The sequence below is a fragment of the Novosphingobium sp. TK46 genome (assembly GCF_055361525.1).
This window is the reverse complement of sequence record NZ_CM143963.1, coordinates 179,334-235,193: the sequence shown is the minus strand read 5'-3', so window position 1 is coordinate 235,193 and position 55,860 is coordinate 179,334. Positions and strand designations below refer to the sequence as shown.

The window sequence follows — 55,860 nt, the reverse complement described above, 5'->3', positions numbered from 1 at the left end:
GTCATGCCGAAGTCGGCGATGCTGTAACGGTGGATGCCGCGGGCGAGTTCGGGCTTCTCCTCGATACGTTGCGCAAAGCCTGCCCGCACGTCGTCCGGAATGTTCCATCCGATGAAGGCGTAGATCCGCTCGAGCACCGTCATCGGATCGGCATGGAAGTCGGCATGGACGATGTCGAGCACCTGACCCGGATGGCTCTGCCGTACCGCGTCTGCCTTGCGTGTCGCGCTTGCCCACTTCGCCAATTCTCGGCGGAGCATGATTTCTGCTCGTTGATCGGCACGGCCCTCTTCAATCAGTGGGTGTAGTTGCATAAGCAGGGACACAAGCGATGGCACCGCCTTGGCCGGATCGCGGTGCGTCTGGATCACGCGAGCGTCGGGGAATACGGCGAACAACAAGTCGAGATTGTCGATGTGACCAGGGTTCTTGAGCAGCCAGCGCTTTTCGGGCTCGCCGCTCCCGATCAGCTGAACGCAACGCCGGAAATAGTCATATGCCGGCGCCTCGCTTTGCGTCTGCCACCAGGCATCGTAGCTCGCCGCCGACCAGCCGCAGGTCCAGAGGTTCGAGACGAAGCCATGCCACAAGAGCATGCAATCCTCGTGCACTTCCTCGGCGGCCATGAAGTGCGCCGCCCGCTTCTGAGGCGCCGCCGCATAGCGCGCCTCGAGCGCAGCCGCAGTCCTCTGGAATTGCGGATAGCTCGTCCAGTCGCTCACGGGGGGGCGCGGCATCGGCGTATCGAGCATCCAGGTCTGGAGACCCTGGAAGCGGCCATCGACGGCCATCAGCCGGTGCAGCGCGGTGGTGCCGGTGCGAGGGACGCCGGTGATCACGACCGGGCTGACGATCGGCGCGGCTTCGAAGCCGGCATGCACCTTCATCGACTGGATGGCCGATGCGCGGCCACGCAGCGCACCGATTACCTGGCCCCATGCGGCGCGACGGCCCTGCGCGCTGAAGTGCGGGTCATAGTCCATGGACTGGAGCAACGCCTTGAGACCCTCGAGATAATCGGGCGGGCCAAAGTCGTCGCTGCCAAGCTCGGCCGCCACCGTCCCGTGCAGCCGATCGAGTGCGTTGCGGAACACATCGGGCGGATCGTAGCTTGTGTCCATCGGTTGGTCCGATCCTAGTCTAGCTGGATGCCGCCGAGCGCGGGGCCACCGTTCACGGCGATCGTTTGGCCGGTCACGTAGGAGGCGGCATCGCTGGCGAGGAAGACGATCATGTTCGCCATTTCCTCTGGTGTGCCCGCGCGTCCGAGCGGGATCGCCGAGCCCATGTTGTCAGGATCGAGCCCGGCGACCTTCCAGGCCTCGGCGGCACGCTCGGAGCCGATCATGCCAGCAGCCACGCAATTGCAGCGAATCTGGTAGCGCCCCCACTCGGCGGCGGTGACGGTCGTGAACATCTGCAGCGCGGCCTTGGCCGCGGCATAATGCGCGCCACCCTTTACACCGGTGATGCCGGCGTTCGACGAGATGTTGACGATCGTGCCGGACCGCTGCGCGATCATGTGCTTGCCCGCCTCGCGCGTGCAGACATAGGCGGAGCGGGTGTTCAGCTCGAAGATCGAATCCCATCCGCGGGTCGGGATCGTTTCCAACGGCCCCATGCGAGTGCCGCCGGCATTGTTGACGAGCGTGTCGACGCGGCCGAACGCATCGACGGCACGCTGGACGAGGCGAATGCACGCCTGTTCGTCCTTCACGTCGGTCGGCACGGCCAGGCACGCGTTGCCGGTTGTCTCGCGGATGCGGGCCGCAGCGGCTTCGAGCTCCTCGGCACCCCGGCTGGCGATCACGACGGACGCGCCGAGGCGCGCGAGTTGCAAGGCCGTCGCATAGCCGATGCCGGTGCCGCCGCCGGTGATAATTGCCACCCGGCCACTAAAGGAGAGTTGATCTTGAATCATGTTAATCTCTTTTGCCACCCATCATGAATGAAGGATCGATCGCGCCGGTGAGCACGCCACTTGCGAAGCCTTGGTCTGTGTAAAGGAAGGTACCGGTGACGGCGGCGTTCAGCGGGCTGTTCAGCAGCACGAGCGGCCATGCCTGCTCCTCGGCAGTCGCCATTCGCCCAAGCGACGGATAGGGCCACGCGTCTAGGAACTCCTCCGTGACGCCCGAATGGTCGGTGAAGGCGGTACGAGTGGGGCATGGGCCAATCGCGTTCAAGCGGATCCGCCGCTCGTGCCCGAGCTTCACCGCGGCATGCTGCACCCAAACCGCTAGCATCTCTTTGGAGGTGGTATAGCCATCGCGCAGCCGCTTTTCAGGATCGTCATCGACCCACGCCAGCGCCGCATCGGGATCGGCGATCGCGAGCATCTCGAGGCTCTGGGCAAGGTTTTTCTGCCAGCCGAGCGCGGCGTCTGAAGAGATGAGCGCGATACCCGCACCGTCCGCTACGAACGGCAGCAGTGTATCGAGGAAGTGGCGCGCGCCGATATAGTTGACTTTCATACACTGGCGCGCGCCCTGCTCATGTGGAGGTATGCCGGCGCATGGGAACACGTAGTGGATCGGCGCGATGCTTTTCAGGCCTTTCGCAACTATGCGGACTTCTGCGAAATCAGAGAGGTCACATCGATGGAAGCTCGCATGCGCAACTTTGGGCTCCTGAATGTCGACGATATGCAGTTGTGCACCAAGATCGCCGAGGATCCGCGCCACCGCTTCGCCCATGCCTGAGGATCCGCCAGTGACGACAATTGCCTTACCGTGATAGCCAAGGTCTACCGTCGATTGAGTCATCGTTTTTCTCCTCGTCACCAGCGCCGACGCCGCTGGCAGGCGCGGACGCGTGCGCGCAGTTCCTCGACGCGCTCCTCGGCGGAGACACTCACCGTGTCGGGCGGCAGATGATCGCTGAGGTCGGCGAGCTTGACGCGCGTGATCGTCGGCACGGGTTCGCTATCGCAGTCGTACCAGCGACCGTAGATGCCGCCCTCAGTGTAGCCTGCGGGATCAAGCCAGTTGGGCACGCCGGGATCAGTGAGCGCGATGACGGCACGAAAGCGGCCGTCAGAACTCAGCTTCGCGAAGTGACCGTTGGTGCTCGACAGGCGGTATACGTATTCGAGCGCGTTGAAATAAGGATCGTTGAGCTGGATGTTCCAGTAGGGACGCCGCTCAGGCAGCGCGGTTTCGATGATCAGCGCCTCGTCGGGCGCAAGTTGGAAGCAGGCGGGCCAGTAGGTCTGCTTGGCGAGCGCACCGGGCATGCGGACTGGCTCGAAAACGTTCCAGCCGACACGCTCCTTCACGTCGTTCTGCATCGGATAGTAGAGCTTCGTCTTGCGGCCCGGGAACTTGGCCATCTCGCGGATGCGAGCGGCAATTTCATCGGGGCTCAGGCGCGGCTTTGGCGGCACAGGATCGAGGCACTCGATCGAGAGCATTGGATCGACCTCGTTCGCCCAGTCATAGCTGCGATAGCGGACCATCATGCCGCCGGCTTGCGGATCGATCGGCGCCCACTTGCCCGTATAGCCTGCCGGACGCTCGGCGCTGAAGATAACCTCGAAGTCTTCGCCGAGCGACAAGCCGAGATCGACATCGTCGACTTCGTTGTGGCCGCTGGGCCGCGGCATTTCGTCGACCGTGCCAGAGAGCGCCCGCTGGGTCGTGAAGCTGAGGATCTTGCAGGTGCCGCGGTTGCCCGAGACGCGGTACGTCAGATCGCCGCGGATCGGGGACTGGAGGTAGATGTCATCCGGGTTCGGCTGGAGCGTGAACACCGGGTTCCACAACGGCGCCCAGTCGGGGTGCTCGGCATCTGCATGGAAATAGGCGAAATACGCATAGGAAAGGCTCGTCAGCGTTTGACGGTAGACGTCGGCGCGATATGCGGGATCATCTGGCCGCCAGGTATCGGCGAGATTGTCGATCGCGCTTTCGAGGTCAGCGAGAAGCGGAAGGATCGAGGTGCCGAGATCGCTCACCACCGCCTCCTGCGCTGGCACGCATGCACCCGCCGACGCAGCTCATCGGCACGCTCATCCGGTGTCACGACCGGCGTGTCCGGGGGCAGGTGTTCGCGCAGGTCCGCAAGCTTCACGCGGGTGAGCGTCGGCGTCGGGCTGCTGTCGCAATCATACCATCGGCCGTAGATCGTGCCCTGCTGGAAGCCGGCTGGGTCTAGCCAGTTTGGCACCCCTGGATCGTTCAGCGCGATCACCGCGCGGAACCGGCCATCGGAGCTAAGCTTGGCGAAGTGGCCGTTCGTGCTGGAAAGCCGGTGCACGTACTCGACTGCGTTGAAATAGGGATCGTTCAGCTGAAAGTTCCAGTAGCGGCGCTGCACCGGCAGCTCGGTCTCGATGATCAGCGCCTCGTCGTCCTCTAACTCGTAGACTGCGGGCAGGTAGACCTGCCGCGTGAAGGAGCCGCCCATCACCATCGGCTCGAAGACGTTGACGCCGACCCGCTCGCGGATGGCGTTCTGCATGCCGTAGAAGAGTTTGGTCGCACGGACCGGCATGTTCGCCATATGGTCGATCCGTTCGAGGATCTCGGTCGGCGTCAGACGCGACTTGAGCCCTTTGGGGTTCAGGCATTCGATCGACATCCGAGGATCGAGTTCGTTTTCCCAATCATAGCTGCGGTAGCGCGTCATCAGGACACGCGCGCCTTCGGCGATCTTGAGCCAGTTGCCGGTGTGGCCGTGCGGCCGCTCGGTGCTCAGCAGCAGTTCGAAGCTGCCGTCCGGCGCGATCTCGAGCGCATCGCTGTCGATGTCGTTATAATACGCGCCAGTGAAGTCATTCTCCCACGGCATGCCAGACAGGCTCAGCTGGGTCGTGAACGTCGTCATGAAGACGGTGCCGCGATCGCCGCTGATCCGATAGCTGTAGTCGCTGCTGATCGGGCAATAGAGGTAGATGTCGTCCGGGTTGGGCTGCAGCGTGTACACCGGGTTCCACAGCGGCGCCCAGTCGGGATGCTCGGGATCGGCATGAAAGAAGGCGAAGTAGCCGTAGGAGAACTGCATCATGATCTGACGATAGACGTCGGCGCGGTATGCGGGGTCGTCCGGCCGCCAGGTGTTGGCGATCTCGTCGACTGCCTGATCGAGCGGGCGCAGCAGATCGAGCAGGGGCGGAATGACCTCGCTCATCACTCAACTCCTCGGAACGTTGTTGAAGAAGCCGAGACCAGCTTCGGTCGGCAGCATATATTCGAGATAGTGGCCAAGCTCGGGCGCATGCACAAACAGGACCTCGACCAGTGGATTGACGTTCCTGTGCAACACAAGCCAGCCGACGGCGCGCGCGGCCGTCTCGACGCCGTTCAGTTGAGCGCGATCGTGGAGGATGTAACCGAGATGGTGGTGCCGCATGTGGAAGCCCGCCTCTCCCGGCAGCCAATCCGCATAGACCGGGATTTGCGAGCCTTCGGCCTCCATCAGCTCGTACATGAGCGTGCCCACCCAGGCGAGCGCGATCCTGATGGCACCACCCCGCGGCAGGGGACCGCCGAGATCCTGAAATTCACGAATGCCGAGCCGCTCAGTGAACAGCGCCTTTGCCCGATCGAGATCGTTGGTGAGATAGGCCGTCTGGAAATGCTCGGCCCGCAGTAATCCCTGCGAGGGATCGAACATGCCCGGCGGCCTCGACAGCAAGTAATCCACCATCATCATCCTCTCGCCCGGCACTCGTATGAGAGTACGCACTATCAAAGACACGGCAAGTACTTTCGATTCGCGCGTGTGCGCATCGCCATGGCGTTGCGGGCGGCTCGACCCGCCGCGTCGCATGCGCCAAGGTGGCCTGATGAAGTTCGACGACAGCGCGCCATCACTACCCACACGTCGCCGTCGGCCAGCTGCGGAGATCCGCAAGCTCTTGCTTGCGGCTGCCTCCGAGGCATTTGCGGCCAATGGCTATGCGGGCGCTACGACTGCGGCGATCGCCCGCACTGCCGGCGTTACCGAGGCGCAGCTGTACCGCTACTATGCGACAAAGGCTGACCTGTTCCGCGAAGCTGTCTTCGAACCGCTCGCCGAGCACCTGTCGCGCTTCACCGCTTTACAGGAAGGTTGGGCTGGCAGCGGTCCTGCGCGTCCTGATCAAGCACGCGCGTACATCAGCGAGCTTAACATGTTCTTCGAAAGAAATGCGGGCTTGTTGCGTTCACTGCTGGCGATGCAGCAGGCCGGTTCCGGCGATAGTGGTCACGGCGCTGCGATCAAAGCGCTACAACGTTACTTCGAGACCGGTGCTGCCGCTTGGGCCAGCCGCTTGGACCAACGAGCGAGCGTGGATCCGCAGCTGATCGTTCGGATTTCCTTCGCTGCAGTCATGGGCACTGCGCTTTTTAAGAGTTGGCTGTTCCCAGAGGAGCTTGCCACCGGTCCAGAGATCGAGAATGCGCTGGCGGATTTCGTCCTAAATGGCATAACATAGTCGAGTTGCAGAAGCGAGCTCACGTGTCGGCGGTCAGAGCGGCCGAGTTGTTCAAGCCTGGCGGCCAGCGCCGAGCAACCTACCGTCGTCTTGTCGACTTATTTGCCGGAAAGCCGACACACGTTGCGACTGGCACGACGACCAACAAGACTGCGCCAATATCCTATTGGCGCCCTCAAGCCGATCATCCAGCGGGCTTTTCACTCTCCGTGCGGGCGTTTGTTCATGCGGCAACTCAGCTCACAGAGAGGGTCAGATCGGGCGTGCGTCATGGAACATTCTGTGTTGCTTACACGGGCGAACCGATTGAGGACACCAACGGCGTTCGTGTGTAGCGAACCGAAAGTCGGCTTTCCAGCGATTGTGTTGAAAAACTCTCATGCCCGGACCTAGACTAATCATAGGCGTAATATTCCTTCGAACAATGGCGCCGCGGAGAAGCTTCGGTGCTGAGGGCATGGCGTTTACGCTATTTAGGTCCTGTTGACATAGTGGATTCCCGAGCGGGCTGAGTTCTGATTCAAGGCTGTCTTTTGGGAGGCAGGCTTGGGACGCGGCGATCTGACGGACGAGCAATGGGCGGTGATTGGTTTGCTGCTTCCCTCGGAGCGGGGCCGCAAGGCACGGCCTGCGCACGATAACCGACGCTTTTTGAACGGCATGCTGCATGTCCTTCGGGTCGGCTGCCCCTGGCGCGACATGCATGAGCGGTACGGCAAGTGGAACTCGGTCTATGTCAGATTCCGGCGCTGGGCCTTGGCTGGCGTGTGGGATGCCATGCTCGAGACGTTGGTCGAACTTAGCCTCACCGACGACTGGCAGCACATGATCGACAGCACCGTGGTTCGCGGCCATTCTCAGGCGGCGGGCGCTAAAGGGGGACCTGCAAGGAGGGCTTTGGTCGAAGCCGCGGCGGCTTTACGAGCAAGATCCACGCCCGCTGTGACGGTCAGGAACGCCCTCTTGGCTTCGTCCTGACCGGCGGTGAAGTCTCCGATTATCGCGCCGTGCCGCAATTGCTCGATATGCCGGTAAAACCACCCAAAGCGATGCTGGCCGACAAGGGCTACGACAGCGATGCGGTGCGAGAAACCCTGTTGCTGCAGGGTATCCTGCCGATCATCCCACCAAAGGCCAATAGGCGAGAACCCGCATCATGCGACTATCGCAGATACCGCGACCGCAACCACGTCGAGCGATTGTTCAACCGTCTCAAGCAGTTCCGCCGCATCGCCACCCGATACGACAAGACCGCAATGTCGTTCTTTGGCTTCTTGGCGCTAGCTGCCGTTCACGTCTGGTTGCCGCACTATGTCAACAGGACCTAGGGCACTTACGAGAATGATGATTGAGCAGTCTCGCCGAAATGCGTGGCTAGGCCGAAGGGGAGGAGGCAGTGCGCCTGTCGCCCTCATTCAAGACATACACCTGCTCTCAACGCGATCCTTAAAGCCGCCGCTCTTTCATGTGCGTAAAACGAGCTAGTACCCGCTGCCGTCCACTAGCGACTGAAGCGTTTTAGCCGCCCATCTAGTCGCATCAGGCGTAGTCTTGCCCGCGGCGAGACCGTGGACCTGGAAGGTCAGCCCCGACATCAAAGCGAAGAGCATGCCCGCGCGGCCTTCGGCATCCGGTGGACCCAGCCACTCCGCGAGGGGGGAGATCATATGCTCCCGCCACACGCGCACCGCCACGTCATGCGATTCAGGGTCTGCCAATGCGTGCATCAGCATGGCGGTGATAGTGACGTTGCTGCGTTCGCGGATGAGGCGCGTCATGGTCTCGCCGAAACGCTCCTTTTTCCAGGTAAAGACCGAGTTCGCGCGGATGATCTCGACCATGGCTGCTTCGAACAACGCAACCTTGGTCCCAAAATAACGCACCGGGAGGGAAGAGGCGACATCTGCACGAGCGGAAATTTCGCGCAATCCTGCGGCACCGTAACCACGCTCGGTGAATACCGCCACGGCTGCATCGAGGATGCGCGCTCTCGTGCGGACTGGGTCGCGACGCCGTATCTCAGGCGTGAGTTCTGCCATCTCCATTTATCAAGCTTACTCATCCTCGTCCGGAGCCACAAGTGAGCAGCTGCTCATTACTGTTGAGCAGCTGCTCACTTGTGCTAGGCTCAGCGCAACGGTAGCACGATCAGGAGAGAATTATGCCGCACGTCACGCGCAGCCACTGCCGGATTTGCACCAACCAATGCGGCATCACGCTGACAGTCGAAGGCGAGCAGATCGTACGCGTCAAAGGCGACTTTGATCACCCGCTGAGCAAGGGTTATACCTGCCCCAAGGGCCGCGCCGTGGGCCGGTTACACCACCATGAACGAGCAATCGTCCGCCCCTCGTTGATGCAGAACGAACAGCGGCGCGACGAAAGCTGGGATGCCGTGCTGGACGATCTTGCGGCGCGTCTGGGCAAAGTGATCGCTCAGCATGGTCCCAACGCGATCGGCTTCTACTTCGGTAGCGGGCTGGGAATGGATGCGGCGGGCTTCCGCATGGCTGAGGTCTTCTACAACGCACTGGGCCACCCGCCCAAGTTCTCGCCACTGACGATCGACGGCACTGCCAAGGTTCTCGTCAGCAGCCTGGTGGGCGGCTTTCCCGGGCTCTCAGGCAAAACCGACAACGAGACTGTCGACCTGCTGCTTTACGTCGGGGTGAATCCGATGGTGAGCCACGGTCACAACACCGGCATGTTCAGTCCACCGACTTGGATCCGCGCCATCGCCGATCGCGGTGAGGTTTGGACCATCGATCCGTTGCGCACCGAGACTGCGGCCTTTTCCACCCGGCACATCGCGCCCCTGCCGGGCAAGGATTACGCAATCCTGGCGTGGCTCGTGCGCGAGGTGATCGATGGCGGGCCGCTCGCGCTTGAACAACCCGTGCAGGGGCTCGATGCATTGCGCCTCGCGCTGGAAGGCTACGACCGCGCGACCGCTGCCCGTGTGGCCGGCGTGAGCCAGGGCGACCTTGAGGACCTGTTGGCTGCCGTGGTTCGCTTTGGTGGCGTCACAGTCGAGACTGGCACTGGCGTAACCATGTCCGAAGGCGCGAATGTCACCCAATGGTTTGCCTGGCTGCTCAACATCCTGACAGGCCGGATGAACCGTCGGGGCGGGGTCTGGTTCCACCCCGGGTTCCTGACCCAGTACGACAGCTTCGAACTGCCCCGCATGGACAATCCGTTCACGCCAGGTGCGCCGACGATGCCGGGGGTCAACGGCATCATCGGCGACTGGCCCTGCGCCGCGTTGCCGGGCGAGATCGAGGCTGGGAACATCCGCGCGCTGGTGAATCTGGGCGGAAGCCTGGTGCGCTCGTTCCCAGACGCCAACGTGCTGGTTCCGGCGCTGCGCAAGCTCGACACCTTTGTTTCTTTCGAGGTCGTCGAGAACGAGACGACCGCACTGTCCACCCATATCCTGCCCACCAAAGACCAGACCGAACGACCGGACATTTCGTTCTGGGACACGCTGAGCGGAAGCTTGTCGATGCTCTACTCGCCCGCGGTCGTGCCGCCGATGGGCGAACGACGCTCGGCCTGGTGGATCGTCGCGCAACTCATGACTCGGATGGGACTGGCGTTGCCCGATGACCTGCCGGAGAGCGACCGGATCGCGGGGGCAGACGACGCCATGCTGGCGCGCCAGATGGCAGGTGCGCGCTGTAGCTTCGAGGAGTTGAAGGCCGAGGGTACGATCTCTCGTCCTCTGGAGTTTCCCGGTGCGTGGGTCGACCGGCACATCGAGCGGATCGGCGGCTGGATCGTCGCGCCGCAGCCGCTGCTGGACTTGTGGGCGAAGACCCGTGCTGCCGACGAGGCGCAGGCTGGCCCGCCGTCGCTCAGCTTCATACCGCGTCGCCAGCGCCGCAAGCTCAACGCGTCGCTGTCGTTCCTCGGCAGTCCGGCGGACATCATCCTCAATCCCGAAGACGCTGCACTGCACGGGATCGCCCATGACGACCGAGTGCAGGTGACGACCGCGAGCGGAACTATTGTCTTGGTCGCCAACATCAGCGCCACGATCCGCCCGGGCGTCGCCTCGATCCCACACGGCCACGAGAGCGCAAACGTGAACTTGCTGACGAGTGTCCAGACGGTCGATGCGATGACCGGCATGGTGCTGTACTCGGGCATACCGATCACCATCAAACGGCTTGAGCAGCCGGAACGCGCTCTCGCAGTGGCGGCACCCACGAAAGGCCTCCAGCAATTGTGCTAACGCCGATCAGCCCGTTCGTACGACCATAGAATAAAGAGGGTCGCTGTCAGTCCAATCCAACCGCCCAGGCCTGCCCCAACCACCGCGAGCAAAAGCAAGCCGACCAACGCGGTGGTCGATTTTCCCGATCCTTTTAATATGGAACTTGTCGTTCAGCTGGCTGCCAAAGTCTCCCGATTGAACGCCCACACAATCAATCCGAGCAATGTAATTGCCGCTTGCCCAGCCAATAACAGGTACCAGCCACCGGTAGCCCAAAGGTATCCTGCCAAGGTAGAAGTCACGGCGCCGCCGGTGAAATTGCAGACAACGAACGCTGTGTTTAGACGGCTTCGTGCCTCAGGTGCGAGCGAGAAGAGGCGGGTGTGGTTGAGGACGCTTGCACCTTGCAGCGCTATATCGATGAGAAGGACGGCCAGGAGCAGCATCCAGATGGAACTGCCTCCTGCTGCGGCGATGCCGATCGAGACAAGAGTGAGGCCAAGAGCGGACCCTGTCGCCGGGACTGACAGGCCGCGATCATGCAGCAGACCGGCCCGCCGAGCGGCCAATGCGCCGGCCAAACCGACCAGGCCAACAAGACCAATCTGCATCACGGAGTAAGAATAGGCCGGGGAACTGAGCAGGAAGGTAAGGCCGGTCCAGAACATGGTGAAGACAGAGAACCCGCACGCACCGAGAAGCAGTGTGACCTGGATTGGCCGGTTGCGTGCCACGGTCGTGGCGATCGACAGGAGGAGTACGCCATAGGACATGCGTGTACGCTGCCTGTCGGCAGGCAGCCTGAACGCCAGAAGGCCGGCGAGGCCCAGGGTAACGAGAGCAGCAACCAAGTATATCGAACGCCAACCGAAAAGGTCCGCAAGCAAACCGCTGATCGTTCGCGACAACAGGATGCCCGTCAGTGCGCCTGCGGCAATCGACCCGATGACGTGGCCGCGTTGGTCGTCCCTGGCAAGATCTCCGGCAAGGGGGAGAAGCAGATGTCCCGAGACGGTCGTCAGGCCGACAGCGGCCAGTGTCCCTAGAAGGATGGTGTAGTTGGGCGCCAGGGCACAAGCGAACAGGGCCAAGGCTGCCATCGTCATCACCGCCGGTATCAACCGGCGGCGATCAAGGGCGTCGCCCAGCGGGACGAGCAGCAACACGCCGAGGGCGTAGCCGAGCTGGGTCACTGTGATCAGCGAACCGGAAGCCGCAAGCGGGAAATCCAAGGCCGCCGATATATCGGTGAGCAGAGGCTGCGCCCAATAGAGGTTACCGACGGCAGAGCCGGCGGCAACCGCGAACAAGAAGATCATGCTAGCGGACATTCCGCGTGCCTCGGATTTCATTGTCCTTCCAACTGTCAGTCCCTGCATTCCGAGTTTCGCTGCCTCAAGTGATATCCTGTGTGTTCCCGTCTGCGTGGAGGTCGAATGGGCGAACTGGATCCGTTGTTGTCTTGAGGACCAAGTTAGTGGCGCTGTACCCTAAGCGCAGACATGAGTTGGCAAAGGTTGCCCGATAAGTTTTGAAGCCGGCCGCTTTTCCATGCGTTCGAACCAGGAGGCCAGATTCTTGCGGCCAGGAACATTCAGCCAAGACAATGACTGCCCCATGGTGAACATGAACGCATATAGTAGGACATCCGCCATGGAGACGTTGTCTCCGGTAATATAAGTCTTGCCTTCCATATCTTCATCCAGCTGATTGAAGCCGCGCTCAGCCTCAATGCGATTGGCCAATTTCGCTTCCGGCACTGGAAGTCGATTGCCGCGGTAAAAGTTGATCGCGTCGTCGGTGCCACGCCAATGGGCGACAAAATGAGCGATGACCTCGAGATAGACGCGACGCGTCCACATGTCGGTGACGGCACGCTCCTCGGGCGTTGCACCGAACAGTGATTGGCCACCCTTGGCAACCTCATCCAAATACCGGCAGATTGCGGTAATCTCAGTAATCACTTGGCCATTGTCGAGGCGCAGCGCTGGCAGTTCACCGCGCTGGTTGACCGTCTCCCGATAGGCCTTCGTACGGTTTTCCAGGTTGATCAGATCTACCGATTGTACGTCGAGATCAAGGTGGCCGCGCTCCAGAATGAAGAGGCGAACGGTGGCGGGGTTTGGACTTGCCACATTGGCATCATAGAACAGCATGATCACTCCTTGATCTGTAGCCACCGGATCTTGCCGATGTAAACCGAAGAGTGTACTTATCGACCTTCAACTTACATGTAAACCCGTGAGTTTACATCCCGGAGTATCAATGACAGAGTCCCGCCTCCCGCTCACGCAGAAAAAGCGGATGGATATTGTCAAAGCCAGTGCGGTCGAGTTCCAGGAGTTCGGGTTCGCTGGCGCTCGTGTTGACCGGATAGCCGAGCGTGCCAACGTATCCAAACGCACTCTTTACAAGCACTTCGAAAGCAAGGATGCGCTGTTCGACGCCATTATGGGCAGCGTCGTGCTGCCCATGGCCAAACAAGAGGCACCCCGTCTCGATACCACTCGACCGCTGAAGCCGCAGATGGTGAGCTTGGCCAAGGCATATATGGCGATTGTTTCTGGCGACGACTATGTTGGGCTGGCGCGAGTAATCGTTTCAGAATTCATTCGTGACACGGAACGCTCCCAAGCAGCCATGGTAAAAGCCGACGTCGCCGCCGGTCCGATAGAGGATATGATCGGTCAGGCTATGTCAGCTGGTTTGTTGCGCCCTGCCGATCCGAAATACGCTGGAGAACAGCTAAGCGCTTTACTGAAAGCTTTTTTTTTCTGGCCAAAGTTCTTGAGCGGCGCCAGCTCGATGGAAATCGCAAAAGCTGACGAAGTTATCGACGATTGCCTCGAAATGTTTCTCGCTCACTACCAAGCCGAATGAACCGAAGCGACGGCTTTTCGGATTGAGAGAATGCCGATTGAATGGCCTAGAATTGGTCGATTCTGCGCCGTCCGGTTTCGAGGGTGACCCTGATGCACGCTGAGTGAAGCACAAGGAAACGCGCCGTCCACGGCTTCAAGGCCCATGTCGGCGCCGATGCCGATACGGCGCTGGTCGAGGAGATCTTGGTGTCCTCGGCCAACATCAATGACGGCAAGGCGGGTCTGAAGCTTGCCCGACAATCTTCAAGGTGCGGGCCGATGGCGCCTATCGCGGTGCGCACATCCGCAATGCCGTCCGGGCGTAGGGAGGTATCCCCCGGATCGTTGCGACTGGCATGTGGAGCCGCGATGAGCAGGAAACTCTGCGCAAGCTCCACGAGTGGAACCAACTGATCCACCGCATGCATGGCCGGATCGAGAAGATTTTCGGAACCTGGAGGCGAAGCTACGGCCTGCGTCGAATGCGACGGCGAGGTCTCGCCAAAGCCGCCGCCCAAGTCCACCTCACCGCCATCGCATACAACCTCAAGCGCACGATGCACATTCTCGCAGCAGCAGCCTGGAGGCGACACGTCGATCAAGTCGCAGATCAAAGCGGCGCCCGTAAAGGCAAATGCACGCAAGAATCTAACTGAGAATGACGCAATGCGCCAAGCCCACCCGCGCACAAGTCTTCGACGTGCGCCAATCCTAGCATGCTCACGGTGCCAATCTCATTCACGCGATATCGACGTTATCAAATCAGCCGCTCCCATCCCGATTAGACAGGACGGAAGCGGGAAGCCGAGCCTGAACTGTTATCGTGCCTCAACGATTTTGTAGATTCGTTGTAGAAAATCGGCATACTTGGCTATCATAAAGTCTTCTGTCGTCTGGCGTCAAATATTACGGTTTTTAGGCATAGTCGGTGTGGTGAGACCCTTAGCTTTCAGTCAGCGCCCGAAGCTGTACCGCAAACGCAGTCCATACATGCGCGGTTCGCCCACGCTGGCAACTTCGAAGCCCAGCTGCGGCGAACCAAGTCCTGGCGCAAAAGCATAGTACTTCTTTTTGGTGACGTTCGTTGCGAACAGCGAAAGGTCTATCGGCGAGCCTGCGATCGCGTTCCAGCCTAGATTGAGATTAAGCAATCCGAGCGATGGCAGCGTACTGAAGGCGGCGATATCCGGATTGGGATTGGCTCGATCGACGTAGTTGACCAGCATTTTCGTGCGGTAAGTATAGGATTCACCAAAGGTGATGCGGCCGATCTTCTCATCCAGTGGCAAAGTATAGTTCGCCGAAACGGTCAGCTTGTGCTTCGGCGCGAGAACCTCTGGGTCACCGACCTGAAACGGCGCGGCGAGCGTGAAGTTTGGGTCGTTATAGCTCAGCAAGGTATCGGGCACCGATTTGATCTCGGTATGTAAGTAAGTATAGCTGGCCGCGAGGTTCAGGCCTTCGAACGGCGTTATCGAGCCTTCCGCTTCCAGGCCATAGATCTCGGACTTGCCTGCGTTGACTGGGGCAGCTGTAGACGACTGACCGCTGCCGGGGACGGCGTTGAAGCCGACCTGTAACTGCTGGTTGGCGAAATCATTGTAGAAGGCCGCAAGGTTGAGCGTCGCCGGAATCGCCCCATGGAAGCTGCTCTTGAAGCCCAGTTCGTAGCTGTCGACCTTCTCGGGCCCCACGAGATTGAGCGGGGCAGCGACATTGGGCGCGATCGTGGCCGAGCGGTAGCCACGTGCGTATTTGGCGTAAAGCAAGACATCGGGAGAGACGTTGTAATCGAGGCCGACAAGCCACGTCGGCTTGCTGGACTTCTGTTTCAACGTCACCACGCAGCCGTCGGCTATGGATGTGGGATCGGTGCATCGTGGATTCGACGTTCCCGGAACGCTGGGCAGCGGTCCATAGCCAGGGGGGTACGCCAGTGTATAGGTCTGACGCAGGCTGGTGTTGCTCTGCCGATCCCAAGTATACCGGATGCCGCCAGTCAGCTTAAGCTTTTCTGCCAAGGCATAAGTTGCCTGCGCGTAAGTACCGTAGTTGCTGAACCTGGTCTCACCGACAGTATAGTTCACCGACCCCACGTTGATCGGTGGCAGCGACGCTGGATTGCCACCGGCCGCGAGCACTTGTTGGACTGCTCCAAGATAGCTCAGAAAACCCACTGGATCGTTGCACTGGAAGTTGGCACCTCCATCCGTGCAAGACGCCAGGAACGGAGACTGGCTTCCAGCCAAGCCAAGCGGCCTGCTGAGTTCAATATACCCGCCGATCTGCCAATTGAGACGGTTGTCGAGACTTTTGCCTTGGATCTGCAACTCATCGGTAATGGTATTCTGATCGGCTGTCGCTAGACCGGGCGGCGAGGAGATCTGGGCGAATGGGACATTGTAGGTGCCGAGCGGCAACGCTCCGCCCGTCAGCGCGGCAAAGTCGATGACGCCCTGGACCCCGAACTGGGGTGCGTCCATCCTCTGTTTGAATTCCGCATAGCTGGCGATGTTCTTGACAGTGACGTTGTCGGAAGCACGCCAAGTCGTGGTGTTGATGACCTGCCACTGGTCGATCTTCGAATAGGAATTCGGCAGCGGATTGATTACGTTGTAAAAGCCGCTGCCTTGGCGCGACAATTGGCCGGCGAAGACGCCGCCAAGCCCTTGGGTCGCATCAGCCGCCACCAGCTTGGTTATCGGACCGTTCGTATCGGAGTGCGTGTACGATGCGATCAGGTAATTCTCAAGGTCGGGCGTCAGGTCTGCGACCACACTAAGGCGAAGCGCATAATAATCGACATCATTGAACCTGCTCGCACCGACACCGCTCTGGTTTTTTAAGGAAGCCGTCGCGGACCATGCGGTCGCCGGAAAGCCGCACCTTGAATGTGTCCGCGAGGGGAATGTTCACGACACCCTGGATCCGTCGCATGTCATAGTTGCCGATCGAGCCTTCGACGTAGCCTTCCAACACATCGGTAGGCTTTTGCGGCACCAGCAGAACGGCGCCACCCGTGGTGTTGCGGCCGAAAAGCGTGCCTTGCGGGCCTTTAAGTATCTGCACGTTCTGAAGATCGAAGAACGCACCTGGCAAAGCGCCATCACCGGTGGGGAGACCATTGGAGGCACCTCGGGGGGCACCACCTCTGCGAAGTAGGTGCCGACGGACGGCAGAGTCCCGATATCCTGAGCGAAGCCGCGGATGGCGAACGTCGTATTCTCGCTACCAAAGTTGGAATTTGCCGAGAGCGACGGCGTGTAGGTCGCCAGATCGCCAGCGTTCACGACGTTGCGCTCCGACAACTGCTGCTGGTTAAAGACCGTTATCGAGATCGGCACATCCTGCAGCCGTTCTTCACTGCGCCGCGCGGTGACGACGATATCGTTGCCAGTAAGGACTTCTCTCGTATTGCTTTGATTCGAAGCTTGCGCCCATGCAGGAGTGGCATAAGCCACTGAACTGCTCGCGATAAGCAAACCGAGCTTCGTGATATCTTTCATTGTTTTTCTCCCAAACCCAAGTTCTTCACCCATCTTTGTGGGCTCATCAAATATTATTGTTATTATGTATTGATTACGTGTGAACTGTAGGCGTGCTTTCCTCGCTCTCGTATTGGGCCTCCCAGGATCAAGACGGCGTACCTGGAGGTCGAAGTTGGTGCGCCACAAGCACCCGGCCTCCAAGCAAGCCTCAGTTACTGGTGTTCGATCTCGCCACTAAGTATACTCTACCCCCTGGTCTGTGATGTTTGATGGGGCCTAAGCCTCCACCCAGTTCCGGCGATCCACTTCGACGGCTGGTTCCACTTCCACTTCGACACCGGTGTAGAGTGCCATGCCGGTCAGTGGGTCCATGTCGAGGGCGCTGGTCAGCAGGTTGACGTTGGCATGTTCGTGGCCGTGGGGGATCGAACAGATGCCTTTTCGTGCGCCGGGATCGATCACCGCCGTTAGGAAGATCTCACCCGACTTGTTGTAGACGCGCACCTTTTCGCCCTCGACGATGCCGCGCTCAGCCGCAGTCTCGGGATGGAGGATGATGTCGGCCACTACGGGATAGAATTCGACCTGGCCGTTGAACTTGCGACGCTGGCGGCGCGATGTGTAGACCAACGGCTTGGGCTTGCCGAGCGATCGCTCGTCGATGGAACGCAACGACGCCCATTGGCCGAGCAGTTCGGGCGTGGCGAGGCGCCAGCCGCCCATGCGCTCGAAGTGGCGCTCGACCCACTCGCCGGGAAACTCCAGCGGGAACTCGACGTAGCGCTTTTCCTGCAATTCCTCGAACGAGCAGCGGGCATTCTTCATCAGTTGCGACAGCATGAACTCGTCCGCGCCGGGCACGAGGTCGCTTTCGGGCAGGTAGTCCGGAACCGGCAGGCCGGCGCGGATCATAATCTGCGAAAGAATCCACCAGGCCGAGCGGCGATCTCCCATCGGTTCGACCAGGGGCGGGCTGTATTGCATGGACAGGTTCCACGAGAGCGTGTCCCACCGATTGAATTCGTGACGCTCCAGGCCGTACTTGGGCGGCAGTATATGCGTGGCGTATTCAGTCGATTCCGTGCGCGCGATTTCGGTGTTCACATGCAGATCGAGCTTGGGCAGTGCGGCCATCTGCGCATTCACGTCCGGGAACGAGCGGATGATGTGGCCTCCGAAGTTGAACAGCGCGCGAATATTGCCGGCCTCGATCTCGGGCGCGAGCACGGCGCAGGGCCATTCGCCCATGATGCCGGTCACGTCCGGACGGGTCTTGGGGCCGGGCGTGAACGGCGTTTCCAGGATCGGCAGTTCGAACTTGTCGAACATGTTCAAGCCGCCCGGGTGAAACCAGGCACCGCCCTTTGCATTCATCGATCCGGTCAGGATCATGATGGCCCACGCGAAGAAGTGGGTGAGGTTGCAACCCACCGACATGGTGACGCCAGTGCCCGTCTCGATCGACAACTTGCCATGCCGGCGAATGGAAGAGAGCAACGCTTCGATGTCTTGAGCGCTGACGCCGCTGATCTCCGCCGCCTTTTCCAGTGTTACGCCATCCAGCGCGGCGCGGAACTGGTCCAGCCCCTGCACCTGCTGCTTGAGCGTGACGCCGCCGTTGTCGATCAACTGCTTGGCGATCCAGGCGAAGATCCAGTAGTCCTTGCCCGGATTAGGCTGCAGGTGCCGGGTCGACATCTTCGCCGTCTCGGTGGCCAGCGGGTCGATCGTCCAAACTTCGCCGCGCTTGGCGATCGGCTTGATCGAGCCGGCGGGGTTGGTCATCCCGGTGTTGTGGGCGTGGCTCACCATCGGGTTGGTGCCGACATAGATCAGCAGGTTGCACTCGGCATAATCGGTGCGCGGCATCATGCCATAGAAGCCGCCCATGGCACCGGCCAACATCGGCTTGGCGCAGCCATCGTTGGTCAGCGGCGAGAACTTGGGCGGATGGTCGAGCGCTTCATGGAAGGCCTCCATCATCGTGTAACCGGATGAATCGATGCCGAGGCCGCTGCCGAAGTACATGGCCACCGCGTGGGGGCCATGCTCGTCGATCGTCGTGCGCAGCCTGGCGGCGATGTCGTCCAGCGCCTCGTCCCAGCTGACTTCGACGAGCACGCCGTCCTTGCGCATCATCGGGTGCGTGACTGGATCGGGCCGGTGCAGCACCTTGTCGATCATGCGGCCCTTCGGGCAGGTATAGCCCTTGCTGATGGGATGATCGAAGTCACCCTTCACTTTGACGATCTTGTTGTCGAGAACGTCGATGGAAAGGCCGCACACCGTCATGCAGATGCGGCAATAGGTCTTCTTCGTTTCGGCGACCGGAGCATCGATCGTCGGGGTCTCGGCGGTGAGTTCGGCGGTGTCCATCGTGCTTGTCCTCTCGGCTTGTTCTTTTCGGTGCGGTAGGTGCGGTCCCGCGTCATGTCAGGCTGGTCGCGTCGACCTCATCCCCCGGTCATCGACATATGGCGCGCCAGCGCGGGCTGTTCGTCCCGACGCTCGATCGCGAAATGGTGGCGCTGCTGCTTGATCCGCATCGCTACATCGAGGCCACGGTCGAGTTCACGTTCGGGATCGTCCGAGCGGATCGCCGCGCGCAAGTCGACGCGGCCGTCACCGCCAAGGCATGCATAGAGTTGCCCCGTGGCGGTCACTCGCACGCGATTGCAGCTCTCGCAGAAGTTGTTGGTCAGCGGCGTGATGAAACCGATCCGTCCGCCGGTCTCGGCAACGTCGAAATAGCGAGCCGGGCCGCCGGTGCTCATGGCGTTGGGTGTCAGCGTGTAGCGGGCATCTAACCCGTCGCGCACGGCGGCAAGCGGGAGATAGTGGTCGATGCGATCCTCTTCGACATCGCCCAAGGGCATGACCTCGATCAGGGTCAGGTCCATGCCAAGATCATTCGCCCATTCCAGCAGGTGGGGGATCGCATGTTCGTTGATCCCTTTGAGCGCGACGGTGTTGATCTTCACCTTTAGTCCCGAGTCCCGCGCGGCGGCGATTCCCTCGAGCACTTGCCGCAAGCTGTCGCGTCGTGCCAGGCGGGCGAATACGGCCCGGTCCAGGGTGTCGAGCGAGACGTTCACCCGCCGGATACCGGCAGCGAACAGGTCTTGCGCGAAGTCACCCAGCCGGGTGCCGTTGGTCGTGAGCGTCAGCTCATCGAGGCCGTCGCCGATCCTGCGGCCCAACGCCGTCACCAGTTCCATGAACCCCTGGCGCACCAGCGGCTCACCTCCAGTCAGGCGGATCTTGGTGACGCCGCGGTCGATGAAACCCACCGATATGCGATAAAGCTCATCCAGCGTCAGCATCTGCGCGCGGGGCAGGAACGTCATGCGCTCGGGCATGCAATAGGTGCAGCGCAAGTCGCAGCGGTCAGTCACCGACAGGCGCAGATATGTGATCTTGCGGCCGAACGTGTCGATGAGGGGGGCGCCGTTCACGTTGCTGGGCACTCCACGCTCGCGCGATCTGAGGGACGTTGAGCCTTCACCAATGATCTCCCGGTCCAATCGCGCAAGCTGTTGCACTATTCGACTCTTGTATGTGAACGGGTATGCTACTTAGCTATCACGTTCGATGCGCTTTGCAAATTGTAAGCCGCAGTCGCGTGGAGTGTGACGCCAGGCGCGAATGCGCAAGGTGACCGAGCGGCAAGTCAGCACATAGAGCAAAACCGAGGTGCCGATCGCGGGAGCAGGCGCATGGGTGCCTAACCTGCCTGAAGAGCAGGCCGTTGCGAGAAGTGCTGTTCGAACTTGCCGGCGACACCCTTGTGCTCATCGGCATCAGCCGGCGGTTCGCGCCGCTCGGTGATGTTGGGCCAGATCGCAGCGTACTGCGCATTGAGTTCAAGCCATTGCTCATGTCCGCTGGCCGTGTCGGAGACGATCGCCCCGGCGGGACATTCGGGCTCACACACGCCGCAATCGATGCATTCGTCGGGATTGATGACGAGCATGTTCTCGCCCTCGTAAAAACAATCGACGGGGCAGACCTCGACGCAATCTGTGTATTTGCAGCAGATACAGGCATCAGTGACAAGGAACGGCATCAAAGGTCCTTTTGCTGTTCGTACCGTCCATGAGCGTGGTGTGGGCTCCTCGCTCCAAAGCGGGCGCTGGTTCACATCCCGATCTGGAGCGGCACGATCCTGGCGCTGTAGCGACTCAGGCTATAGCGTAAGTGAACATCTATGCTACTTAAGTCGGCGGAGCAAGGCCCCGGCGGATGTTTACGAAGACATCTCGGCATCTTCGTCCAGGATCATCTGCAACGATCGGCCCAGACGCGCGACCGCAGAAGATGAGACCGGCTCCGTCTCCAGATGATGCGCCTGGATCATGAAACCGTTCATCAAAGTCAGCAGATGAAACGCGCGACCTTTGGCATCTGGAGGACCAAGCCAGTCAGCCAGAGCCTTGAGTACCACATCGCGGGTGACGGCTTGGGCGATATCGCGCGACTCCGGGTCGGCTATCGAAAGCACCATCGCGGAGGTGATGCGAGTGTCGGTGGCGCAGGCCAGGCGCTGGGCCATCTTTTCACCAAACCCGCGTTTTTCTTCGACGAAAAAGCCTTCGCTATAGAGCGAAGCGACCAGCGATTTCTCGAACAGCGCGGACTTCGTGCCGAAGTATCTCACGACCAGCGATGTCGCCACGCCGGCGCGCACGGCGATATCGCGCAAACTGGTCTTGGCATACCCTTGCGATGCAAAGAGATCGAACGCCGCCTCTATTATGCGTTCCTGCGTTTTCGCCAAGTTGCGGCGCTTGGGTGCGATCTCGTTCATGGCCCACGCCTAAGATGCCTTGTCGCACGTGGCAACCGGCGTAGGGAAGCGACTAATAGAGGAGCGCGGCATGGCTTGTTCGACCATCAGTTTGAAATTGCCCGCTCTCGCGCACCATGCCATAGTGGCATGACTGTTCACTTATATGACGGTGCGGAGGAGAGAGGATTGAGCGGTCAAGTTACAATCGACGGATCGGACGAGCGGCAGTCGCACCAGACCGTCGCCAAGCGCGTCGGGGGCAGGGCGGGCATCGACGAGAGCGCCGTCTTCCACCCGCTGCACATCGCCGTCCTGACCATCTCCGACACCCGAACGCGAGAGACCGACACCTCCGGCGAACTGCTTGCCAGTCGCGTGAGCGATGCCGGACACCAGTTGGTCGACCGCGACATCGTACGTGACGAGATCGAAGCGATCCGCTCTCGCATCGAAAGCTGGATCAGCGGCGGCGACGTCGAGATCATCCTGACGACCGGCGGGACCGGATTCTCTCCGCGCGATAATACACCTGAAGCCGTGCGGCCGCTGCTGCGTCGCGAGATGGACGGCTTTGCGATCGCCTTCCAGCAAAAGAGCCTCGCCAGCGTCGGGGTGGCGGCGATGCAATCGCGCGCGCTAGCCGGACAGATCGGCGACTGCTTCGTGTTCTGCGTGCCCGGCTCGACCGGAGCCTGCCGCGACGCCTGGGACGGCCTGCTAGAGCTCGAATTCGATAGCCGGCACAAGCCTTGCTCGATCGCCGGTGCCCTCCCACGACTGCGCGATCAGTGCCCATGAACAGGAACCTGGCGATCGGCTGAGATCGCTTGCAACTGGCTAACTGGAGAGAGAAATGACGACCATCGCACTGCCCACCGGGTTCGGCGTGCCCGATCCCGATCACGTTTACCGCGTCGTGCAATGGGCGACCGGACGCGTGGGTCAGGTCAGCTTGCGCGAGTTGATCGCGAGTCCGCAGTTCGAGCTGGTCGGCGTCTATGTCCACTCAAGCGAAAAGGCCGGGAAGGATGCCGGTGAGTTGTGCGGATTGCCGGCGACCGGGGTGACGGCGACCAACGATCTCGACCGGATCATCGCCTTGCAGCCCGATTGCGTTGTCGCCAATCCAGAAGGCGCGAATGTCGATGACATGTGCCGACTACTTCAGTCGGGGATCAACATCGCGACGTCGCGGGTGGACTATATCGACCCCGCTTACATGGATCCCCAGACCCGCGACCGGATCGAGGCCGCTTGTCAGGCGGGCGGCGCTTCGATCCATGGCACCGGATCGAGCCCGGGCTTCAGTTCGGAAACGATGCCGCTGGTCATGGCCTCGATGTCGCGTCGGATCGAACGCATGACGATCGACGAGTTCGCCGACATTCCCGCCAGCTGCCCCGATTTTCAGGTCTTGCAAATGGGCTTCGGGCGGCAGGCGGAGGGCGATTTCAACCCCGGTCTGCTTCACCATATCGGCCACGGCTTTTTCCAATCGCTGAACGTGATCGCGACCGGGTTGGGTGTCACTCTGGATGAAATCACCATCGGTGGGGAAACCGCCAACGCTGCCGAGACCTTCACACTGCCCGGCGGCACGACGATCGAGGCGGGTACGGTGGGTGCGCAGCGCATCTCGATCCGCGCGATCCACAAAGGCCAGCCACTCATTACATTCCGCATAAATTGGTACGCGACAACGACCATCGATCAGGACTGGCGCCTGCGTTCCAGCGGCTGGCGGATCGAAATCGAAGGCGACACACCGATCATCGCCGAGATCGCCTACCCCGATATGACACCCGAGGCGTACTCCCACGCCATGGCGGGATTGACGGGATACCGGGTCATCAACGCGATCCCCGCGATCTGCGCCGCCGCTCCGGGCATTCGCACGTCTATCGAGATGCCGCTGATCACACCTCGCCTGTGATCGAGTGCCATATTTTCAGGATCGCAGGGCGATGGGAGGCGGGATAGCTAGATTCAAGCAGGAACTGACGTTGCGCGACGATCGGACAGTTTCACGATCAGCCGGCTGAGTTCTTCAGGCTGTTCTTCCGCGATCCAGTGGCCGGCGCGTTCGACGACTTCCACCTCGGGATTGGTCGCGATCTCGTCGGCCGCCATCTGCAGGGCGGCTTTCGGCATCGTCATCGCTCCCCCTACGAGGAGCACCGGCATGTCCAGTTTGCCATGGGCTGAGAGTTCCGCGCGGTTGAGCGCCGGATCCTCGGTCTGCAACGCCGCATACATCGAGAAGGCGGCTCGTAACGCTCCGGGTACCGAATAAACGGCGGCATAGACATCGATATCAGCTTGGCTGACCGCAGTCTGATCATACGCGCGCGATGCGATGAACTGGCTGATGTAAGCGCGCTCTCGTCCGGTCACGAGCATCAACGCGACATCGATCTGTGCATGAAAACCGATGTGCCAGGCACGCGGGCTACCGGCGCCGGCATCCCAGATGCCCGTGCCCGGCGGCGGGGCATCTACCAACATCAGCCCCGCGACCTTATCTCGATACTTGAGCGCATAGGCGAAGGCGACGAACGAGCCCATGTCGTGGCCGCAGATCAAAGCAGGAATATCCCCGCACTCTGCCAGCACGATGGCGCGAACATCCTCGGCGAGGCTGTGCTTGTCGTAACCCGAGATCGGACCGGGCGATCCACCAAGCCCGCGAAGGTTCGGCGCTATGATCCGAAACTTCGATGCCAGCCGATCGATGATCGGGCGCCATTGATGCCAGCATTGCGGAAATCCATGGATCAGAACCAGCGGCGGGCCTTCACCGGCCACCGCGTAGTGCAGGGCAACGCCGTTTGCCGTGATCCGCCGGTGTTCTGTGGTGTGTGTCATGGATCGCCATCCCGCCGTTCTTGTTTTCTATCTGCGCAAATGCACGAAGCCGCTGCCTGCTTTACCGGCAGGATCGAAAGGCGCCGGCTTGCATGGGCCGGCTTTGCGACGATCGATTCCTCACCCACCAAGGTCGTGCGGTGCATGAGGCGTCCGCTGTCAGCAGGATAGGGTTCGACCCGGTGCATGACGCCGTAGTTGTCCCAGATGACGGTGTCGCCCACGTTCCATTCGTGCCGATAGACAAATTGCGGCTGCGTCGACCAGGCGAGCAGTTCCGCGAGAAGCGCGCGTCCTTCGTCTCGCTCCATCCCGACGATGTGATCGGCGCTCGAACTGAGCACAAGCGATTTGCGGCCCGATCGATGCGTCCACACCAAGGGATGCGTGCGGGGCGGAAAGTTGTCCCACAACAGCTTCATCTGCGGCGACGGATCGGGATACACGTCGCGCTGGCTCGCCTCCATCGTATGGACGACCTTGATCTTCGCGAGCGCGGCCTTGCGGACCTCGGGCAGGGACTCATAGGCCGCGTAGGTATTCGCGAACTCGGTCTGGCCACCGATCGCCGACAAGGTGCGTGCACTGAGGATCGACCCACGGGTCGGAAGGTCATCGCTGAAGCCATCGATATGCCACAGCACGGTTCCTTGTGGGTAACCTGCTGTTTCCGAGACCTTTTCATCCAGCGATATCTTCAAGACACCCTTGGTACCCTGTTCGATGATGTCGCCCAGCTTTTGTGAGAAAGCGAGCTGCTCGTCGTCCGTGAACTCGATGTAAGGAAGAACGATCACGCCGCGCTGGTCCAGCAAATCGCGAAGCTCTTGCGACCCTGCCTTCCCAAGAAGGGTTTCCTTGTCAGCGATGATCCTCGCTCCGATCAGCGGCTTGATCTTTTCGGCTGCGAAACTCATCCCAATCTCCGCTCGATATCGGTGAAGCCGTTCAGGCCATGCCGTCTGCTCGTAGCGTCGAAGCGGCACCCGACTCCAAGACAATCGATGTCACTCGCTATAGTCCCATTCTATATCAGCGGTCTCCAACCTTGAGAACTTGTGCACCAGGCAGGTGACCTTCCGCGGCAAGATTGGCCACTTCCATGCGGAGCAATTGCTCGATCTGGAGCACGGCGCCTGACGACTGTGCCGACAGCTGCATGGCGACGAACAAGGTACGCGAAACCTTCGGGTTGGCGATCGGAGCGTGCGTCAGGCGGCGGGCGGCGATCTCTCGCAGGACGCCGGCGCGGGGTAGGACCGCATAGCCCATGCCGGCTTCGACGAGGTCCTTGATCAGTTGCAACGAATCTACCTGTATCCGCACGTTCAACGCACACCGGGTCTTGATCGCAACCGCATCGATGGTGACGCGCAGGCCATGGATCGGGCTCGGGAGAATGAGCGGCAGTTCGCCGATTCTCGAGAACTGCACGGGTTGATCGCTTCGAAGATCGGCGTCGGCTGCTCCGACGAGCACAAGTTCGTCCTCCAAGAGTTTCGCGGCGTTCAGCCCACCCGGCGTTGCCGGGCCATACAGGATCGCAGCGTCGAGTTGTCCGCGTTGCAGCCATTCGACCAGATGGCCCGAACCGCCTTCGATCAGTTGCAGCGAGATCTTCGGAGCATAGGCCAAAGCCCGTTTCACGATGGGTTCGCCAAGGGCGAGGACCACGGACGCGGGCATTCCCAGGATGACGGACCCGGATGCATCGGACGGCATCGCCCTGACTTCATTGAGCGCGTGGCCGACCTGGCGGAGGGGGCCGGTTATCCGGGCGCGCAGTTGTTCACCGGCATCCGTCAACTGCATCCCGCGCCCATTGCGCGTGAACAGCCGTATCCCAAGCTCTTCCTCCAGCAAGCGCATCTGCCGGCTGAGAGATGGCTGGGCAACGTTCAGCCGCTCTGCCGCAAGGCTCAGCGTGCCGTACTCGGCGATCTGCAGGAAATAGCCGAGCCTCTTGAAGTCCGCCACTTGGATCATCCCTCCTGGTCCGGAAGCTGTCTGGCGCCCGTTCGGAACGCCACGGCGCGCGTCTTCGGTGTCCCGCGAAGCTGATATAGGGCCAGGGCATATCTCGCGACAGCGATTTTCTTGGATTTCGTCGGGGTGTCCGCTCTATCCCATCGCAATCGCAGGGCCACCAGAGCCATATGCCGAGGGATGAGTTTGATGAAGATTGGCGCTTCCTATCCCACGACGGAAGTCGCGGGCGATCCCGACGCGGTCCGCAAGTTCGTTTGCGCGGTCGAGGAACTGGGCTTCGACCACATGATGGCGTACGACCATGTGGTGAAGTGCCCGCATGAGGGGCGCGAACCCAAGCTTACGGGCCCTTACACGGAAAAGGACACGTTCCACGATCCGTTCGTGTTGTTCGCCTTTGCTGCAGCGATCAGCGAAAAGCTCGAGTTCGCCACGGGCGTGCTGGTCCTTCCCCAACGCCAGACCGCGTTGGTCGCGCAACAGGCGGCAGATGTGGATCTGTTGTCTCGGGAACGGCTGAGGCTTGGCGTCGGCATAGGCTGGAACTACGTCGAGTACGAGGCCCTCGGGCAGGACTTCAAGACCCGGGCCAAGCGCATCGAAGAGCAGATCGGCTTGCTGCGAGACTTGTGGACGACGCCGGTTCTGAGCTTCGAAGGTCGGTTCGACAAGATCGATCGCGCCGGCATCAATCCACGGCCCCGGCGCACGATCCCGATCTGGCTGGGCGGCCATTCCGAAGCTGCATATCGGCGAGGCGCGCAGTTCGGCGATGGCTTCATATTCGCGGCGCCTGGGCAGGGTGCAGTCGAAGCGTGGGAAAGCACGAAGCGCCATCTGGGCGAGTTCGGCCGCTCCGAAGAGGGCTTCGGTCGCGAGTTGCTGGCGATCTTCGCACGCGACGCTCGCGGCGCTGCGGACGATCTGAAGATCTGGCGGGATGCGGGGGGCACGCACGGTTGCGTCCCGTCCATGGGCAAGGGGCTGGGTGGCGATATCGACGCCCACATCGCCTACCTCGCACAAGTGAAGCGCCTGCTGGATGAAGCGTGAGACAAGAGCGCACGACGCGCCACATGAATGTGCAGGAGAGACCGGGATGAGCGTTACCATAGAGCCGATCAAGTCGCACATCGGCGGGATCGTGAGGATCGACAAGACGCGACTGTGCGATCCGGACGTGGCCGAGGCCGTGCGTGCGGCGCTCGAGGATCGCGGGGTTCTCGTCTTTCCCGAGATCCACGTAACGGACGAAGAACAACTCGCATTCACCGATGGCCTGGGCGCGCGGGTGAACTTCACGCGCAACATTCCGGGCTCGGATGCGTCTGCTCAGGATATCTACAAGGTCACGCTCGACGAAGAGGTCAACGATGAACCTGACTACGTGCTGGGAACGTTATTCTGGCACGTAGACGGCGTGACCATGGACATGGCGCTGCCCAAGGCCACGGTGCTTTCGGCGCGTACGCTTTCGGACAAGGGCGGCGCGACGGAATTCGCGAACCTCTATGCCGCCTATGAAGGCCTTGCGGACGCCGAGAAGGAGGAACTCGCCGATCTGCGGGTCGTCCATACGCTCGAGGCCAGCATGCGCCCGGTCTGGGGGCACACGCCAGACGATCGCCGCCAGCGCTGGCAGGGCATGGCCGAACCGATGGAGCATCCGCTCGTCTGGCGCCACGACGACGGCCGCAAGTCCCTCCTGCTGGGCACGCATGCCGACGGCATCGTCGGATGGCCGGGCGCGGCTGCTCGTGCACGCCTGTGGAGCCTGCTGCAGTGGGCGGCACAACCCGAGTTCGTCTACCGCCACGAATGGCGGCGGGGGGACATGGTGGTGTGGAACAACGAAGGCCTGATGCACCGCGTCGTGCCCTATACCGACGGTCGTCGCAGCATGCACCGCACCAGCATCGGTGGACTGGCCAAGCCCGGGCGAGTGGCGCGTCAGGAAGACCTGGCGCGGACATTCGAACCGATCGGCTGAGAACCACAGAGTCACAGTTTCCCAGATCGCCCTTCCTCATGGCGGAGAAGACCATGCCAGCCTACCTCATCGTGACCCGCGAAACGGCCGTCCACGACCATGCCGCCTATGACGAGTATCAACGCAAGAACCGTGAGGTTCCGCCTGCGGTGCCGTTGCGTCCGCTGGTGGCGTATGGTGATGTCACCGCGGTGGAAGGCGATGCGCCCGATGGCGTCGTCATGCTCGGGTTTCAGACCGTGGCAGATGCCAGGGCTTGGTATGAAAGCCCTGGCTACCAGGCCGCGCTGCCCCATCGCCTGCGATCCGCCGAATGGCGCGCCTTCATCGTGGAGGGGCTGTGATGGGCGCCGGCCGGATTGGCCTGTGCGCGACCTGGAAACGAAGTCAGGCTGAAACGCCGACGCACGGGAGATCAGGGTCGTGAAGCTTCCCTACGATGACGCAGTTGTCCTGGTCACGGGCGCCTCGACCGGGTTGGGCCGGGCGATTGCGGTGGGGGCGGCGGAGCGCGGCGCCAAAGCGGTCATCATCAATTTTGCGAGTAACGAAGAGGCTGCCAACACCACCGCCGCGCTCGTAAGAGAGCATGGCGCCCAGGCTGTGGTGGTTCGCGGCGACGTGGGTGCCGATGTCGATTGCCGGCGGATAGCGGCGGTGGCCGAACCGTATGGTCGGATCGACACGTTGTTCAACAATGCGGCGATCAGTCGCGATCCGACGTACGGCGATCTGGATGCCGTGAGCGCGGACGACTTCCTCGATCTCTATCGGGTGAACGTCGTCGGGCCATTTCAGATGATCCGGGCTTCGCGCGCGCTGCTGGAAGCCGCCGAAGCCCCGGCTGTGGTGAACACGTCGTCGCTGGCGGGCGTGACCGGCAGCGGCTCGTCCATGCCCTACACGGCTTCAAAGGGAGCGTTGAACACGATGACGCGCTCGCTCGCGATCGCGCTGGCGCCACGGATCCGCGTGAACACGATCTGCCCAGGATTTATCGATAGCACCTGGTTCGACAAGTTCGCGGTCGATGGCGGTACCGAACGCCTGCGCGAGTACATCCGCGGCGCGACGGCGCTTCAGACGGTGTCGACGCCCGAGGACGTGGCGGAAGGCGCTCTGTTCTTCGGATCACGCGCCGCCCGTCATACCACCGGCGAGACCATGCTCATCGATGCCGGCCTTCATCTTGGCGCGAAGCCGTCTGCCCAAAAACCGGACTGACGCCGCGCCATCGGGCGGTTTCCTCAGCGTTATTCAATCAGGAGCATCCGATATGGCCGATAGAGTAGCCCTGGTGACCGGCGCCGCAGCCGGCATCGGCAGCGCGATCGCAAAGCGCCTTGCCCGCGATGGCGTCGCGATCGGGGTTCTCGATCTGACCGAGGAGCGTGCCGCGGCGACCGTGGCGGGCATCGAGCGGGCCGGGGGCCGGGCGATCGCGCTCGGCTGTGACATCTCGGATCGCGAGCAGGTCGAAGCGGCCACGGCCAGGCTGCGCCACGCGTTTGGTTCCGTGACGATTCTCGTCAACAGTGCGGGTATCACCGCGTTCGTCCCGTTCTTGCAGTTTGACCGACGATGCGTGGGACACGATGTTGCGGATCAAGCTCAAGGGTACCTTCATCGTCACCCAGGTGATCATCCCCGACATGCTGGATGCCGGTTGGGGCCGCATCATCAACATCTCGTCCTCGAGCGCGCAGACCGGGGCGGCGATGATGGCTCACTACTCCTCGTCCAAAGGCGGCATGATCGCGTTCACCCGCACGATCGCCCAGGAATTCGGTCCGCGCAACATCACCTGCAACATCATCCCTCCGCGCTTCGTGCACATACCGAAACGTCGAACGATTCCTTCGAGCGCGAAGACATGCGGGGGAAGTTCCAGAACATGATCGATGCGGGACCGATCCGCCGCCATGGCAAACCTAAGGATATTGCCGGTGCCGCCGTCTGGCTCGCCTCGGACGAGGCCGGCTATGTCACCGGCGTCAACGGCGGGCGATACATATGACACGCCGGCTTCACCGAGAGGAATAACTATGTCGAACATCAAGGAAGTCAGTGCGCGCGAAGTGATCAAGCAGAGCAAGGCACGCTACTTTCGCGGCGTGGACACAAGCGACGGGGCCTTGGTGCAGCATTCTGGCTCCGAACTGCGTGCTCGACTACATGTGCTGCTGCACGGATCCCGGTTCCGGCCACGACTTTCTGCCGCAGATGAACATCGTTCTCAATGGTCGCTCGTCGTGGTCGAACGGAGGGGTAGCGTAGCAGGGTATTGGCAGCGTGCATCAAGGCTTCAATTTCGACATCAGCTTCGTCAGCGAGGTGGAAGCACGCTCGATCTGCGCCATGTCCGACCGGCTGTACTTTCCCGCAGGATCGCCCTTGTCGCGGCTGAAGGGATTCGGCTTCTACCACGAAACCTAACAGCGGGTGGGCGGCACTTGGATGATCAAGAGTCTGAGGATACACCGATTGCGAGTGTCCGCAGACTGATCTGCCTGTCACTCGATAGCTGGCGCGGGTCGACGGGTACCATCGGATTCGACCCGCGTCGTGCTGGTCCGATATATCGAAGGACGGTGCGGTCTGGCAAGATTGTCTAGGCCCCACCAGCCGAGCCATTATCCTAGAAGTCGGAGCGCTTTTCATGATTGTCATTCACCATCTGCTGACGTCGCAATCAGAGCGGATCATCTGGCTGATGGAGGAACTCGCGCTTCCCTACACGCTGCTGTCCTACCCGCGCGAACCTACGATGATGGCGCCCGCGGCCTTTCGCAAATTGCACCCCATTGGCCAGGCGCCGGTCATCCAAGATGGCGACATCGTGCTCGCCGAGTCGCTCGCGATCATGACTTATATCCTCGAACTCTACGGTGAAGGGCGGCTGCGGATCCTTGCCGGCCAGCCCGGCTTCGCCGATTATATTTACTGGTTCCACTATTCGGTCGGCGGATTGATGCCACGGGCCATGCAACACATGGCATCTGCGCGAATGCCGGCGGCGCAAGACGATCCGCGCGCCAACGCCTTTCGCGAGCGGTTCGCGTGGCATCTGCAGATGATCGATGCCCGCGTCGAGACGAACGCATGGCTTGCCGGGGACACGTTTACCGCTGCCGACATCGCCTGCCATTTCCCATTCGGAACGATGTCGCATTTCGCCCCGGTCGATCTCTCGCCCTATCCTAACATCCGAGGCTGGCTGACGCGCATCAGTGCTCGTCCGGCTTACCAGAGGGCAATGCGGGCGGCGGGCCATGAAGAAGACCCGGCCCTTCCGAACATCGCCCGGTCGGGGACGCAATAGGGCGGCGTCTGAGGCCCCGGCGGTCAAGCTACGATCCTTTGATTACTAACCGGGATGCACGGACCGGGATCTGCATGTAGCTGGCTCTGATCGCCTCGGCCCTCAATCCATCGACCCGTGCGCTGCCTCAGGCTCGACCGTCCAGGTCTGGCCCTTGCTCGACAATTTGGTTACGCTCGCGTGAGTTTGGCGTGTAATGCAAATCTTGCCTGTCTTACTCTTTTGCAATTTCCAGTAGTATCTCGGTCACTTTATCCGGCTCCACGATCATCAAGTCATGACCCGTATCTATCTCGTAGTTGCGCCACCCGGAGAGCTGCTTGGCGCGATCAACTTCTGAGCTGCTTTTGAGTGCACTGGAACAGTTGATGTTTGTCCTCGGGATCGCTAGCGCTGCCTTGCCATTCTGGAAAGCCAGTTTTTCCTCAAACGCTTTCCACGGATGTGGGTTCATTCTCCGGCGCAGGATGGCGACATCAGCAGGATCGGTGACGCCCATAGCAGCAACGACTTCGTCATTGGGCCACATGACCAATTCGATCCCATCGATAGTTTGCGACGAGCTGCGTGCAAAGGCCATCGGGCCTGGTGCGGTATCGACCAATGACTGACCATTCTCAGGGTGCGCAGCGTCGAGATACACGAGCTCGCGGATGCGACCGCTCGCTTGATCGGCAACCCCGGTGATGACCATTCCGCCGTAGCTGTGGCCAACAAGGATCACTTCACACAGGTCTTCATACAGCAGCACATTGACGATATCGGTAATGTGCGTCGATAGATTTGTCTCGGGGGAGAGCAGATGCACTCGCTCGCCCAATCCGGTTAGTGTGGGCGTGTAGACATCGTGTCCGGCGCCGCGCAGCAGGCGTGCGACCTTGAAGTAGCACCATCCACCATGTCCACCGCCATGGACTAGAACAAATGTCGCCATAAACTCTCTCCGCACGTTCTTGTTGCGCCAAGGATAGCCTGGCGAAACGCCATGTTGTCAACTGATAACATTGCGCTGGCGTGAATGTTCGGGCATGCTACGGCACCGACATTCGGCGCAGACGGGCCGTGAGAACTTCAGGAGCGGGAAACTCGGTTGGACACACTGAAGCCCCGGCTCAAGCGTGATGCAAGCGCCACTAGAGAGCGCATCCTCAGCGCCGCAACACGCCTGTTTGGGGAGCATGGCTACTCGGCGACCGGCATACGCGACATTGCGCAAGCAGCCGATGTCAGCTTGCCTTTGCTGTCTCGCTACTTCGGTTCAAAATCCGGACTCTTCGAAGCGGCGTTGCGCAAAGCTCTCGCTAGTGGTGCCTTCATGCAAGGCTCTAGGACCGAGTTTGGACAAAATCTCGCGCGACTGATCATTGATGCCGATCCTGCCGAGGTTCCGATGGCCATTGCCGTCCTTGCTGCAGCTGATCCCGAAGCACGCGAGATCGCCACCCGGGTGGTGGAAGAGCAGGTAGTCGAGCCACTTGGCGCTTGGATCGGTGGCCCAGATGGCCGTGAGAGGGCGGTCGCCATCGCTATACTAGGAGCGGGTCTCGTGACGCACCTTCAACTGCTTCCGATGATTGATCGCAGAGCATTAGCTGCCAACGATGCGATCGTTCGATGGTTCTCCAACGCTTGCCAACAGGTCATCAATCAGATCAGCGATTGGTAATGGACTGCTAGTCCTGCTTGTCGTGGAAAGTCTCGCCATCCGTCTAGATCCTGTGCGTTGACGACGTTGCGGTTGCTCAGGTCTTGCTGGTTGAAGACGGTAATCAAGATCGGAACGTCCTGGAATCCGCTCCGTAGGACTACGAGGCATCGCTTTCGATACAAGCTGCAAAGTCCGCATTGCGGGTTCAGTGGGTGATATGCGATCCGAAAGGCTTGCAGAGAAGGGTGGGAGAGCCATCCTTCAGTAACGCTGCTGAGAGCCTGTCGCCCGCAGTCAGGGGTGAAGCAACTCTACTGCTGCAGATCTAAGCCGGTGAACGACAACCATGTGATTTCCGAAGGATCGTTACGCAAGTTTGCGTCGCTACCCTTGAGTGGACGATATGCAGGCTCGTCCATAGGGCTATTCTGAACGAATTCGGCCACATTTTCCCTTCTGGTGCCAAACAAGCTTGCGGTTCACTGGTCCGCCCGCTTTAAAGGTAAGGTACAGATAGACCAACCTAATCGGGTTATTGGAGCCAATGTGCTCACCGGGGAGTGTAGATGAAATCAACAACGAATTATGTCTTCGTTCACGGGGGCGGCCAGGGCGGCTGGGTGTGGGACGAAACGGTCGCTGCTCTCCGTCTGCAGTCCTCTACTGATGTCGGCTCGATTATGACATTGGACGCTCCTGGCTGTGGTACGAAACGAGGTCGGACAACGGAGGGCCTCGACATGGAACAGATCGCCCGCGAGTTTGTCTCCGAAATCGAGAGAGCAGGGCTTAGCCACGTGGTCCTGGTAGGCCACTCGCAGGCTGGCCAGACCCTGCCTATGATGGCGAGACTTCGACCAGATCTTTTCAGTCACCTTGTTTATGTGACTTGCTCTGCACCGCTCCCGGGACAGAGTGTGCAGCAGATGATCGGCAGCGGCCTACATGCTACAAACGCTGACGAGGTTGGCTGGCCTGCTGATCCCGCTACGACTTCCATGAACGACCGGTACTATCTGATGTTCTGCAACGATATGAGTGAAGAGCAGACTGCGGTTTTTTTGCCTAAGTTAGGCAAGGATATGTGGCCGGCCGCCACCTACAGCGAGACCAGTTGGCGATATGACGACTGCAATGATGTGCCTTCAACATACATCCTGTGCCTCCGTGACCAGTCTTTGCCTCCCCAATGGCAAGAGCGTTTTGCAGAGCGCCTTGGTGCCCGGCAGATCGTCCGGATCGATGCAGGCCACCAGGTGATGAACTCACGTCCTCATGCGCTGGCGGAAATTCTTCATCGAACGGTACCCACCCGCGCTAATTGACGTCGACATCTTTCTTTAGGGGTCTGCGATGCTTCCCAGGCAAATCTTGGACAAATACTTTTCCAGTGTCCGTGCGCGCGATATCGAAGCATTCATGGTTCTTTTTGCAGAGGACGCCACATTCATTACCCCCGATGGCTCTAGTCGCACGGGGGCCGATGCTATCCGGGAAATGGAGACCGCTGTCTTCAATGCGGCAAATCCGCCAATGCCATCGCCCCGAGCCATTGTCGCAGACGAAGCATCTGCTGCGGTGGAGGTCGAGGTGCGCTTGCCTAATGGGGCGGTCCACCACATGGGCAGCTTCTTCCAGTTCGATCAGTCGGGTTTGATCCAACGCCTGAGCATCTACCGGCAAGCGAACTGACCGCATGCTCAATTTGAGGATTCTAGGATGATGAGTTCAATGCTTGATCGTGTGGGCACCGTCGCTGTTATAACCGGAGGGGGGCGCGGCTTCGGCAAGGCTTTCGGCGTTGCACTCGCGGCAGCGGGCGCTCATGTGGTTCTTGTAGACATCGACGGCGGTGTAGCCGAGGAGGCCGCTGCTGAAATTCGTGCGAGCGGCAGGACTGCGACTGGCTTTTCGGGCGATGTCACTGACGAAGCCCGGATGGGAGAGATAATGGCGCAGGCGGCTGCGATCGACGGCGGCATCGACATATTGATCAACAATGCCGGATTGCACAGCCGTGAATATGGTCAACCCATTGCAACCCTGGGTCTTACCAAGGTCAAACGTCTGTTCGAGGTTAACGTTATCGGTGTGGTCGCCTGCACATTGGCAGCGATCCCTCATATGAAAGGCCGGCCTGGGGCATCGATCGTGAATATCTCGTCCTCCGCCGCCCATATGGGGGGGTCTGCCTACGGTGACAGCAAGCTCGCAGTCGCGGCGTTGACTGTTACCTTCGGGCTCGAACTGGGCGCGGAAGGTATCCGCGTCAATGCAATCTCTCCTGGCTTGATTCTCACCGACACGATCAAAGCGCAATTGCCGGCAGATACCAAAGCGCGGGTCAAAGCTAAGCAATTCATCCAGGATGACGGCACAGAGAAGCATATCGTCGATGCCATGCTGTTCCTCACCTCGACGCAAGCTGAGTTTATTACGGGAGAAACTATGCGTGTGACGGGCGGGATGGCAGCCGGAGTTTAGAGCTAACTGATAAGGAAGTGATAGACAGTTTTGCTTTTTGGGCTGCGTCGCATGTGCCCCGAGCTGCGCAGATCGAAGAACAAGTGTTTTGCGTTTTCAGGGGTAAACAGATACGTAGCCACGGAGTGACTACTGAGACCTGACTGACGCTAACCACTACTCTTGTCCAAGTTAATCGAAATCTTAGATGCAGGCGCCACTTGATCGAGGTAATGACCGGGTCTGAGCCGAACCGCCGTTCCCCGCTCGCGGTATTGATGACGGATTGTCGGTGGAAGCGGCTATCCGGAAAGAACGTTACTGGCGGACTAGCCGCACCAGTGCACGGGGGTAGTGCCGCCGTCGATCAGGAATTCGCTGCTCGTAACGGAAGCGCTATCGGCTTTCATCAGAAGCGCGATGGGGGTTGGCAATTTCGTCGGGAGCCGTAGCGACGCCGCCGATCGAACCCTCGATAACCTTGCGATAGCTTTCATCGTGCGAGCCGTTTGCCCGCCGATCGACAGCCAAGCTCCATGTAAAGCAAGCGTCACGAAATGGCTTCACCGCTTGACCGATACTCCATGCTAAAGGATTGTCGGGAGATGACGATGGTCATCGGTCCCTCGATCAAACACGGAAGACTGAATCAATCGAAATGCTTGGTCGTCATCGAGCCGGTCGAAGGACAAACGGCTATCCCTCGCGGGCGAGGCCCGCGATGATGATGTCCACGAGACGCGCGGCGCCGATTTCCCAGTCGGGCGCATAACCCAGGTTGGCGCCGCCACCGACCGCCACAAGCAGGTCGAGGGGTTCTACAGGGCGGCGAATATCACCGTTCTCCCGGGCGTTCTGCAAAAGCCTGCCGCACGCCTCGATCAGCCTTTCGGCCGACACCGCGCAGATCCGGTCAGCGCCGTTGCCGAGCAGGATCAGGACGTCTGCCATGATGCGCTTGGTCGACAGATACTCGATGAACAGCAGCAGCCACTGTCTCAGCGCTTCAGCGGGCGGCTCGACCTGGGCGATCCGCGCCGCCGCCTCGGCAAGCTGATCGCCTTCGTTCTCATATAGTTGCCCGATCAGCGCCTCACGGGTCGCGAAGTGACGATATAGCGTGCCGATCCCTACTCCCGCCGCTCGAGCGATATCGTCCAGGCTGGCGGACGTGCCTTTCTCGGCGAAGGCTTCCTTGGCGACGGTCATCAGTCGCAGGCGGTTACGCTCCGCATCGGCGCGCGGTTTACGCTTGATCGCATCTTGGGCCGGCACGTGAAATTTCCCACCTTGCTAAACGGAGATACCCTCCGTATATGAAAACGGAGGCTATCTCCTGTTAATAGCGGCCCCCTGGCTCAGCGCAAGGCCCGCAATGAAAACCTGCCGATCAGTAAGGAAAAGCCATGAATGATCTTGCCATGACGAGGGAGCGCACGACGCAGGGCGTTTCTGCTTTGACCTATCGCACCTTCAATCCTGCGACCGGCGAGTTGCTGAAGGAATTTCCCACGCTGTCCGATCTGGAGGCGGAGGCACTCCTCGCGCGCGGTCATGAAGCCTACCTCGAATGGCGCGCGACATCGGTTCCAGAGCGCATCGCCTTGCTTCTGCGCCTCGCCGATATCCTTGACGCCAACAATGATCGGCTCGCGCATCAGGTGACGCTCGAAATGGGCAAGCCCCTGCCCCAGGCGAAGTTCGAGGTCGGCATCCCGTCCGACATGCTGCGCTACTATGCCAAGCATGGAGAAGAGCTGCTGGCCGATCGTGACATTCCGGTGGCCGGCTTTTCCCGCGTCTATACGCGTCGCGAATCCATCGGCGTCGTGCTCGGTGTCTCGCCGTGGAACGGCCCGATGTATCAGGCGGTGCGCGTCGTCGCACCGAACCTGCTTCTGGGTAACACGGTGGTGCTCAAGCCCGCCGAGATCACCATCGGATCGACCCTCATCCTGGAAGAGCTGATCGGCGAGGCCGGCTTTCCGGCCGGCGTATTCCAGGTCGGCGCGCTCTCCCACGATCAGGTGTCGGGCTACATCGCCGATGCGCGCGTTCGCGCGATCACGCTGACCGGGTCCGAGCGCGCAGGATCGGCGGTGGGCGAACAGGCTGGTCGACACATCAAGCCGGTCGTGCTGGAACTGGGCGGCTCCGACCCGTTCATCGTGCTCGACTCCGCCGATGTCGATGCCGCGGCGGGGACGGCGATCCTGTGCCGCCTCGCGCTGGGTGGTCAGGTATGCGTTTCCCCCAAGCGAGTGATCGTGACCGAGAAGGTCGCCGACGCATTCATCGCGCAATATGCGCATGCCTTCGCGAACCAGGTCATCGGCGATCCCTTCGATCCTTCGACGACACTGGGGCCCGTTTCCAGTCCGGCCGCCGCAGAGATACTGCAGCAACAGTATCGCGATGCGGTCGACAAGGGCGCGACTGTCCTCGTCGAAGGCGGCCGGGTGGAAGGTCCAGGGGCATTCTTCAAACCTGTCGTCCTGACCGGCATCACCCGCGAAATGCGGCTTTATCATGAAGAAGCGTTCGGCCCGATCGGCATCATCCACACCGTCGCCGATGCCGACGCCGCTATCGCACTGGCCAATGACAGCAAATATGGGCTGGGTGGTACGGTCTATGGTCAGGATCTTGCAGAAGCGAAGCGGGTCGCCGAGGCGCTCGACACCGGGATGGTAGGCATCAACCAGTATCTGGGCGCACCTGTAGAGGTTCCGTTCGGCGGCACCAAGGCGTCCGGGGTGGGCCGGGAACTCGGCAGCACCGGCATGGACGCGTTTGCCAACATCAAGACGTATTCGCTGGCCTGAGGGCAGCATGACCCCGCCGGATCTGGCCGGCCGGGTTTCAATCGGATTTACCAAAGGCCGCCGGATTGATCGAGAGCGTTCATCGCCTGCGGATCACCGACGGGCGCATCAATGAGAGTCGAGAGAAAATGAAAGCCATCAGGTTCCATGACTATGGCAGCGCAGATCAGTTGCGTGTCGAGGATATCGATCCCCCGGTTCCCGGCGTCGGAGAGGTGCTGGTTGATGTCGCCGCGGCGGCGGTCAACCCGGTCGATCACAAACTGCGCAGCGGCTGGGCGCGGGGGTTCGTCCCTCTTACCCTGCCTTATATCCCCGGCGGCGACTTTTCCGGCACCATCGTCGCGGTGGGGGAAGGCGTGAGCGATGCACGCATTGGTGAGCGCGTGATGGGCATGGTCAGCATCCTGCACGGCGGCGCCTATGCCGAGCGGATCAGCGTGCCGGCGGAGGAAGCCGTTCCGGTTCCTGCCGGGCTGGATCTGGTGGAAGCCGCGACCCTGCCGATGGGCGCCATGACCGGCTACGACCTCATTCAGACGAGCCTCGACGTGCAGGCTGGCGAGTGTGTGGTCGTGACAGGTGCTGCGGGAAGCGTCGGGCGGGCGGCTGTCCATGCCGCCGCCGCGCGCGGCGCGACGGTGGTGGCCCTGGTGCGGGCGCCGGTCGATATGCCGATTTCCGGCGCATCCGCAACGATAGTGCTGCCGGACGACGACGCCATTGCAAAGTTCGGTCCCTACGACGCGGTGGCCGATGCCGTCGCAGGCGATCTGGCCCAGGCGCTGATCGCTCATATTCGCCCGGGCGGCCGCTTCGCCACAGTCGTCAATCAGTTGCCCGAAGTGCCGGAAGGGAGCGACATCTCGCTCGACCATGTCATCGTGGCGAACAGCGCATCTAACCTCCTGCATTACACCGAGGCGCTGGCCTCGGGCCGAGTGACGCTGCCTGCATCGGTGCGATTGCCGCTCGACCAAGCCGCAGAAGCGCACCGGCGCCTGGAAGCAGGTGGCGTGGGCGGAAAGCTGCTTCTCATTCCCTGAGACGACCATTTCGCCATAGCATTGGCGGGCGGTATCGCATCTCCGCACGATTTCATGAGCAAGTTGGTTCTCATCATCGCATTCGACCCGATCCAGCCAACCGCAGCGCTACTATGGAACTGGCCCAGTCCTCCATCCCAATCGACGCAGCGACCACAGTTGCCGTATCTGATGTCGAACCGATAAAACCTGTGCTGTGTTTCCCGTTAACAGGTCGTCAGGACTGGCCCAATCGGTCAGCCTGACGACCTCAGATAAGGCGAAGGCTTCTTGCGCGCGTCATTCTGCGTGAAGAAGGAAACGAACAGCGCGACCAGCCCTACCAGCGCCGGACCAAAGCCATGGTCGCCGACGTTGATGTGGGCGGACGCTGCCAGAAGCAGATGGAAAAACATGCCGGCATAGGCGAGGTCGGAGAGCTTGACGCTGAAGCGCGTCAGGATCGTCAAGGCCCCGGCCAGCTTCGCGGTGCCGAGGAGCGGCACGAGATACGCCGGATAGCCGAACGTCACGATGGTTTTCTGCACGCCCGCAATATCCGACAGATACCAGGCACCGCCCGCCAGATAGAGGGCTGCAAGCAAGCCGGTCGCTACCCAGTAAACCACCCTGATCTTCATCTCATTTTCCTATCACTCGCGTGTTCGCGGTACGTGGCGTGCGATGGCATCGCCGTATGACTTCACCCGTCGTTCGACGATTGAATGGCACTGCGGTCGGTCACGTCACCGTCCAGCCCAGACCGAGCGCCTTCTGTAAGGCGACATAGTCGTTGGTCAGGTTGGCCGTGGCGGCGGCGAGGTTCTGCTGTGCCGAGAGGCGCTGGCGATCCGTGTCGAGCATGTCGATCAGCGTGGCGGTTCCGGCACGGTAGCGCTGTTGGGTCAGCGTCCAGGCACGATCGGCCGAGGCCTTGCCTTCCGCCTGCGTCGCGACCGTCCGGCGGCGGGTGCCGAAGCGCGAGAGGGCATCCTCGGCATCTCTGAGCGCACCTAGCACCGCCAGGCGATACCGGGCCTCCGCTTCATCGCGGGAGCCGCGCGCCTGCTCGACCTTTGCGGCATTGCGCCCGAAGTCGAGGAACTGCCACTGGAGCCGGGGCATGGCGAGCCCCGCAAGATTGTCGAAATCGGTCAACGCGTCGATCGATGTGCCACCAAGGCCAAGAATGCCCATGAAGCTAAGCTTTGGGAATCGCGCTGCCTCGGCCACCCCAATCTTGGCGGTCTCCGCCGCCAGGCGGCGCTCCGCCACGCGAATGTCTGGTCGGCGCTGCAGCAGGGCAGCGGGATCGCCGATGTCGACGACGGCCGGAACGAGTGGCACCGCCCCGGGAGTGCGAAGGACGGCATCGAGCGCACCGGGCTGCTCACCCGCGAGAACCGCAAGTGCGTTCATCAGCGCTTCAATTTCCGCCTCGATCGGCACCGTTTGCGCCTGGGTGGATATCAGCTGCGAGCGCAGGCGCTCCACGTCCACTGCCGACGATGCGCCTCGGGCCTGGCGCTGGCGGGTCAATTCCAGGATTTGGCTCTGCGCCTCCGCCGATTGGCGGGAAAGCGCCAGTTGGGCCTGGCGGTCGCGAAGATTGACATAAGTCTGCGCAACCTCGGCCGTAAGTTGAACCCGAGCATCCGCCATGTTGGCCTCTGCCGCCGACAGGGTGGCGCGCGATGCCTCGATCGTGCGCCGCGTCCCACCGAACAGGTCGACCTCCCAACTCGCATCGAAGCCAAGGCTGTAGAAATCGAGTGGATCGCTGCCACTTCCGTTCGATTCCTGCGCAACGCCATCGGACTGTGTGCCGTCGCCAACATCTATGCCCGGCAGGCGTGCGTGTACGTACATGGCCTGCGCGCCCGCGGTAGGCAGGCGGTTCGCCCGGTCGACGCGCAACGTGCCCCGGGCCTGCCGGACCCGGGCCTGGGCAATGGCGATGTCGGGATTTGCCGCCAAGGCCCGCTGCTCCAGCATGTCGAGCGTCGGGTCGTTCAGCACGGTCCACCAGGATCCGGGCGCGGGTGCCTGCGCGCGCGCAACATCACCACCACGAACGAAAGGCGTGAGCGCCGGGGCCGATGTCACGCCTGGCGGGCCCAAATAGTCGGGGCCGACAGTGCAGGCTGCGAGCAACGGCATGAGGACGAGAGGAGCGAAGCGATGCATGTTCATGCCTTCAATGCGTGGCGACGGGCGCGCCCTTCGGCAGCGGCCTGAGGAAAAGGACGAGTGGGGTGACGGCGATGATCCCGACGCTGGGCAGCCAGAAGATGTCGTTGTAGGTCATCACCAGCGCCTCGCGCTGGATCAGGCCGCCCAGGCTTTGGAATGCCGCTTCGGGACTGCCGAGCGCACCAATCTGGCCGGCCATATAGCTCTGCACCCCCACCGCATTGGCGGGCAGCGATTCCTCGATCCGGCGCGCATGCATGTACACCCGCTGGTCCTGAATGGTCGCGAGCATCGCCAGCCCGACCGAGCCGCCAAGGTTGCGGGCGGCATTGAACAGACCCGCCGCGTCGCCGGCGTATTTCGCGGGTACGGCGCGAATGGCGGACTGGTTGAGGAACATCATGGTGAATGTCGTGCCCACGCCGCGCAAAAGCTGTCCCATGGTGAAGGCGGTGCCATCCGAGGCGGCTGTCAGATCGGAATCGATCCAGCAGCTGAGTGCCATGACGGAGAACCCGAACCCGACGACGAGGCGCACGTCCCCGCGGCTCATCAGGACGGGAACGATTGGCATCAACACCAGCGTCGGAACGCCGGTCAACAGCAGGACTACGCCGGCCTGGAGCGCATTGTAGTTGGCGATCGCCGAGACGAATTGCGGGATAACGTAAGGCGTTCCGTAGAGAACGATGCCCAGCACCACCGACAGGACCGCGACGCTGCCGAACTCGCGCCCCAGTAACAGCTTCAGGCGGATCACCGGCCTGCTGGCGAACAACTGCCCTGCCGCGAGCAGGAGGAAGCCGACGAACGACACCACCGCAAGCCTCACGATGAACGCGGACTCGAACCACTGCTCGCGCTGACCGTCCTCCAGCACCACGGTCAGCCCGCCAAGGCCAAGCGCCATGCCCGCGATGCCGAGCCAGTCCGCCTGGCTCAGCTCGGACCAGTCGGGCTTTTGTGGATGGGCGGCGACCAAGAGGAGCGAGACCTGCACAACCGCGATCGGCACGTTGATGAAAAAGGCATAATGCCAGCTGATGTTTTCGGTCAGCCAACCGCCGACCAGCGGACCCAGCACCGGACCCAGGATCGCGGTCAGCCCGAACAGGGCCGTGCCGATCGATTGCTGCTCGGGCGGCAGGCGCTTGGCCACGATCGTCATGGCGGTGGGGATCAGCACGCCGCCGCCGATGCCTTGCCCGGCGCGCCCGAGGATCATGGTTGTGAGGTCGGTGGCGGTGCCACAGATCACCGAAAAGATCGTGAACATGATCGTCGCGATCAGCAGCAGCGTGCGCAGTCCGAGCATGCGCTCCAGCCAGGCGGTCAATGGGATGACGATGATTTCCGCGACCAGATAGGCGGTAGCGATCCAGGTGCCTTCGCTGCCGGTTGCGCCGATTTCGCCCTGGATCGTCGGCAAGGCCGAATTGACCACAGAGATATCGAGCAGCGCCATGAGCGCGCCGATGCTGCCTGCGACCACCATCAGCCAGTCTGCCAGACTGGCACGGTCGGAGCGCACGCCTGCGCCGGCCGACGCAGTGCCAGCGGCAGGCGGAGACGTGTCGGTCACCGCCCCTGCCTCTGGTTCTGTTCGCGCTCGATTGCCTCGCGCTCACCCTTCGCCGAGCGTGTATCGACGCTCACCTCGACGGACAGGCCGGGCAGCAGCAGCGCGCGCGTGCGCGGACCCGCGTCGATCGCTATGCGGACCGGCACGCGCTGCACGATTTTGGTAAAGTTGCCGGTCGCGTTCTGCGGCGGCAGCAGCGAGAACTGCGCTCCGGTACCCGGCGAAAAGCTTTCCACCCGCCCGTGCACGTCGACGTCTTCCAGCGCATCGACGTGCACGGTGACGGGCTGATTGACACGCATCAGCGCCAGTTGTGTCTCCTTGAAGTTCGCGGTGACGTAGATGCGCTGCACGGGGACCACCGACATCAGGCGAATGCCGGGCTGGACGAATTGTCCGGTCTGCACCGTCTTGTTGCCGATACGCCCGTCGGCGCTGGCGCGGATGATCGTGGATCCCAGATTGACGGATGCCGAACTGAGCTGGGCTTCGGCGGCGCGCCGCCGTGCGCCGGCCTCGCCGATCTGCGCTTGTAGCGTCGCGATACGGCGTTGGGCGCCGGTCTGCTGTGCTTGCATCAACTCGACTTGCGACGCTGCCTGGCTCACCTGATCGCGCAATTGCGACAGACGCTCACCGCTTTCGGCACCCGTCGCGGCAAGCGGTGCGAAACGGGCCACTTCGCCGCGGGCGAACGCCAGACGGCTGCGGGCTGCGGCGAGTTGCGCTGCGGACTGCGCGATGGTCGCCTGCTGTTCGCGAATCTGTGCACGCACGCCTTGCGCGCCGGCATCGGCGACGCCGATCTGCGCTTGCGCCTCGCGAACCTGCGCGTTGTACTCACGCGGGTCGATGCGAATGAGCGGGTCGCCTTTCTTCACCTGTTGATTATCGGTGACAAAGACCTGCTCGACGTATCCACCGAGCTTCGAGGCAACGACCACCGCATCGGCCTGTACGAACGCATCGTTGGTGGACTGCTGGTACTTGCCGAACGTCTGATTGCAGTAGAACCAGATGCCGCCGCCGATAAGCGCCGCCAGGACGACAACGACGAGGAACAGGCGAACGCGCGGGTTTTTCAGCGGCGATGGTGCCGCTACCTCACCGCCGTCTTCCACCCGCGTCTCCGCGTCTTGCCCAGCGGCATTCTCTTGCGACATAAGATCATCTGTCCTTGTGGGTGGGCGCGTGCGCGCCGGTATCCGTCGAGCACGCGCGTCCGGCTCGTCAGCGAGCCCGATATCGAGCTACGCTGAGCGCATACCTTGCCTCGATACGGGCGCTGGCCCGTGTGGCCGTGCCTCAGATTTGCGCGAGGCCGCCGTCTACGAAGACCTCGCTTCCGGTCATGAAAGCGCTGTCGGGCGAGGCCAGGAATGCCGCAACCGCAGCGGCGTCCTCCGGATCCCCGGCACGGCCTAGCGGTACCTGTGCGGCAAGGGCGCTCAGATGGTCGTCGCTGAGTGAATTGAGCACCGCCTCGGTTCGCATCGGGCCGGGTGACATCACGTTGACGCGGATGCCGGTGCCGCGCAGATCCTGCGCCCAGTTGCGCGCCAGACTGCGAACCGCGGCCTTGCTGGCGCCGTAGACACTCAGGCCACCGTTGCCAGTCGAAGCCGCGCTGGAGCCGGTGAGAATGATGGAGCCGCCCGCCGACATCAACCGCAAGCCCTTCTGGACCGTAAACAGCGTACCTCTGACATTGACGGCGAAGATTCGATCAAGATGCTCGGGCGTGATATCGGGGAGCGGGACAAACTCGTTGACCCCGGCGTTCGCCAGCACGATGTCGAGTGATCCGCGTTCTGCCTTCACCGCGTCGAACAGACGGTCAAGGTCGGCAAGGTCGGCCACCGAACCTTGCACGGCGCGGGCATTCGGTCCCAGTTGCGCCGCTGCGGCATCGAGCGTCGCCTGTCGCTGGCCGAAGATGAACACGAACGCGCCTTCGTCGATAAAGCGTTTGGCCGTTGCGAAGCCTAGCCCGCTTCCACCGCCGGTGATAACCGCGGTCTTGCCTTCGAGCCTGTTCAATTGCCGTCTCCTGCAAGAGCCGGAACCGGAACTGGCGAGATCTCGGCCGCCTTGGCCGCCATCGTCGCCTTGGCCCACCAGACGAGCGCATCCAGGGCCGTCTGCGCCGAGGGCAGGAGACCGGCCTCGATCTCTTCGATCGGCTTGTTGCCATAGGCCGGGTGAACCGCCATGAAGTCGCTGCCGCCGATGTGAACCGCCGCATGGGTGGAAACCATCTGCAATTCCGCGCCGATGCCGCGCAGATGTTCGATGGCGCGCGCCGCTCCGGTCCCGCCATAGCCGATCGCAGTGAAAGGCTTGCGGATCCATTCCTTGTAGGCTTGGTCGAGCGCGTTCTTCAGGACCCCGGTGATCGAATGGTTGTATTCCGCCACGACGAAGATGTAGCCGTCGAAGTGGCCGATGGTCTCCTGCCAGCGAACCGCCTCTGGGCTCTGGCTGGGCATCCACAGGTTGGAGGCGTACTCGTCGAAGAAGGGCATGGGATGATCGCGCAAGTCGACGATCTCGGCATCAAGGTCGCCACGCGCACGTGCCTGTTTGAGTATCCATTCAGCCGGGACGTCGGCATATCTGCTTGGCCGGGTGGAGCCGATAATGACCGCGATTCTCGGCTTATCAATCATGGTAACCTCATGTATGCAGGTCTCTAAGAGAAACCTAATTACGCAACGCCGTCAGAGCGAACAAGGAGGCACTTTTTTGAAACCAGATGACCAGGAGGATACCACCCCCTGCGAGCATATCAGTCGGATGCTGGCGCGGATCAGTGGGAAATGGACGATGCTGGTGGTTGGCACGCTGAGCCATGAACCGCTGCGTTTCAACGCGCTACGCCGCATGGTTGGAGAGATCAGTCAGAAGGTTCTGGCATCGACGCTGCGCGATCTCGAAGAAAACGGCTTCGTCTCGCGCACCGTCACCCCGACGACCCCGCCACAGGTAGAGTATGCATTGACCGAACTAGGCCGGGACTTCGTGAAGCCAGTGCAGATGCTGGCCGATTGGGCCGTCGAGAACTCTGCGCGCATAGACGCCGCACGATCTGCCTACCCTTCACGCCAATCTCGTACGAACGTATAGCGCGCGCTTGTGTGCGAAACCCGATCGTATTCGAATGGATCCGGACGCGGGTTGCGAGCGTTTCCGGTCGGCCCGGAACTGGCTGCCATCCCACCAGACGCTAGCCCAATTCGTTCATCATTCGTTTGATGTGCGATCTCCTGCCCAAGCCAATATCGCTTCGAAGACGGGTCTCAGCAGTAGTGCCTCGTCGGTGATTTCATACTCTACCCGTGGCGGAACTTCCGGATAGGCTGTTCGCCGAACCAGCCCATCGGCTTCCAACTCGCGAAGCTGCGCCGTCAGCATATGTTGGGTCACATCCGGAATAGCTCGCCGAAGCTCATTGAAGCGGTACACGCGGTGGATCAGCAGCCAGAGGATCTCCAGCTTCCATTTTCCGCTGAAAAGAGTGACCGCCCGACGCACGTGCGTACGTATGGCTGCGACTTCGTCTGGCTCAGCTTCGATGACGTCACCAGTATGAATTTTGATCCTAGGTATCGTATTTCATCCCTCTTGAGCCAGTGGCTGCACATGCATTAAATCATGTCTAGCAAGCTTTCGCTTTGCCATTGCTGCCACTGGCGATGTTGCACCCTAGCTATTTGCAAGATCGCTGGTGTCCAATTGAAGGACGCCGCCGCTCATGTCCCTAAATACCGATACGATAATTCATCCACGACTTCATCACCTTGGCCTGACAACCGCCAATGCGGGCCCAATGGTCGAGTGGTACCGGCAAGTGCTGGGGATGACCGTCGTTCACGCGACGCCCTCGGCCACTGCCGGACACCCGGGCCTGCCGCCTGTAAAGACCATCTGGATGAGCAACGATGAGGCCAATCATCGCTTGGCCTTCGTGGAGTTGTCTGACCTCGAACCAGATTCGAACCGCTCCCGCCACAGCCGCGTCCAGCATTTCGCATTCGAATATGCGAAGCTTGATGACCTGCTCGGCACCTATCGCCGCCTGAAGGACGTCGGGATATTTCCGGTCCTGTGCACAGATGCGGGTCTACAGACTGCTTTCTATTACACTGATCCGGACGGAAATACCGTCGAGATCAACGTCGACAACTTTGGAAATCCATTAACGTCTCAGGAATATATTCGGACATCTCCCGAATTCGCTCGAAATCCTCTCGGTGTCTTCGTAGATCCCGACAAGATGATCGACGCCCATGATCAAGGTGCCTCACAGTGGGACCTTCACGTGCGCGCCCGAGCAGGAGAGTTTGCGCCGGCGACGCCCTATGACCCGCGCGTGATGATGTGACCCGGCGCGTGGCATCCAACTTATTTAAGAGGCAGTTCAACCAACGGGCCGGCGTGCTAGCGAGGCCACTGATCAGATAACCGATCCGAGGGCAGGTGCCCTTGCGCTAAACGGCCGGTATATTACGTGCAATCGCGTTGACTTGGGCGTGAAGCGCTCCGTCGCGGCGGCGGGTGGGACGAAGTTAGGCGTGTGATGCGTGCCACACAACACCTGCTTTACGGATACCGTTCCACGTGCGCCACAAACGAGTCGGCGGAAGCATCTCCAAACTAACGAAAGTTCGATTGACCAAGGTGGCACCTCCGCGCTGCGCAAAACTCGGTGACGGAAGGTGCGGGCCTTTCGACACCAGGCTCGCGGATTGCAAGCTTACTTCCCGCCGCTATGAGTCGCATTGGCTGTCGTCGCCTTGCGGCCCCGGGCAGCCGGCTTCGCCGGCATACTCGATCCATATTGCTGCCACCATGCCGCGAGGGCCTCCATCGTCGGCTGGAGGCCGCGCGCCTTGGCTGTCATCTCGTAATCGACACGCGGCGGAACCTCCGCAAAGACGGTGCGAGAGACAAGGCCGTCTGCCTCAAGCTCCCGCAGTTGCGCTGTCAGCATGTGCTGCGTGATACCCGGGATCGCCTTGCGCAACTCGCCGAAGCGGTAAATCCGTTGGTTGAGCAGCCACATGATCTCCAGCTTCCATTTGCCAGACAGCAGCGTGAACGCGCGGCGCATCTCATCCTGCATGGTCATATCCGGGCAGTGAATAGTCTGGTCTTCCATACTTACCACCACCAATTCATCCTACTTGCGTTTATCGCTTATAGGCGACACCTTCAATACACTCTCTGCGCAGTGTCGGAAATATTCCGGCGAGCAAACCTAAGAATCGATCAAGGGCTGCGTCGCGATAATGGCGGGTAGGAAAATCTATGACTGAAACCTATTCGTATTGGATCGCAACGGCTTTATTGTCACTGCTCTATCTGACTTCCGCTCTGCTATACCTGACGAAGGGGCCGCAGGTTCGGAAGGCCGTTAACAAGTTGGGTTATCCCGCCTACCTCGTCCCGGTCCTGATCATCGTCAAGCTGTTTGCCGTGACGGCCATCCTTTCACGCGTGAGCGTCAGACTGAGCGACCTCGCCTATGCCGGGATGCTTTATCACCTGCTCCTTGCTGTCCTCGCGCACCTCGGCGCGCGCAATGTCAAAGCGGCGCTGCCGGCAGCTCTCGGTCTCGCATTGCTCGCCGCATCCTTCCTCACGCAGAACGCCGCGCGGGAAACACCTTCACCCTATGCGTCGGTCGGCATCGAGACAAAGGGGGCTGCACGATGAAGGTTCTGATCTTCGGGGCGACCGGAGTTTCCGGTAAACTGGTGACAGACAAGGCCCTCGCAGTTGGCCACGATGTCACGGTCTATGTCCGCAATCCGGGCAAGGTTTCCGCGGCCGGACCCCGGCTGACGATCATCGAAGGCGAGCTGACCGATACCGCCGCTATCGCGACGGCTGTCACCGGTCAGGATGCCGTCGTCAGCCTGCTCGGCCCGGCCGGCAAGTCGACCGGCATGCCCTACAGCAGTGCGATGCGTGAGATCATCCGCGCGATGCAGCGCGCTGGGGTCCGCCGTCTGATCGCCACCGCGACCCCGTCGGCCGCCGATCCGAAAGATCGGTTCAGCCTGTCGTTCCGGTTGGCGATCGGGATGATCAAGCGCTTCGCTGGCACGGCCTATGAAGATCTCGCGGAGGTGGGCCGGGTCATACGGCAGTCCGAGCTGGAATGGACAATCGTCCGGCTGCCATGGCTGACCTCCAAGCCGAGCGATCGGCCTGTAGCCGCCGGATACGTGGGCGACCCCGGCATCAAGCTTTTCTTCCTCTCGCGAGAGCGTCTGGCCGACTTCCTCATCGGCCAGCTCACCGATCGGCGCTGGGTTCGGCAAGCGCCGGTCATCAGCAACGACTGAAGCATAGGACGATGGCCGGTTCCTCAAGCACAACATTCACAGGAGATGGAAATGGATCGACTTAACGGACAGGTGGCTATCGTCACCGGAGCAGCTCGCGGCATCGGGCGTGCGACCGCCAAACTGTTCGCAGCGGAGGGGGCGAAGGTCGCTGTCCTCTCGCGCACGGCCGAAAGCGTGGACAAGGTTGTCGCGGACATCGCCGCGGCGGGTGGTACCGCGATTGGCGTAGTGTGCGATATCGCCGACGCCGGGCAGATCAAAGCGGCAGTGGAGCGGGTCGTCACGGCCTTCGGACAGATCGATATTCTCGTGAACAACGCTTTCGATGGATCGAGCGCTTTGTCGACGATCGCCGAGCTGTCCGTCGAGCAGCTGCAGCGCAACTTCGACACCGGCCCCATCGCCTATCTGCGGATGATGCAGGCGTGCTACCCGCATCTAAAGGCGAGCGAACAGGGGCGCGTCATCAACTTCGGCTCGATGGCTGGCGTCGTCGGCATGCCCGATTATGGCCCTTATGCGATGGCAAAGGAAGCGGTGCGCGCCTTGACGCGGGTCGCCGCCCGCGAGTGGGCCGTCGAGCGGATCACGGTGAACAACGTGCTTCCCGTCGCCAATACCTATGGCACCGATGACATTCCCCCGCCGAACAACGCGCTTGCCCGCCATGGATCGCCTGAGGACGATATCGCTCCCGTCGTCCTGTTCCTCGCCAGCAAGGACTCGCAATTCATCACCGGGTCGAGCCTTACCCCAGACGGGGGTGCGATCATCGACGCCGCGCGCTGATTTCGTCGAAAGTATAAAGGGCCTTATATGACCTACCTTCCCATTACTTCGGTCTTCGCGGCGGCATTCAGCAAAGCCTTACAGACTCCATGTGCCATGCTGTAGCGGTCATTTGCTTGAGTTCAGTCCCCAATGACGTGTTATCTTCATCTGTGTCGGTCGCCGTCAACTCGGCGAGTGTGAAGTGGCGAGAGGTAGGTCGTCGCTTGTTTGTCATCGGCAGTCCATCTGCGCGGATCACGTAGTCCATTTTTGCCTGAGACAAGAGCGGAACGACAGGAACCCTACCAAGCGCGAAATAGCTCAACGACCGCCGGCACACGAGCGCGAACCACGCTTATTACATTCGCTGCTAGCGCACCAGTACCCGAACTCGTCCGATATTCTCAAGAGCGGTCGGATCAGTGCGCATGCCGATCCTTTGCGATTTGGCCCGCAAAGTTATGAAGTAAGTTCCCCGAGCGGCGAACGAGTGGGTGGCGGTCGTCTCGGCACCGTGGGGGGTCTTCACAAATTGTGAGCTGGTGAGCATGGCAGATGGCTCGCCGAAATTCCAATCAGTTGCAATGACTTCACCCGTCTTATTCGGAACCTCAACAACACCTTTGAAGGTGATTGGCGTGTTGCGCTCGACTTGCACGCTGGCGCCGCCGTTAACCGTCAGGTGGACGACCGGCTGGATACCGCCCCGTGCATCGGCGGCGTCTGGCACGATGACCTGGGAGTCGACGATCTTGTACGTGCTCGACCGCGGCGGAGCGACGCCCCGCTCGACCCAGGCGGAAAGGTCACGCAGCGCCTGGTAAAGGATCGGCACGTAGGTGACCAAACGCGGGACATTGGGGCCTGTTGGCGCGCGGTCGATGTGATTGGCGTTGTCGTTATACCAGAGGCGGAAGTTCTGTGCGTAGCCCTGTTCGCCCAGAGCCGTGCGGACGCGCTTGGCATAGCGATCGGCGTTCGACGGGTAGGCGTTGATGTCCAGCAAGTTGCCGACCACGATCGCCTTGCCGGTAAGCTTGCCCGTCTGCATGCCGCCGCCACCGGTCCGCAGCATCGACCAGCGCGAAGCCGAAAAGGCGCGCTGCGGGTACAGGGGTTTGCCCCCAGCGTCGCGATACTGCGCATAGCCGTAGAACTCCGGCGAGGTGGGGATCGCGTGGCGATGATAGAACACCATCGCCAGCAGCATGCGGTTGTTGATGCGCAGCTTGCTGCCGACCGCGAGCGAGCGGAGCAGGGCAGGATCGGTGTCCGCTGCCAGTTGCAATTCGGTGGCCGATCCTTCGCGCTTGCCGGTCAGCAGGCCAGGCACGCGGGTCTTGCCATCCGCCGTGTAGAGCCAGTTCTCGAGCCCGAGCGGACCGATGCTACCCAGCGTCGGCACGCTGTCCAAGGTCACGCTGGTCGGGACGCCGGTTGCAGTGCGCGTGATCTTGGTCACGGTCGTAAGGTGATCGACCTTCGCCGCAGTGAGGTAGGGTGGCGGATTGCTGCCCTCGTAACCGGGCTTTGTCCAGAAATCATCGACGTAGGTGGGATCGTTGGTGCGTACACTGTCGCATAGCAGATAGGGCATGAGCAGCGCCGGCGGCGTGTCTGACGGCGCGCCGGGTTGCGAGAGAACGTCGTTGACGCGATAGGACAGGAACTCGAAGCCGCGCAGCGGAAAGCCCATGCGTACCGCTTCGTCGAAGATCGCCGCTTGCTCCGGATTCAGCAGCGCGCGTGGGTCGCCCGATCCTCCCGGGCTGACGGCGTCGGCGAGTTCGGGCAGCTTGTCCTTCAAGGCTAGCTCGATCAGCGCCGCATGTGCCTGGTAGTTGAGGAACGAGCCCTCGTCGGCGATGACGTAGGGCACGGCGCCGTTCCACACGCCGGTGGTGTTCTCGATCGCGCCCAGGGTCTGGAACGATCCGCCGCTGCCGCCCCAGATGTAGCCGAAGATCGGCTTTTTCGATCCGTAAAAGCTGGCGGCATACGCTCTGGCGAGTTTGGCGGCCGCGGCGTCCACGCGATATCCGGCCGTGCCGAGCATCGTGCCGTTGGTATTCACCAGGTAACCGCCGCTTGCGACAGCGAACGCGATGTCGGTAGGAGCGGCATCCAGCGCCTGGAGCGGATAGACGTGCTGGAAGAAGCGCCCCTGCCACTCCTGCTTGGCGGGCAGGTAGATGTTGATCTGGTATGGCGTGCCGGTGAACTGCGCCAGCACCTTGGTGTACGGTTGCGTTGCGGAGAGTGGCGCGACGCTGACGATCTTGAAATTGGCGGCGTTGTAGAGGGGATCGGTGCAGTCGGCGGTGACTTGCATCGGTCCTTCCGAGGCCGGAGACACGCAATCGGCGGCTTGCGCGGGTGCGGTTGCAAGGCTTGCCGCTGTTATCGCGGCAAGCGCGCACACGGTGGCGAAGCTGGCTGACGTGCGTCGTCCAATCGGGAGAGATGCCATGTACGAGCTGCCTTTCATCATCGTGCCAATCGTTGCGGTGCGTTGCGCCTGAGCCGCGACGCACCGCAAGCCACTCAGTAGTCGATCGTCAAGCGAAGACCGCCGTAGCGGCGCGAGTCCCTGGCATATGACGCGTAGACCGCGTTCGCCGAGAACGAGCCACCGACCGGATTGACGATCGTGTCGCGGCTGAGGGTGGCATAGTAGTCCTTGTCGAACACGTTGTTGACGAAGGCCTGCAGCTTGTAGCGCGCATCGTGGTCCTGCACGCCGATAACCAGGTTCACGGTGCCGAACGCCTTGATGTCGCTGGCCGGATCGTCGAGTACGAACGAGTGTGTCTTGGTCTGATAGCGGCCTTGGGCGGCGAAGGTCAGGTCGACCGGCGTGGATGGAAGGCGCAGGGTGTAGTTCACCGAACCTACCGCCTTGAAGCGGGCCGCGCCCGGCATCGACGTGCCCGACAGGTTGTCCTGCAGGCCGGTGTACAAAGGCGTGCCGGCGACGCAGCTCGCCTGATCGGTCTGCCCGGTGTAGCAGATCGCGTTGGGGTAATCGCGGATCTTGGCGTCGAGCAACGTCGCCGCCGCGCTCAGCCGCAAGTCGGGCGTAACTGCGAAGCTGGAGGTGATCTCCGCGCCGCGGGTTCGCACCTTGCCGATCGAGAGCAGCCGGATCGAAGGCAGACCGCCGCCTTCGGGCAGCAACGCCGACTGGATCTGGTAGTTCTTGTAGTCGGCGTTGAACAGCGTCAGGTTCACGGTCAGTCGCTTGTCCAGCCACTGGGTCTTGAGCCCGAGTTCGAAGTTCTGCACCTTCTCGCTTGCCAGTGGCTGCAGGCCGGCCGGCGTGCTGGCGGAAGCCTGATCCTCAAGATCGTAGGCTTTGCCGGTCTGCGCGTTCGCATAGGTGAAGTAGGCGCTGACGTTGTCACCGATTTCCTGGCGAATGCTCGCTTCGCCAGCAATGAAGTCGTACTTGTTCGATCCTGCCGAACGGGGCACCGTCATGCTGTTGAAGTCCCAGCCATAGCGCTGGTAATCGCGCTGATAGCGCAAGCCTCCGGTCAAGAATGTGCCGGTGACGACCTCGTACGTGCCACGGCCGTAAACCGCCAAGCTGCGCGTGACCGCGCTGCGATCCCAATCCACCGGGAACAGGACCGGGCGCACATAGGGCTGCTTGATGTCGGTGTCGGTGTAGATGGCACCCAGCGTGTACTGGAAGCGGCTGCCGGCACTGGGCGAGGTGAGGCGGAATTCCTGCGTCTTGTAATCGACCTTGTAGGCCTGGCTGATCGAGATCGGCGCCAGGAAGGGCGATGTCGCCGCAGAGAAGGATACGAGCGGCTGCGTGCTGGGATTGTCGGTGTGCTGGATGCTGGTGATAGAGCTGATCACACCGAAGTCGGCATCATACTCGAGCCGCAGCGAACCGCCGTAATCCTCGCTCTTGTTCTTGCCTTCGCTTCCCGAGAAGATGTCGTGATTGTACGAAGAAGCGGTGTAGCCCAGCTGCGTCAGCGGGCGCGGGTCGAAGGCCGATGCGACGTTGTTGTTCAGGACCACATAGGGGAAGCCCGCGACGCTGCCGATGGTAGGCGTCTCGTTGTGGACGTAGAAGCCGGTGAGGGTCGCGGTGAAGCGGTCGGTCGGCTCGAAACGCAATTTGCCGCGCACGCCCTTGCGGTCGTAGCCGCCGACTCGATTGCCGGTGGCGCGGTTCTTGAGCGGACCGTCCCAATCGTTCCAGAAGCCCGACAGGCTGAAGCCGACCTTGTCGCTGATCGGGCCGGTGATGTAGCCGGCGAAGCGCTTCTGATGATCGTCGGTCACCTCGGCGGTGAAGTTGCCCTTCAGCGTCGACGAGGGATTGCGCGTGACGACGTTGATGAGGCCACCGGCGGCGTTGCGCCCGGACAGGGTCGACTGCGGACCGGGCAGGATCTCGACGCGCTCGACATCGCTCAGCTCGTCGGCGAGGCTGGAGAACGTGGGCTGCGGTACATCGTCGAGCACGACGCCGGTCTGGGCCTGCACGCCGATCGAAAAAGCAAACGAGGAAATGCCGCGGATCGCCGGCGGTGCTTGGCTGGCTCCGGTGCCCTGAATTGATGGCGAGAGGCGCGCCAGGTCGCGGATGTTGTTGATGCCCGCGTCCGTTAGAGCGCGCTGGTTCAGGACCTCGACCGGCTTGGGGATATCCTGGACGTTCTCCGCCCGCTTCTGCGCGGTGACGACGATCTCGCCGGCTTCCTGCGCGACGGCGGGAGCGGCTCCTGTCATAGCGGCGACCAAGGCCGCGATCGACACGGTGGTTGTCGAAGACAGGTGAAGATGGTTGTTAATCTTGTTGCCGAACATGCTAGTTCCTCCCAACGTTTATTGCTTGTTATCCGGTCGCCTTGCCAAGTGGGGCCAGGCGGCACGATCCAGACCGAACGGAGCCAGGCAGCGGATGGCCTTGGGCGTGATGTTCGGGAGAACTTGGCGGGTTTCAGCCGCCGCGAGAACGGGAAATCGCGACGAGGCCACGCGCGGTGAGGGTCAACCGCCACGCCAAGCGTGCACGCGGCTTTGCGTT

Annotated in this window: 55 protein-coding genes and 2 pseudogenes (1 of these 57 cut by a window edge); 27 read left to right on the top strand and 30 right to left on the bottom strand. The window is 61.4% G+C overall.

Annotation, left to right across the window (positions count from 1 at the left end; genetic code table 11):
- The 6 genes in view from ACXJ1Z_RS01020 to ACXJ1Z_RS00995 are tightly spaced (at most 14 nt apart) and all read right to left on the bottom strand, a layout consistent with a single transcriptional unit that may run on beyond the window.
- Positions 1 to 1,121, bottom strand: partial view of a sulfotransferase family protein gene (locus ACXJ1Z_RS01020; protein WP_463778887.1) — the 5' portion only. 70 nt of this gene lie to the left of the window's left edge; only the first 1,121 of its 1,191 coding nucleotides appear in the window; its start codon is at positions 1,119 to 1,121; its stop codon lies beyond the left edge, outside the window.
- A gap of 14 nt (positions 1,122 to 1,135) precedes the next feature.
- Positions 1,136 to 1,921 (bottom strand): SDR family NAD(P)-dependent oxidoreductase, encoded by a 786-nt coding sequence (locus ACXJ1Z_RS01015; RefSeq protein ID WP_463778886.1) that lies wholly within the window; start codon positions 1,919 to 1,921, stop codon positions 1,136 to 1,138.
- Position 1,922: 1 nt separating this feature from the next.
- On the bottom strand, positions 1,923 to 2,765 hold the full coding sequence (locus ACXJ1Z_RS01010) for an SDR family oxidoreductase (RefSeq protein ID WP_463778884.1): 843 nt from the start codon (positions 2,763 to 2,765) through the stop codon (positions 1,923 to 1,925).
- A gap of 14 nt (positions 2,766 to 2,779) precedes the next feature.
- Entirely contained in the window at positions 2,780 to 3,955 is a 1,176-nt protein-coding gene (locus tag ACXJ1Z_RS01005) for a hypothetical protein (protein WP_463778883.1), read from the bottom strand.
- On the bottom strand, positions 3,952 to 5,130 hold the full coding sequence (locus tag ACXJ1Z_RS01000; protein WP_463778882.1) for a DUF1214 domain-containing protein: 1,179 nt from the start codon (positions 5,128 to 5,130) through the stop codon (positions 3,952 to 3,954). The genes ACXJ1Z_RS01005 and ACXJ1Z_RS01000 overlap by 4 nt, the downstream gene beginning before the upstream one ends.
- 3 nt (positions 5,131 to 5,133) lie before the next feature.
- Entirely contained in the window at positions 5,134 to 5,655 is a 522-nt protein-coding gene (locus ACXJ1Z_RS00995; protein ID WP_463778881.1) for a hypothetical protein, read from the bottom strand.
- A gap of 133 nt (positions 5,656 to 5,788) precedes the next feature.
- Between ACXJ1Z_RS00995 and ACXJ1Z_RS00990 the strand changes: the two genes are divergently transcribed.
- Positions 5,789 to 6,421: a TetR/AcrR family transcriptional regulator gene (locus ACXJ1Z_RS00990; RefSeq protein WP_463778879.1), complete on the top strand. Its 633-nt coding sequence runs from the start codon at positions 5,789 to 5,791 to the stop codon at positions 6,419 to 6,421.
- A gap of 546 nt (positions 6,422 to 6,967) precedes the next feature.
- A pseudogene (locus ACXJ1Z_RS00985) lies at positions 6,968 to 7,749 on the top strand (IS5 family transposase).
- A 153-nt stretch (positions 7,750 to 7,902) separates the two neighbouring features.
- Here the strand turns inward: ACXJ1Z_RS00985 and ACXJ1Z_RS00980 are convergent.
- Positions 7,903 to 8,460, bottom strand: a complete 558-nt coding sequence (locus ACXJ1Z_RS00980) for a TetR/AcrR family transcriptional regulator (RefSeq protein ID WP_463778878.1) — start codon at positions 8,458 to 8,460, stop codon at positions 7,903 to 7,905.
- A gap of 122 nt (positions 8,461 to 8,582) precedes the next feature.
- Here ACXJ1Z_RS00980 and ACXJ1Z_RS00975 point away from each other — a divergent pair, with 122 nt between their 5' ends.
- Entirely contained in the window at positions 8,583 to 10,658 is a 2,076-nt protein-coding gene (locus tag ACXJ1Z_RS00975; protein WP_463778877.1) for a molybdopterin-containing oxidoreductase family protein, read from the top strand.
- A 152-nt stretch (positions 10,659 to 10,810) separates the two neighbouring features.
- Here ACXJ1Z_RS00975 and ACXJ1Z_RS00970 read toward each other — a convergent pair whose 3' ends face one another.
- Positions 10,811 to 11,959 (bottom strand): MFS transporter, encoded by a 1,149-nt coding sequence (locus ACXJ1Z_RS00970; protein ID WP_463778875.1) that lies wholly within the window; start codon positions 11,957 to 11,959, stop codon positions 10,811 to 10,813.
- Positions 11,960 to 12,130: 171 nt separating this feature from the next.
- Positions 12,131 to 12,796 (bottom strand): glutathione S-transferase family protein, encoded by a 666-nt coding sequence (locus ACXJ1Z_RS00965; RefSeq protein ID WP_463778874.1) that lies wholly within the window; start codon positions 12,794 to 12,796, stop codon positions 12,131 to 12,133.
- Positions 12,797 to 12,905: 109 nt separating this feature from the next.
- Between ACXJ1Z_RS00965 and ACXJ1Z_RS00960 the strand changes: the two genes are divergently transcribed.
- A complete protein-coding gene (locus ACXJ1Z_RS00960; protein ID WP_463778872.1) occupies positions 12,906 to 13,520 on the top strand; it encodes a TetR/AcrR family transcriptional regulator in 615 nt (204 codons plus the stop codon).
- 337 nt (positions 13,521 to 13,857) lie between these two features.
- On the top strand, positions 13,858 to 14,157 hold the full coding sequence (locus tag ACXJ1Z_RS00955; RefSeq protein ID WP_463778870.1) for a transposase: 300 nt from the start codon (positions 13,858 to 13,860) through the stop codon (positions 14,155 to 14,157).
- Between the two features lie 297 nt (positions 14,158 to 14,454).
- On the opposite strand, the gene ACXJ1Z_RS00950 is transcribed toward ACXJ1Z_RS00955, so the two are convergent.
- The 6 genes from ACXJ1Z_RS00950 to ACXJ1Z_RS00925 all read right to left on the bottom strand — a co-directional run bounded on the left by ACXJ1Z_RS00950 (position 14,455) and on the right by ACXJ1Z_RS00925 (position 21,796).
- Positions 14,455 to 16,278 (bottom strand): TonB-dependent receptor domain-containing protein, encoded by a 1,824-nt coding sequence (locus ACXJ1Z_RS00950; protein WP_463778869.1) that lies wholly within the window; start codon positions 16,276 to 16,278, stop codon positions 14,455 to 14,457.
- Between the two features lie 135 nt (positions 16,279 to 16,413).
- Entirely contained in the window at positions 16,414 to 17,040 is a 627-nt protein-coding gene (locus tag ACXJ1Z_RS00945; protein WP_463778867.1) for a TonB-dependent receptor plug domain-containing protein, read from the bottom strand.
- Between the two features lie 225 nt (positions 17,041 to 17,265).
- On the bottom strand, positions 17,266 to 19,365 hold the full coding sequence (locus ACXJ1Z_RS00940; protein ID WP_463778866.1) for a molybdopterin-containing oxidoreductase family protein: 2,100 nt from the start codon (positions 19,363 to 19,365) through the stop codon (positions 17,266 to 17,268).
- Between the two features lie 77 nt (positions 19,366 to 19,442).
- A complete protein-coding gene (gene moaA, locus ACXJ1Z_RS00935; RefSeq protein WP_463778865.1) occupies positions 19,443 to 20,444 on the bottom strand; it encodes a GTP 3',8-cyclase MoaA in 1,002 nt (333 codons plus the stop codon).
- A 269-nt stretch (positions 20,445 to 20,713) separates the two neighbouring features.
- Positions 20,714 to 21,055, bottom strand: a complete 342-nt coding sequence (gene fdxA, locus ACXJ1Z_RS00930) for a ferredoxin FdxA (protein WP_463778863.1) — start codon at positions 21,053 to 21,055, stop codon at positions 20,714 to 20,716.
- A 180-nt stretch (positions 21,056 to 21,235) separates the two neighbouring features.
- Positions 21,236 to 21,796, bottom strand: coding sequence for a TetR/AcrR family transcriptional regulator (locus ACXJ1Z_RS00925; protein WP_463778862.1), 561 nt, complete (start codon positions 21,794 to 21,796; stop codon positions 21,236 to 21,238).
- 168 nt (positions 21,797 to 21,964) lie between these two features.
- On the opposite strand from ACXJ1Z_RS00925, the gene ACXJ1Z_RS00920 reads away from it, so the two are divergent.
- On the top strand, positions 21,965 to 22,576 hold the full coding sequence (locus tag ACXJ1Z_RS00920) for a molybdenum cofactor synthesis domain-containing protein (protein ID WP_463778861.1): 612 nt from the start codon (positions 21,965 to 21,967) through the stop codon (positions 22,574 to 22,576).
- A 55-nt stretch (positions 22,577 to 22,631) separates the two neighbouring features.
- Positions 22,632 to 23,711, top strand: coding sequence for an NAD(P)H-dependent amine dehydrogenase family protein (locus ACXJ1Z_RS00915; RefSeq protein WP_463778860.1), 1,080 nt, complete (start codon positions 22,632 to 22,634; stop codon positions 23,709 to 23,711).
- A 53-nt stretch (positions 23,712 to 23,764) separates the two neighbouring features.
- On the opposite strand, the gene ACXJ1Z_RS00910 is transcribed toward ACXJ1Z_RS00915, so the two are convergent.
- From ACXJ1Z_RS00910 to ACXJ1Z_RS00900, 3 genes are all read right to left on the bottom strand, one after another.
- Positions 23,765 to 24,643 carry an alpha/beta fold hydrolase gene (locus ACXJ1Z_RS00910; RefSeq protein ID WP_463778858.1) on the bottom strand — a complete coding sequence of 293 codons (879 nt, stop codon included), beginning with the start codon at positions 24,641 to 24,643 and terminating at the stop codon, positions 23,765 to 23,767.
- Positions 24,640 to 25,560 carry a TauD/TfdA dioxygenase family protein gene (locus ACXJ1Z_RS00905; RefSeq protein WP_463778857.1) on the bottom strand — a complete coding sequence of 307 codons (921 nt, stop codon included), beginning with the start codon at positions 25,558 to 25,560 and terminating at the stop codon, positions 24,640 to 24,642. Before ACXJ1Z_RS00905 ends, ACXJ1Z_RS00910 begins: the two co-directional genes overlap by 4 nt.
- 115 nt (positions 25,561 to 25,675) lie before the next feature.
- A complete protein-coding gene (locus ACXJ1Z_RS00900) occupies positions 25,676 to 26,620 on the bottom strand; it encodes a LysR family transcriptional regulator (protein ID WP_463778855.1) in 945 nt (314 codons plus the stop codon).
- Positions 26,621 to 26,818: 198 nt separating this feature from the next.
- Here ACXJ1Z_RS00900 and ACXJ1Z_RS00895 point away from each other — a divergent pair, with 198 nt between their 5' ends.
- From ACXJ1Z_RS00895 to ACXJ1Z_RS00855, 9 genes and pseudogenes are all read left to right on the top strand, one after another.
- Entirely contained in the window at positions 26,819 to 27,685 is an 867-nt protein-coding gene (locus tag ACXJ1Z_RS00895; RefSeq protein WP_463778853.1) for an LLM class F420-dependent oxidoreductase, read from the top strand.
- Between the two features lie 46 nt (positions 27,686 to 27,731).
- On the top strand, positions 27,732 to 28,622 hold the full coding sequence (locus ACXJ1Z_RS00890) for a TauD/TfdA dioxygenase family protein (protein ID WP_463778851.1): 891 nt from the start codon (positions 27,732 to 27,734) through the stop codon (positions 28,620 to 28,622).
- Between the two features lie 38 nt (positions 28,623 to 28,660).
- Positions 28,661 to 28,966: a DUF1330 domain-containing protein gene (locus tag ACXJ1Z_RS00885; protein WP_463778850.1), complete on the top strand. Its 306-nt coding sequence runs from the start codon at positions 28,661 to 28,663 to the stop codon at positions 28,964 to 28,966.
- A 79-nt stretch (positions 28,967 to 29,045) separates the two neighbouring features.
- Positions 29,046 to 29,846: an SDR family NAD(P)-dependent oxidoreductase gene (locus tag ACXJ1Z_RS00880; protein ID WP_463778849.1), complete on the top strand. Its 801-nt coding sequence runs from the start codon at positions 29,046 to 29,048 to the stop codon at positions 29,844 to 29,846.
- Positions 29,797 to 30,141 (top strand): annotated as a pseudogene (locus ACXJ1Z_RS00875) (SDR family NAD(P)-dependent oxidoreductase); the annotation flags it as partial. The gene ACXJ1Z_RS00880 and the pseudogene ACXJ1Z_RS00875, both read left to right, overlap by 50 nt.
- Before the next feature lie 76 nt (positions 30,142 to 30,217).
- Positions 30,218 to 30,520, top strand: a complete 303-nt coding sequence (locus ACXJ1Z_RS00870; RefSeq protein WP_463781136.1) for an SDR family NAD(P)-dependent oxidoreductase — start codon at positions 30,218 to 30,220, stop codon at positions 30,518 to 30,520.
- Entirely contained in the window at positions 30,496 to 30,639 is a 144-nt protein-coding gene (locus ACXJ1Z_RS00865) for an SDR family oxidoreductase (RefSeq protein WP_463781135.1), read from the top strand. Before ACXJ1Z_RS00870 ends, ACXJ1Z_RS00865 begins: the two co-directional genes overlap by 25 nt.
- Before the next feature lie 275 nt (positions 30,640 to 30,914).
- Positions 30,915 to 31,058, top strand: coding sequence for a hypothetical protein (locus tag ACXJ1Z_RS00860; RefSeq protein ID WP_463778848.1), 144 nt, complete (start codon positions 30,915 to 30,917; stop codon positions 31,056 to 31,058).
- 223 nt (positions 31,059 to 31,281) lie between these two features.
- On the top strand, positions 31,282 to 31,944 hold the full coding sequence (locus tag ACXJ1Z_RS00855) for a glutathione S-transferase family protein (RefSeq protein ID WP_463778846.1): 663 nt from the start codon (positions 31,282 to 31,284) through the stop codon (positions 31,942 to 31,944).
- Between the two features lie 214 nt (positions 31,945 to 32,158).
- Here ACXJ1Z_RS00855 and ACXJ1Z_RS00850 read toward each other — a convergent pair whose 3' ends face one another.
- Positions 32,159 to 32,878, bottom strand: coding sequence for an alpha/beta fold hydrolase (locus ACXJ1Z_RS00850; RefSeq protein WP_463778845.1), 720 nt, complete (start codon positions 32,876 to 32,878; stop codon positions 32,159 to 32,161).
- Between the two features lie 156 nt (positions 32,879 to 33,034).
- Here ACXJ1Z_RS00850 and ACXJ1Z_RS00845 point away from each other — a divergent pair, with 156 nt between their 5' ends.
- The 4 genes from ACXJ1Z_RS00845 to ACXJ1Z_RS00830 all read left to right on the top strand — a co-directional run bounded on the left by ACXJ1Z_RS00845 (position 33,035) and on the right by ACXJ1Z_RS00830 (position 36,076).
- Positions 33,035 to 33,610, top strand: coding sequence for a TetR/AcrR family transcriptional regulator (locus ACXJ1Z_RS00845; protein WP_463778844.1), 576 nt, complete (start codon positions 33,035 to 33,037; stop codon positions 33,608 to 33,610).
- Positions 33,611 to 34,158: 548 nt separating this feature from the next.
- Positions 34,159 to 34,917 carry an alpha/beta fold hydrolase gene (locus tag ACXJ1Z_RS00840; protein WP_463778843.1) on the top strand — a complete coding sequence of 253 codons (759 nt, stop codon included), beginning with the start codon at positions 34,159 to 34,161 and terminating at the stop codon, positions 34,915 to 34,917.
- Positions 34,918 to 34,963: 46 nt separating this feature from the next.
- Positions 34,964 to 35,284: a nuclear transport factor 2 family protein gene (locus tag ACXJ1Z_RS00835; protein WP_463778841.1), complete on the top strand. Its 321-nt coding sequence runs from the start codon at positions 34,964 to 34,966 to the stop codon at positions 35,282 to 35,284.
- Positions 35,285 to 35,323: 39 nt separating this feature from the next.
- Positions 35,324 to 36,076, top strand: coding sequence for an SDR family NAD(P)-dependent oxidoreductase (locus tag ACXJ1Z_RS00830; protein WP_463778840.1), 753 nt, complete (start codon positions 35,324 to 35,326; stop codon positions 36,074 to 36,076).
- Between the two features lie 675 nt (positions 36,077 to 36,751).
- Here the strand turns inward: ACXJ1Z_RS00830 and ACXJ1Z_RS00825 are convergent.
- Positions 36,752 to 37,330 carry a TetR/AcrR family transcriptional regulator gene (locus ACXJ1Z_RS00825; protein ID WP_463778839.1) on the bottom strand — a complete coding sequence of 193 codons (579 nt, stop codon included), beginning with the start codon at positions 37,328 to 37,330 and terminating at the stop codon, positions 36,752 to 36,754.
- Between the two features lie 131 nt (positions 37,331 to 37,461).
- Between ACXJ1Z_RS00825 and ACXJ1Z_RS00820 the strand changes: the two genes are divergently transcribed.
- Together ACXJ1Z_RS00820 and ACXJ1Z_RS00815 are read left to right on the top strand one after the other, a co-directional pair.
- Positions 37,462 to 38,880 carry an aldehyde dehydrogenase family protein gene (locus ACXJ1Z_RS00820; RefSeq protein ID WP_463778837.1) on the top strand — a complete coding sequence of 473 codons (1,419 nt, stop codon included), beginning with the start codon at positions 37,462 to 37,464 and terminating at the stop codon, positions 38,878 to 38,880.
- Positions 38,881 to 38,945: 65 nt separating this feature from the next.
- Entirely contained in the window at positions 38,946 to 39,926 is a 981-nt protein-coding gene (locus ACXJ1Z_RS00815) for an NADP-dependent oxidoreductase (RefSeq protein ID WP_463778836.1), read from the top strand.
- Positions 39,927 to 40,162: 236 nt separating this feature from the next.
- Here ACXJ1Z_RS00815 and ACXJ1Z_RS00810 read toward each other — a convergent pair whose 3' ends face one another.
- The 6 genes from ACXJ1Z_RS00810 to ACXJ1Z_RS00785 all read right to left on the bottom strand — a co-directional run bounded on the left by ACXJ1Z_RS00810 (position 40,163) and on the right by ACXJ1Z_RS00785 (position 46,349).
- Entirely contained in the window at positions 40,163 to 40,546 is a 384-nt protein-coding gene (locus ACXJ1Z_RS00810; protein WP_463778835.1) for a DoxX family protein, read from the bottom strand.
- Between the two features lie 100 nt (positions 40,547 to 40,646).
- Positions 40,647 to 42,092 carry an efflux transporter outer membrane subunit gene (locus ACXJ1Z_RS00805; protein WP_463781134.1) on the bottom strand — a complete coding sequence of 482 codons (1,446 nt, stop codon included), beginning with the start codon at positions 42,090 to 42,092 and terminating at the stop codon, positions 40,647 to 40,649.
- A gap of 10 nt (positions 42,093 to 42,102) precedes the next feature.
- Positions 42,103 to 43,593, bottom strand: coding sequence for a DHA2 family efflux MFS transporter permease subunit (locus ACXJ1Z_RS00800; RefSeq protein WP_463781133.1), 1,491 nt, complete (start codon positions 43,591 to 43,593; stop codon positions 42,103 to 42,105).
- Positions 43,594 to 43,676: 83 nt separating this feature from the next.
- Positions 43,677 to 44,843, bottom strand: a complete 1,167-nt coding sequence (locus tag ACXJ1Z_RS00795; protein WP_463778833.1) for an HlyD family secretion protein — start codon at positions 44,841 to 44,843, stop codon at positions 43,677 to 43,679.
- A gap of 142 nt (positions 44,844 to 44,985) precedes the next feature.
- On the bottom strand, positions 44,986 to 45,720 hold the full coding sequence (locus ACXJ1Z_RS00790; protein WP_463778831.1) for an SDR family NAD(P)-dependent oxidoreductase: 735 nt from the start codon (positions 45,718 to 45,720) through the stop codon (positions 44,986 to 44,988).
- The gene (locus tag ACXJ1Z_RS00785; protein WP_463778830.1) at positions 45,717 to 46,349 is read right to left on the bottom strand and encodes an NADPH-dependent FMN reductase; all 633 of its coding nucleotides are present in this window, start codon (positions 46,347 to 46,349) and stop codon (positions 45,717 to 45,719) included. Before ACXJ1Z_RS00785 ends, ACXJ1Z_RS00790 begins: the two co-directional genes overlap by 4 nt.
- On the opposite strand from ACXJ1Z_RS00785, the gene ACXJ1Z_RS00780 reads away from it, so the two are divergent.
- Positions 46,321 to 46,806 carry a winged helix-turn-helix transcriptional regulator gene (locus ACXJ1Z_RS00780; protein WP_463778828.1) on the top strand — a complete coding sequence of 162 codons (486 nt, stop codon included), beginning with the start codon at positions 46,321 to 46,323 and terminating at the stop codon, positions 46,804 to 46,806. The two genes, ACXJ1Z_RS00785 and ACXJ1Z_RS00780, sit on opposite strands and share 29 nt — an antisense overlap.
- Positions 46,807 to 46,923: 117 nt before the next feature.
- Here ACXJ1Z_RS00780 and ACXJ1Z_RS00775 read toward each other — a convergent pair whose 3' ends face one another.
- Complete coding sequence (locus ACXJ1Z_RS00775) at positions 46,924 to 47,214, bottom strand: winged helix-turn-helix transcriptional regulator (protein WP_463778826.1); 291 nt, start codon at positions 47,212 to 47,214, stop codon at positions 46,924 to 46,926.
- Positions 47,215 to 47,434: 220 nt separating this feature from the next.
- On the opposite strand from ACXJ1Z_RS00775, the gene ACXJ1Z_RS00770 reads away from it, so the two are divergent.
- Positions 47,435 to 48,064 carry a VOC family protein gene (locus ACXJ1Z_RS00770; protein ID WP_463778825.1) on the top strand — a complete coding sequence of 210 codons (630 nt, stop codon included), beginning with the start codon at positions 47,435 to 47,437 and terminating at the stop codon, positions 48,062 to 48,064.
- A 372-nt stretch (positions 48,065 to 48,436) separates the two neighbouring features.
- Here ACXJ1Z_RS00770 and ACXJ1Z_RS00765 read toward each other — a convergent pair whose 3' ends face one another.
- Positions 48,437 to 48,811: a winged helix-turn-helix transcriptional regulator gene (locus ACXJ1Z_RS00765; protein ID WP_463778823.1), complete on the bottom strand. Its 375-nt coding sequence runs from the start codon at positions 48,809 to 48,811 to the stop codon at positions 48,437 to 48,439.
- 179 nt (positions 48,812 to 48,990) lie between these two features.
- Here ACXJ1Z_RS00765 and ACXJ1Z_RS00760 point away from each other — a divergent pair, with 179 nt between their 5' ends.
- The 3 genes from ACXJ1Z_RS00760 to ACXJ1Z_RS00750 are packed head-to-tail and all read left to right on the top strand — an operon-like array spanning position 48,991 to position 50,825.
- Positions 48,991 to 49,398: a DoxX family protein gene (locus tag ACXJ1Z_RS00760; protein WP_463778821.1), complete on the top strand. Its 408-nt coding sequence runs from the start codon at positions 48,991 to 48,993 to the stop codon at positions 49,396 to 49,398.
- The gene (locus ACXJ1Z_RS00755; protein WP_463778820.1) at positions 49,395 to 50,033 is read left to right on the top strand and encodes an NAD(P)-dependent oxidoreductase; all 639 of its coding nucleotides are present in this window, start codon (positions 49,395 to 49,397) and stop codon (positions 50,031 to 50,033) included. The genes ACXJ1Z_RS00760 and ACXJ1Z_RS00755 overlap by 4 nt, the downstream gene beginning before the upstream one ends.
- Before the next feature lie 51 nt (positions 50,034 to 50,084).
- Positions 50,085 to 50,825, top strand: a complete 741-nt coding sequence (locus ACXJ1Z_RS00750; protein WP_463778819.1) for an SDR family NAD(P)-dependent oxidoreductase — start codon at positions 50,085 to 50,087, stop codon at positions 50,823 to 50,825.
- 352 nt (positions 50,826 to 51,177) lie between these two features.
- On the opposite strand, the gene ACXJ1Z_RS00745 is transcribed toward ACXJ1Z_RS00750, so the two are convergent.
- Entirely contained in the window at positions 51,178 to 53,277 is a 2,100-nt protein-coding gene (locus tag ACXJ1Z_RS00745) for a PKD domain-containing protein (protein WP_463778817.1), read from the bottom strand.
- A gap of 74 nt (positions 53,278 to 53,351) precedes the next feature.
- Positions 53,352 to 55,640 carry a TonB-dependent receptor gene (locus ACXJ1Z_RS00740; RefSeq protein WP_463778815.1) on the bottom strand — a complete coding sequence of 763 codons (2,289 nt, stop codon included), beginning with the start codon at positions 55,638 to 55,640 and terminating at the stop codon, positions 53,352 to 53,354.
- Between the last annotated feature and the right edge of the window lie 220 nt (positions 55,641 to 55,860).

Bases quoted from the DNA above. Each gene is read 5' to 3' on its own strand.
- ACXJ1Z_RS00995 (WP_463778881.1), bottom strand. From the start codon at position 5,655: ATGATGATGGTGGATTACTTGCTGTCGAGGCCGCCGGGCATGTTCGAT.
- ACXJ1Z_RS00750 (WP_463778819.1), top strand. From the start codon at position 50,085: ATGGATCGACTTAACGGACAGGTGGCTATCGTCACCGGAGCAGCTCGC.
- ACXJ1Z_RS00940 (WP_463778866.1), bottom strand. From the start codon at position 19,365: ATGGACACCGCCGAACTCACCGCCGAGACCCCGACGATCGATGCTCCG.
- ACXJ1Z_RS00800 (WP_463781133.1), bottom strand. From the start codon at position 43,593: ATGGTGGTCGCAGGCAGCATCGGCGCGCTCATGGCGCTGCTCGATATC.
- ACXJ1Z_RS00840 (WP_463778843.1), top strand. From the start codon at position 34,159: ATGAAATCAACAACGAATTATGTCTTCGTTCACGGGGGCGGCCAGGGC.
- ACXJ1Z_RS00865 (WP_463781135.1), top strand. From the start codon at position 30,496: ATGCGGGGGAAGTTCCAGAACATGATCGATGCGGGACCGATCCGCCGC.
- ACXJ1Z_RS00945 (WP_463778867.1), bottom strand. From the start codon at position 17,040: ATGGGTGAAGAACTTGGGTTTGGGAGAAAAACAATGAAAGATATCACG.
- ACXJ1Z_RS00810 (WP_463778835.1), bottom strand. From the start codon at position 40,546: ATGAAGATCAGGGTGGTTTACTGGGTAGCGACCGGCTTGCTTGCAGCC.
- ACXJ1Z_RS00740 (WP_463778815.1), bottom strand. From the start codon at position 55,640: ATGTTCGGCAACAAGATTAACAACCATCTTCACCTGTCTTCGACAACC.
- ACXJ1Z_RS00785 (WP_463778830.1), bottom strand. From the start codon at position 46,349: ATGATTGATAAGCCGAGAATCGCGGTCATTATCGGCTCCACCCGGCCA.
- ACXJ1Z_RS00955 (WP_463778870.1), top strand. From the start codon at position 13,858: ATGTGGAGCCGCGATGAGCAGGAAACTCTGCGCAAGCTCCACGAGTGG.
- ACXJ1Z_RS00745 (WP_463778817.1), bottom strand. From the start codon at position 53,277: ATGGCATCTCTCCCGATTGGACGACGCACGTCAGCCAGCTTCGCCACC.
- ACXJ1Z_RS00895 (WP_463778853.1), top strand. From the start codon at position 26,819: ATGAAGATTGGCGCTTCCTATCCCACGACGGAAGTCGCGGGCGATCCC.
- ACXJ1Z_RS00850 (WP_463778845.1), bottom strand. From the start codon at position 32,878: ATGGCGACATTTGTTCTAGTCCATGGCGGTGGACATGGTGGATGGTGC.
- ACXJ1Z_RS00910 (WP_463778858.1), bottom strand. From the start codon at position 24,643: ATGACACACACCACAGAACACCGGCGGATCACGGCAAACGGCGTTGCC.
- ACXJ1Z_RS00975 (WP_463778877.1), top strand. From the start codon at position 8,583: ATGCCGCACGTCACGCGCAGCCACTGCCGGATTTGCACCAACCAATGC.
- ACXJ1Z_RS00980 (WP_463778878.1), bottom strand. From the start codon at position 8,460: ATGGCAGAACTCACGCCTGAGATACGGCGTCGCGACCCAGTCCGCACG.
- ACXJ1Z_RS00795 (WP_463778833.1), bottom strand. From the start codon at position 44,843: ATGTCGCAAGAGAATGCCGCTGGGCAAGACGCGGAGACGCGGGTGGAA.
- fdxA (WP_463778863.1), bottom strand. From the start codon at position 21,055: ATGCCGTTCCTTGTCACTGATGCCTGTATCTGCTGCAAATACACAGAT.
- ACXJ1Z_RS01000 (WP_463778882.1), bottom strand. From the start codon at position 5,130: ATGAGCGAGGTCATTCCGCCCCTGCTCGATCTGCTGCGCCCGCTCGAT.
- ACXJ1Z_RS00855 (WP_463778846.1), top strand. From the start codon at position 31,282: ATGATTGTCATTCACCATCTGCTGACGTCGCAATCAGAGCGGATCATC.
- ACXJ1Z_RS00915 (WP_463778860.1), top strand. From the start codon at position 22,632: ATGACGACCATCGCACTGCCCACCGGGTTCGGCGTGCCCGATCCCGAT.
- ACXJ1Z_RS01010 (WP_463778884.1), bottom strand. From the start codon at position 2,765: ATGACTCAATCGACGGTAGACCTTGGCTATCACGGTAAGGCAATTGTC.
- ACXJ1Z_RS01015 (WP_463778886.1), bottom strand. From the start codon at position 1,921: ATGATTCAAGATCAACTCTCCTTTAGTGGCCGGGTGGCAATTATCACC.
- ACXJ1Z_RS00755 (WP_463778820.1), top strand. From the start codon at position 49,395: ATGAAGGTTCTGATCTTCGGGGCGACCGGAGTTTCCGGTAAACTGGTG.
- ACXJ1Z_RS00870 (WP_463781136.1), top strand. From the start codon at position 30,218: ATGTTGCGGATCAAGCTCAAGGGTACCTTCATCGTCACCCAGGTGATC.
- ACXJ1Z_RS00760 (WP_463778821.1), top strand. From the start codon at position 48,991: ATGACTGAAACCTATTCGTATTGGATCGCAACGGCTTTATTGTCACTG.
- ACXJ1Z_RS00970 (WP_463778875.1), bottom strand. From the start codon at position 11,959: ATGATCTTCTTGTTCGCGGTTGCCGCCGGCTCTGCCGTCGGTAACCTC.
- ACXJ1Z_RS00765 (WP_463778823.1), bottom strand. From the start codon at position 48,811: ATGACCATGCAGGATGAGATGCGCCGCGCGTTCACGCTGCTGTCTGGC.
- ACXJ1Z_RS00805 (WP_463781134.1), bottom strand. From the start codon at position 42,092: ATGCATCGCTTCGCTCCTCTCGTCCTCATGCCGTTGCTCGCAGCCTGC.
- ACXJ1Z_RS00885 (WP_463778850.1), top strand. From the start codon at position 28,661: ATGGCGGAGAAGACCATGCCAGCCTACCTCATCGTGACCCGCGAAACG.
- ACXJ1Z_RS00780 (WP_463778828.1), top strand. From the start codon at position 46,321: ATGACCGCGATTCTCGGCTTATCAATCATGGTAACCTCATGTATGCAG.
- ACXJ1Z_RS00905 (WP_463778857.1), bottom strand. From the start codon at position 25,560: ATGAGTTTCGCAGCCGAAAAGATCAAGCCGCTGATCGGAGCGAGGATC.
- ACXJ1Z_RS00965 (WP_463778874.1), bottom strand. From the start codon at position 12,796: ATGCTGTTCTATGATGCCAATGTGGCAAGTCCAAACCCCGCCACCGTT.
- ACXJ1Z_RS00890 (WP_463778851.1), top strand. From the start codon at position 27,732: ATGAGCGTTACCATAGAGCCGATCAAGTCGCACATCGGCGGGATCGTG.
- ACXJ1Z_RS00960 (WP_463778872.1), top strand. From the start codon at position 12,906: ATGACAGAGTCCCGCCTCCCGCTCACGCAGAAAAAGCGGATGGATATT.
- ACXJ1Z_RS00990 (WP_463778879.1), top strand. From the start codon at position 5,789: ATGAAGTTCGACGACAGCGCGCCATCACTACCCACACGTCGCCGTCGG.
- ACXJ1Z_RS00830 (WP_463778840.1), top strand. From the start codon at position 35,324: ATGCTTGATCGTGTGGGCACCGTCGCTGTTATAACCGGAGGGGGGCGC.
- ACXJ1Z_RS00820 (WP_463778837.1), top strand. From the start codon at position 37,462: ATGAATGATCTTGCCATGACGAGGGAGCGCACGACGCAGGGCGTTTCT.
- ACXJ1Z_RS00925 (WP_463778862.1), bottom strand. From the start codon at position 21,796: ATGAACGAGATCGCACCCAAGCGCCGCAACTTGGCGAAAACGCAGGAA.
- ACXJ1Z_RS00770 (WP_463778825.1), top strand. From the start codon at position 47,435: ATGTCCCTAAATACCGATACGATAATTCATCCACGACTTCATCACCTT.